Annotated in this window: 53 protein-coding genes (1 of these 53 running past the window's edge); 25 read left to right on the forward strand and 28 right to left on the reverse strand. The window is 65.6% G+C overall.

What is annotated here, in order from left to right; translation table 11 throughout:
- A partial coding sequence (locus ATE71_RS06850; RefSeq protein ID WP_160328018.1) for a ComEC/Rec2 family competence protein occupies positions 1-1080 on the forward strand: 1080 nt, incomplete at its 5' end.
- Here ATE71_RS06850 and lexA read toward each other — a convergent pair.
- The 8 genes from lexA to ATE71_RS06890 form a co-directional block, all read right to left on the reverse strand.
- Positions 1034-1717 carry a transcriptional repressor LexA gene (lexA, locus tag ATE71_RS06855; protein ID WP_058802701.1) on the reverse strand — a complete coding sequence of 228 codons (684 nt, stop codon included), beginning with the start codon at positions 1715-1717 and terminating at the stop codon, positions 1034-1036. The genes ATE71_RS06850 and lexA overlap by 47 nt on opposite strands.
- Before the next feature lie 65 nt (positions 1718-1782).
- Positions 1783-2973, reverse strand: coding sequence for a gephyrin-like molybdotransferase Glp (gene glp, locus ATE71_RS06860; protein WP_058802702.1), 1191 nt, complete (start codon positions 2971-2973; stop codon positions 1783-1785).
- Positions 2970-3443, reverse strand: coding sequence for a cyclic pyranopterin monophosphate synthase MoaC (gene moaC / locus ATE71_RS06865; protein WP_058802703.1), 474 nt, complete (start codon positions 3441-3443; stop codon positions 2970-2972). Before moaC ends, glp begins: the two co-directional genes overlap by 4 nt.
- 86 nt (positions 3444-3529) lie before the next feature.
- A complete protein-coding gene (gene trpC, locus ATE71_RS06870) occupies positions 3530-4315 on the reverse strand; it encodes an indole-3-glycerol phosphate synthase TrpC (RefSeq protein ID WP_058802704.1) in 786 nt (261 codons plus the stop codon).
- Positions 4312-5310, reverse strand: coding sequence for an anthranilate phosphoribosyltransferase (gene trpD / locus ATE71_RS06875; protein ID WP_058802705.1), 999 nt, complete (start codon positions 5308-5310; stop codon positions 4312-4314). The genes trpC and trpD overlap by 4 nt, the downstream gene beginning before the upstream one ends.
- Positions 5307-5897, reverse strand: coding sequence for an anthranilate synthase component II (locus ATE71_RS06880; RefSeq protein WP_058802706.1), 591 nt, complete (start codon positions 5895-5897; stop codon positions 5307-5309). Before ATE71_RS06880 ends, trpD begins: the two co-directional genes overlap by 4 nt.
- A gap of 69 nt (positions 5898-5966) precedes the next feature.
- Positions 5967-7484: an anthranilate synthase component I gene (gene trpE / locus ATE71_RS06885; RefSeq protein ID WP_058802707.1), complete on the reverse strand. Its 1518-nt coding sequence runs from the start codon at positions 7482-7484 to the stop codon at positions 5967-5969.
- Positions 7485-7491: 7 nt separating this feature from the next.
- Positions 7492-9438 carry a peptidylprolyl isomerase gene (locus ATE71_RS06890; RefSeq protein ID WP_058802708.1) on the reverse strand — a complete coding sequence of 649 codons (1947 nt, stop codon included), beginning with the start codon at positions 9436-9438 and terminating at the stop codon, positions 7492-7494.
- Between the two features lie 182 nt (positions 9439-9620).
- Here ATE71_RS06890 and tpiA point away from each other — a divergent pair, with 182 nt between their 5' ends.
- From tpiA to ATE71_RS06935, 9 genes are all read left to right on the forward strand, one after another.
- On the forward strand, positions 9621-10367 hold the full coding sequence (gene tpiA, locus ATE71_RS06895) for a triose-phosphate isomerase (RefSeq protein WP_058802709.1): 747 nt from the start codon (positions 9621-9623) through the stop codon (positions 10365-10367).
- 246 nt (positions 10368-10613) lie between these two features.
- Positions 10614-11054 carry a preprotein translocase subunit SecG gene (gene secG / locus ATE71_RS06900; RefSeq protein WP_058802844.1) on the forward strand — a complete coding sequence of 147 codons (441 nt, stop codon included), beginning with the start codon at positions 10614-10616 and terminating at the stop codon, positions 11052-11054.
- 107 nt (positions 11055-11161) lie between these two features.
- Positions 11162-12793, forward strand: a complete 1632-nt coding sequence (locus tag ATE71_RS06905; protein WP_058802710.1) for a CTP synthase — start codon at positions 11162-11164, stop codon at positions 12791-12793.
- A gap of 39 nt (positions 12794-12832) precedes the next feature.
- On the forward strand, positions 12833-13516 hold the full coding sequence (locus ATE71_RS06910) for a Crp/Fnr family transcriptional regulator (protein ID WP_058802711.1): 684 nt from the start codon (positions 12833-12835) through the stop codon (positions 13514-13516).
- An 884-nt stretch (positions 13517-14400) separates the two neighbouring features.
- Positions 14401-15651 carry a lipoprotein-releasing ABC transporter permease subunit gene (locus ATE71_RS06915; protein ID WP_058802712.1) on the forward strand — a complete coding sequence of 417 codons (1251 nt, stop codon included), beginning with the start codon at positions 14401-14403 and terminating at the stop codon, positions 15649-15651.
- The gene (locus tag ATE71_RS06920) at positions 15644-16321 is read left to right on the forward strand and encodes an ABC transporter ATP-binding protein (RefSeq protein ID WP_058802713.1); all 678 of its coding nucleotides are present in this window, start codon (positions 15644-15646) and stop codon (positions 16319-16321) included. Before ATE71_RS06915 ends, ATE71_RS06920 begins: the two co-directional genes overlap by 8 nt.
- A 28-nt stretch (positions 16322-16349) precedes the next feature.
- A complete protein-coding gene (locus tag ATE71_RS06925; protein WP_058802714.1) occupies positions 16350-16826 on the forward strand; it encodes a glutathione peroxidase in 477 nt (158 codons plus the stop codon).
- 39 nt (positions 16827-16865) lie between these two features.
- Positions 16866-20351 (forward strand): DNA polymerase III subunit alpha, encoded by a 3486-nt coding sequence (gene dnaE / locus ATE71_RS06930; RefSeq protein ID WP_058802715.1) that lies wholly within the window; start codon positions 16866-16868, stop codon positions 20349-20351.
- An 83-nt stretch (positions 20352-20434) separates the two neighbouring features.
- On the forward strand, positions 20435-22039 hold the full coding sequence (locus ATE71_RS06935) for a long-chain fatty acid--CoA ligase (protein WP_201022929.1): 1605 nt from the start codon (positions 20435-20437) through the stop codon (positions 22037-22039).
- A 39-nt stretch (positions 22040-22078) separates the two neighbouring features.
- Here the strand turns inward: ATE71_RS06935 and ATE71_RS06940 are convergent, their stop codons facing one another.
- The 4 genes from ATE71_RS06940 to ATE71_RS06955 form a co-directional block, all read right to left on the reverse strand.
- The gene (locus ATE71_RS06940) at positions 22079-23167 is read right to left on the reverse strand and encodes a PA0069 family radical SAM protein (protein WP_058802717.1); all 1089 of its coding nucleotides are present in this window, start codon (positions 23165-23167) and stop codon (positions 22079-22081) included.
- Between the two features lie 153 nt (positions 23168-23320).
- A complete protein-coding gene (gene moaB, locus ATE71_RS06945; protein WP_058802718.1) occupies positions 23321-23845 on the reverse strand; it encodes a molybdenum cofactor biosynthesis protein B in 525 nt (174 codons plus the stop codon).
- Positions 23835-25607, reverse strand: coding sequence for a lytic transglycosylase domain-containing protein (locus ATE71_RS06950; protein ID WP_058802719.1), 1773 nt, complete (start codon positions 25605-25607; stop codon positions 23835-23837). Before ATE71_RS06950 ends, moaB begins: the two co-directional genes overlap by 11 nt.
- A gap of 3 nt (positions 25608-25610) precedes the next feature.
- Entirely contained in the window at positions 25611-26363 is a 753-nt protein-coding gene (locus tag ATE71_RS06955; protein ID WP_235587941.1) for a uracil-DNA glycosylase family protein, read from the reverse strand.
- 139 nt (positions 26364-26502) lie between these two features.
- On the opposite strand from ATE71_RS06955, the gene ATE71_RS06960 reads away from it, so the two are divergent.
- The 8 genes from ATE71_RS06960 to ATE71_RS06995 are packed head-to-tail and all read left to right on the forward strand — an operon-like array spanning position 26503 to position 36293.
- A complete protein-coding gene (locus ATE71_RS06960) occupies positions 26503-28158 on the forward strand; it encodes an electron transfer flavoprotein-ubiquinone oxidoreductase (RefSeq protein ID WP_058802721.1) in 1656 nt (551 codons plus the stop codon).
- A gap of 13 nt (positions 28159-28171) precedes the next feature.
- On the forward strand, positions 28172-29830 hold the full coding sequence (locus tag ATE71_RS06965) for a tetratricopeptide repeat protein (RefSeq protein WP_201022928.1): 1659 nt from the start codon (positions 28172-28174) through the stop codon (positions 29828-29830).
- Entirely contained in the window at positions 29827-30675 is an 849-nt protein-coding gene (locus tag ATE71_RS06970; RefSeq protein ID WP_058802846.1) for a 4-(cytidine 5'-diphospho)-2-C-methyl-D-erythritol kinase, read from the forward strand. The genes ATE71_RS06965 and ATE71_RS06970 overlap by 4 nt, the downstream gene beginning before the upstream one ends.
- Positions 30672-31403, forward strand: coding sequence for an N-formylglutamate amidohydrolase (locus ATE71_RS06975; RefSeq protein ID WP_058802722.1), 732 nt, complete (start codon positions 30672-30674; stop codon positions 31401-31403). The genes ATE71_RS06970 and ATE71_RS06975 overlap by 4 nt, the downstream gene beginning before the upstream one ends.
- Before the next feature lie 59 nt (positions 31404-31462).
- On the forward strand, positions 31463-33322 hold the full coding sequence (ilvD, locus tag ATE71_RS06980; protein ID WP_058802723.1) for a dihydroxy-acid dehydratase: 1860 nt from the start codon (positions 31463-31465) through the stop codon (positions 33320-33322).
- Positions 33319-33708 carry a hypothetical protein gene (locus ATE71_RS06985; RefSeq protein ID WP_058802724.1) on the forward strand — a complete coding sequence of 130 codons (390 nt, stop codon included), beginning with the start codon at positions 33319-33321 and terminating at the stop codon, positions 33706-33708. Before ilvD ends, ATE71_RS06985 begins: the two co-directional genes overlap by 4 nt.
- A gap of 31 nt (positions 33709-33739) precedes the next feature.
- On the forward strand, positions 33740-35092 hold the full coding sequence (locus ATE71_RS06990) for a bifunctional ADP-dependent NAD(P)H-hydrate dehydratase/NAD(P)H-hydrate epimerase (protein ID WP_058802725.1): 1353 nt from the start codon (positions 33740-33742) through the stop codon (positions 35090-35092).
- A gap of 1 nt (position 35093) precedes the next feature.
- Positions 35094-36293, forward strand: coding sequence for a class I SAM-dependent RNA methyltransferase (locus ATE71_RS06995; RefSeq protein WP_058802726.1), 1200 nt, complete (start codon positions 35094-35096; stop codon positions 36291-36293).
- A gap of 34 nt (positions 36294-36327) precedes the next feature.
- Here ATE71_RS06995 and ATE71_RS07000 read toward each other — a convergent pair whose 3' ends face one another.
- The 7 genes from ATE71_RS07000 to ATE71_RS07025 all read right to left on the reverse strand — a co-directional run bounded on the left by ATE71_RS07000 (position 36328) and on the right by ATE71_RS07025 (position 42564).
- Entirely contained in the window at positions 36328-36762 is a 435-nt protein-coding gene (locus tag ATE71_RS07000; protein ID WP_058802727.1) for an MAPEG family protein, read from the reverse strand.
- Positions 36763-36771: 9 nt separating this feature from the next.
- Entirely contained in the window at positions 36772-37203 is a 432-nt protein-coding gene (locus ATE71_RS07005; RefSeq protein ID WP_058802728.1) for an MAPEG family protein, read from the reverse strand.
- 65 nt (positions 37204-37268) lie between these two features.
- On the reverse strand, positions 37269-38414 hold the full coding sequence (locus ATE71_RS07010; RefSeq protein WP_058802729.1) for a CaiB/BaiF CoA transferase family protein: 1146 nt from the start codon (positions 38412-38414) through the stop codon (positions 37269-37271).
- A 74-nt stretch (positions 38415-38488) separates the two neighbouring features.
- A complete protein-coding gene (locus ATE71_RS07015; protein WP_058802730.1) occupies positions 38489-39823 on the reverse strand; it encodes an MFS transporter in 1335 nt (444 codons plus the stop codon).
- A gap of 102 nt (positions 39824-39925) precedes the next feature.
- Complete coding sequence (locus ATE71_RS07020) at positions 39926-41086, reverse strand: helix-turn-helix transcriptional regulator (RefSeq protein ID WP_152998667.1); 1161 nt, start codon at positions 41084-41086, stop codon at positions 39926-39928.
- Positions 41076-41216, reverse strand: a complete 141-nt coding sequence (locus ATE71_RS22460; protein WP_160328019.1) for a hypothetical protein — start codon at positions 41214-41216, stop codon at positions 41076-41078. The genes ATE71_RS07020 and ATE71_RS22460 overlap by 11 nt, the downstream gene beginning before the upstream one ends.
- A 154-nt stretch (positions 41217-41370) precedes the next feature.
- The gene (locus tag ATE71_RS07025; RefSeq protein WP_058802732.1) at positions 41371-42564 is read right to left on the reverse strand and encodes a type III PLP-dependent enzyme; all 1194 of its coding nucleotides are present in this window, start codon (positions 42562-42564) and stop codon (positions 41371-41373) included.
- A 243-nt stretch (positions 42565-42807) separates the two neighbouring features.
- Here ATE71_RS07025 and ATE71_RS07030 point away from each other — a divergent pair, with 243 nt between their 5' ends.
- Both ATE71_RS07030 and ATE71_RS07035 read left to right on the forward strand, forming a co-directional pair.
- Positions 42808-44466, forward strand: a complete 1659-nt coding sequence (locus ATE71_RS07030) for an FAD-dependent oxidoreductase (RefSeq protein WP_058802733.1) — start codon at positions 42808-42810, stop codon at positions 44464-44466.
- Positions 44467-44522: 56 nt separating this feature from the next.
- Positions 44523-45263 (forward strand): hypothetical protein, encoded by a 741-nt coding sequence (locus ATE71_RS07035; RefSeq protein WP_058802734.1) that lies wholly within the window; start codon positions 44523-44525, stop codon positions 45261-45263.
- Between the two features lie 7 nt (positions 45264-45270).
- Here ATE71_RS07035 and ATE71_RS07040 read toward each other — a convergent pair whose 3' ends face one another.
- The 5 genes from ATE71_RS07040 to ATE71_RS07060 form a co-directional block, all read right to left on the reverse strand.
- Positions 45271-45684 carry a hypothetical protein gene (locus tag ATE71_RS07040; protein WP_058802735.1) on the reverse strand — a complete coding sequence of 138 codons (414 nt, stop codon included), beginning with the start codon at positions 45682-45684 and terminating at the stop codon, positions 45271-45273.
- Between the two features lie 8 nt (positions 45685-45692).
- The gene (locus tag ATE71_RS07045) at positions 45693-46880 is read right to left on the reverse strand and encodes a carboxynorspermidine decarboxylase (RefSeq protein WP_058802736.1); all 1188 of its coding nucleotides are present in this window, start codon (positions 46878-46880) and stop codon (positions 45693-45695) included.
- Between the two features lie 24 nt (positions 46881-46904).
- Positions 46905-47255 (reverse strand): DMT family protein, encoded by a 351-nt coding sequence (locus ATE71_RS07050; RefSeq protein WP_058802737.1) that lies wholly within the window; start codon positions 47253-47255, stop codon positions 46905-46907.
- Complete coding sequence (locus ATE71_RS07055) at positions 47252-48340, reverse strand: alpha/beta fold hydrolase (RefSeq protein ID WP_058802738.1); 1089 nt, start codon at positions 48338-48340, stop codon at positions 47252-47254. The genes ATE71_RS07050 and ATE71_RS07055 overlap by 4 nt, the downstream gene beginning before the upstream one ends.
- 129 nt (positions 48341-48469) lie before the next feature.
- A complete protein-coding gene (locus ATE71_RS07060; protein ID WP_058802739.1) occupies positions 48470-49678 on the reverse strand; it encodes a saccharopine dehydrogenase family protein in 1209 nt (402 codons plus the stop codon).
- Positions 49679-49742: 64 nt separating this feature from the next.
- On the opposite strand from ATE71_RS07060, the gene ATE71_RS07065 reads away from it, so the two are divergent.
- The 5 genes from ATE71_RS07065 (at position 49743) to ATE71_RS07085 (ending at position 53899) form a co-directional block, all read left to right on the forward strand.
- Positions 49743-50732: a threonine/serine dehydratase gene (locus tag ATE71_RS07065; protein WP_058802740.1), complete on the forward strand. Its 990-nt coding sequence runs from the start codon at positions 49743-49745 to the stop codon at positions 50730-50732.
- A gap of 46 nt (positions 50733-50778) precedes the next feature.
- Positions 50779-51228: a hypothetical protein gene (locus tag ATE71_RS07070; RefSeq protein WP_058802741.1), complete on the forward strand. Its 450-nt coding sequence runs from the start codon at positions 50779-50781 to the stop codon at positions 51226-51228.
- A 149-nt stretch (positions 51229-51377) separates the two neighbouring features.
- Positions 51378-52595, forward strand: a complete 1218-nt coding sequence (locus tag ATE71_RS07075; RefSeq protein ID WP_058802742.1) for a DUF3419 family protein — start codon at positions 51378-51380, stop codon at positions 52593-52595.
- Positions 52596-52597: 2 nt separating this feature from the next.
- Positions 52598-53257, forward strand: a complete 660-nt coding sequence (locus ATE71_RS07080) for a class I SAM-dependent methyltransferase (RefSeq protein WP_058802743.1) — start codon at positions 52598-52600, stop codon at positions 53255-53257.
- 48 nt (positions 53258-53305) lie between these two features.
- Positions 53306-53899: a GNAT family N-acetyltransferase gene (locus ATE71_RS07085; protein WP_058802744.1), complete on the forward strand. Its 594-nt coding sequence runs from the start codon at positions 53306-53308 to the stop codon at positions 53897-53899.
- A gap of 5 nt (positions 53900-53904) precedes the next feature.
- Here ATE71_RS07085 and ATE71_RS07090 read toward each other — a convergent pair whose 3' ends face one another.
- From ATE71_RS07090 to hemA, 4 genes are all read right to left on the reverse strand, one after another.
- The gene (locus ATE71_RS07090) at positions 53905-55155 is read right to left on the reverse strand and encodes a YceI family protein (RefSeq protein WP_058802745.1); all 1251 of its coding nucleotides are present in this window, start codon (positions 55153-55155) and stop codon (positions 53905-53907) included.
- A 71-nt stretch (positions 55156-55226) separates the two neighbouring features.
- Complete coding sequence (locus ATE71_RS07095) at positions 55227-55916, reverse strand: nitroreductase family protein (RefSeq protein ID WP_414892598.1); 690 nt, start codon at positions 55914-55916, stop codon at positions 55227-55229.
- On the reverse strand, positions 55913-56383 hold the full coding sequence (locus tag ATE71_RS07100) for a hypothetical protein (protein ID WP_082665122.1): 471 nt from the start codon (positions 56381-56383) through the stop codon (positions 55913-55915). Before ATE71_RS07100 ends, ATE71_RS07095 begins: the two co-directional genes overlap by 4 nt.
- A gap of 1 nt (position 56384) precedes the next feature.
- On the reverse strand, positions 56385-57047 hold the 3' portion of the coding sequence (gene hemA, locus ATE71_RS07105) for a 5-aminolevulinate synthase (RefSeq protein WP_058802747.1). It continues 558 nt past the right edge of the window; only the last 663 of its 1221 coding nucleotides appear in the window; its start codon lies off the right edge, out of view; its stop codon occupies positions 56385-56387.

Raw genomic sequence — 57047 nt, forward strand, 5'->3', positions numbered from 1 at the left:
CTGATCGTCCTCATTTGGCGTCCCGAATCGCTGGCGGGCCCGAGCTTCCAGTTGAGCTTCGCCGCCGTCACCGCGATCATCGCGCTGCACGAAAGCCGCCCGATGCGCGCCTTTATGGCGCGCCGCGAGGAACCGTGGCTTTTTCGGCTGGGCCGGGGCGTCGCCGGGCTGTTGATCACCGGGCTGGTCGTCGAGGTCGCGCTGGCGCCGATCGCGCTGTTCCATTTCCACAAGGCGGGGCTTTACGGCGCGCTCGCCAATGTCGTTGCGATCCCGCTGACGACCTTTGTCATCATGCCCGCCGAGGCATTGGCGCTGGCGTTCGACAGCGTCGGGCTCGGTGCGCCCTTCTGGTGGGTGGCCGAGCAGGCGCTGCGCGCGCTGATCGTGCTGGCGCACGGTGTCGCCAACGCCCCGGGCGCGGTCGCGATGATGCCGAGCTTTCCACGGTGGGGCTTTGCCCTCGCGATATTCGGCGGATTGTGGATATTATTGTGGCGGACGCGCTGGCGGATCGCCGGGGCGGCGCCGCTGGCGATCGGCATCGCGGCGCTGCTGTCCACGCCGCGTCCCGACTTGCTCGTCACCGGCGACGGGCGCCATATCGCCGCCGCGCTTCCCGATGGCGGCTATGCGCTGCTGCGCGGCCGCGCGGGCGATTATGTTCGCGACATGGTCGCCGAAGCCGCCGGCGTCGACGCGCCGCTCCTCGCGCTCGCCGAACTCGACCACGTCGAATGCAACCGCGATTTCTGCCGCTGGACGCAGGGCGAGGGCGGGACGCGGCGCGTCATCCTGGCATCGCACGGACGCGACCGGATCGAGGGGGCCGATATGGCCGCCGCCTGCGCCGCGGCCGATGTCGTGATCAGCGACCGCTGGTTACCGCGCGAATGCGTCGGCCGCTGGCTGACGATCGACCGCGACAGCCTGGCCGAAACGGGCGGGCTGGCGCTGTATCTGGGCACGGCGCCCGAAGCCGTCGCCGCGAAGCGCGCGGGCGACGAGCATCCGTGGCGGTTGCCGCAGCAGCTTAGTGGTAACGACGAAGCAGTCCCGACAGCCGACCTTGCACGATGACGCGATCGGCGGGGTAGCGCTGCGGCTCATAGGCGCTGTTCGCGGGGTCGAGCCGGATCAGCGGGCCTTCGCGGCGGAAATATTTGAGCGTTGCATCCTGCCCGTCGACGAGCGCAACGACGATATCGCCCTCGCGTGCGGTGCTCGCCTTCTGGATCAGCGCATAATCGCCGTCGAAAATGCCCGCTTCGACCATCGAGTCGCCCGAGACTTCGAGCGCATAATGTTCGCCCGAGCCGAGCAAGGCGGCGGGGACGGCGAGATTGTTATGGTCCTCGAACGCCTCGATCGGAACGCCGGCCGCGATCTTGCCGTGCAGCGGGATTTCGATGACGTCGTTCGCCGCGATCGGTTTCAGCGCGGGGGCGGGCTTGCGGAGCGGAACGACATTGTCGCTACGCTCACGCGCCGCGGGTTTCGCGGCGTCGGGCAGCTTCAACACTTCCAAAGCGCGGGCGCGATTGGGCAAGCGGCGGAGAAAACCTCTTTCTTCCAAGGCGCTTATCAGGCGATGTATGCCCGATTTCGACTTGAGTCCCAGCGCCTCCTTCATCTCCTCGAACGAGGGCGAAATGCCGCTGGCGTCGAGTTTTTGCTGGATGAAGTGGAGCAGCTCATGCTGCTTTGCGGTCAACATCGATCATTCTCCATGATGCCATTACCGGACATAGGGGGAACGATAGTGGAACAAAGCGGAACTTGTCAAGCGATGACGATATATTCCGCCATTTCGCCGCGATCGCGCGCGGGCGCCCCGATATCGCGGATCAAGAGGGCGTTGGCCGAGGCTAGCGGGAGGGTGCGTCCGCTCTCTTGCCCAATCATCGGCATCAGCCTGCCATTTTCCAGCCGCGCACGGAGATAGTCGCGGCGCGTCCCGCCTTCGCCGAGCGGTGCGGCAAGGGGTGCTCGATGGACCGGCGGCAAGGGAGTGCTTGCCCCCGCAAGATGGCGGACGAGCGGCAGCAGGAACAGGGTCGCGGTGACAAACGCTGACGAGGGGTTGCCGGGCAGGCCGAGTAGCACTGCATCGCCGAGCGTGCCGGCGATCAGCGGCTTGCCGGGGCGCATTGCGATCTTCCAGAAATCGAGCCGACCGCCGGCATCTTCGAGCGCGCCGCGGACATGGTCATGATCGCCGACCGAGGCGCCGCCGACGGTGACGATGACGTCGTGACGTCGTGCCAACTCCTTGAGCGCGCTCGTAAGTTTTGCGCGATCGTCGGGAAGATGGTGCGCGAGGACCGGCCCCTCGGCCTCGCCCGCGAGCATCGCGGCGAGCATGGCGCCGTTGCTGTCGGGGATCTGGCCGGGCGCGAGCGGACGTCCGGGTGGTACGAGTTCGTCGCCGGTGGTGACGATCGCGACGCGCGGGCGGCGCCCGACGGCCAGCTCGCCCGCACCGCTCATCGCCGCGGCGGCGATGGCTCCGGGCGTCAGGCGCGCGCCCGCGGGCAGCAGGCAGTCGCCGGCGGCGAAATCGGCCGCGCGGGCCCGGACGTGGCCGCCGCGCGCCCCGGGGCCGTCGCGCGTCAGCGTTACCCTGTCGCCCGCGCGCGCGACATCTTCCTGAACGACGACCGTGTCGGCGCCGGCGGGAAGCATCGCGCCGGTGAAGATGCGCATGGCCTCGCCGGGACCCACGCTGCCATCGGGCGCGGCGCCGGCGGCGCTTTCGCCCGTGACCGTCCACGGGCCGGGCAGGTCGTCGAAGCGGATCGCATAGCCGTCCATGGCGGAGAGCGGCGCGGCAGGCTGGTCGCGCCGCGCGATGACGTCGCGTGAAAGGTGGCGGCCAAGTGATTCGGAAAAGGCGACATTTTCGCTACCGAGCGGTGAGCGAAGCGCGAGCAGCCGCGCCTGTGCGTCCTCGACCGGCAGCAGGCCGCTCATTGGGCGCGCCAGTCGCCCGAGCGTCCGCCGCTCTTTTCGAGGAGACGGATGTCGCCGAGGATCATCGCGCGGTCGAGCGCCTTCGCCATGTCATAGAGGGTCAGGAGCGCGACCGAGGCGGCGGTCAGCGCCTCCATCTCGACCCCCGTCTGCCCCGTCGTCTGGGCGACAGCGACGACCGATATGCCATTGTCTTCCCATGTAAAGTCGACGCTCACCTTGGTCAGTGCGAGCGGATGGCAAAGCGGGATGAGGTCCGCAGTGCGCTTGGCGCCCATGATGCCGGCGATGCGCGCGGTCGAAAGGACGTCGCCCTTGGGCGCGTTACCGCTGCGGATCGCGGCGAGCGCTTCCGCCGACATCGTAATGCGCCCGCCGGCGACCGCGCGGCGCTGCGTCGCGGGCTTGGCGCCGACGTCGACCATATGCGCGGCGCCGGTTTCGTCGAGGTGAGTCGGTTTGAATGTCATGCGCAGGCAGGGAAGCAATGCGAGGCGGGAAAGGCAAGGGCGATGGTTAAAGGATGGCAACGACCGGTTTCAACCGAAAGTCGTCGTCAGCCCTCGACCAGCGCTTTCGTTGCCGCCGTGACGTCATCCTGGCGCATCAGGCTTTCGCCGACAAGGAAGGTTTTGACCCCGCTTTCGGCGAGGCGCAGGCAGTCGGCGTGGGTGGCGATGCCGCTTTCGCCGACGAGCAATGTGCCCGGCGGGACGAGCTTTGCGAGGCGTTCGGTCACCGCGAGGTCGGTTTCGAAGGTGCGAAGGTCGCGGTTGTTGACGCCGATCAGGCGCGATTCGAGCTTGGTCAGCGCGCGGTCGAGTTCGGCTTCGTCGTGGACCTCGACGAGCACATCCATGCCGCGTTCGATCGCTGCGGCCTCGATCTCGCGCATCGCGCCGTCTTCGAGCGCGGCGACGATGATCAGGATCGCGTCGGCGCCGATCGCGCGCGCCTCGGCGACCTGCCAGGGGTCGACCATGAAATCCTTGCGAAGCGCGGGCAGGATGCAGGCCGCGCGCGCCGCGACGAGATAATCCTCATGCCCCTGAAAATAGGGCGCGTCGGTCAAGACCGACAGGCAGGCGGCGCCGCCGGCTTCATAAGCGCGGGCATGGTCGGCGGGATTAAAATCTCCGCGAATCAGCCCCTTGGACGGCGATGCTTTCTTGATCTCGGCGATCAGCGCGATTTTGCCGGAGTCGACCTTGGCCCGTAGCGCCTTGTGGAAACCGCGCACCGGACCGGCGTCGATCGCGTCGAGATCGGACAGCGAGCGGACCGCGCGCCGCGCGGCGACCTCTTCGGCCTTGGTGGCAAGGATTTGCGTGAGCTTGTTCATTTATAGGCGATCCAGCAATTGAGCAGCGCGTTGGCAAGGCCCTTGTCGATCGCCTCGGCGGCTTCCTCGACGCCTTGGAGCAGCGTGTCGGCGGCGCCGGCGACGACAAGCGCCTCGCCGGCGTTGTAGAGCACGGCGTCGCGATAGGCGCCGGGTTCACCTTGCAGCAGTGCGCGCAGCGCCTTGGCGTTATAGGCGGCGTCGCCGCCGCGGATTTCTTCGAGCGGCCGCGTCGGCAGGCCGGCATCGGCGGCCTCGCTGCGCTGCATACGGACGCCTTCGGGCGTGACGATCGCGACCTCGTTACCACCCGCGAGCGACAGTTCGTCGAGCCCCTCGTCGCCCGAGATGACACGCGAATGGTCGGTACCGAGCCGGTGCAACGCCTCGGCATAGACGGGGACATAGGCGGGGCGCGCGATGCCGATCAGCTGGCGCGTGACGCGCGCGGGATTGGCGAGCGGACCCATCAGGTTGAAGATCGTGCGGCGGCCGAGCGCCTTGCGGATCGGCATGATGCGTTTCATCGCGGGATGATGATGCGCGGCGAAGAGGAAGCAGATGCCGAGGTCGGCGAGCTGCGCTTCGGCCATGTGCGACGCGCGGTCGAGGTCGAGCCCGAGGACTTCGAGCGTGTCGGCGGCGCCCGATTTCGACGAAGCGGCCCGGTTTCCGTGTTTTGCGACCGGAACCTCGCACGCCGCGACGACGATCGAGACGGCGGTCGAGACGTTGAGCGTGTGGTGGCCGTCGCCGCCGGTGCCGCAAACGTCGATCGCGCCCGCGGGGGCCGCAATGGGGATCAGCCGGTCGCGCATCGCCTGCGCCGCGGCGGCGATTTCGACCATCGTCTCGCCGCGATCGGACAGCGCCGCCAGGAAGGCCGCAATCTGTTCGTCGTTGGCACGACCGTCGAGCATCGTCGCGAAGGCGTCGGCTGCCTCGTCATCGGCGAGCAGTTCGGACGGGTCGGGAAACGGGCCGAAGCGGCTCATGCCGCCTTCCGCTCGCCGACCGGCAACCCCGCGATTTCCAGGAAATTGGCGAGCATCGCGTGGCCATGCTCGGTCGCGATGCTTTCGGGATGGAATTGCACGCCGTGGATCGGGAGGTCGGCGTGGCGGAAACCCATCACCGCACCGTCGTCGCTCGTCGCGTTGATGACGAGGTTTTCGGGGATGTCGACAACCTCGAGGCTGTGGTAGCGCGTCGCCTGGAACGGCGAGGGCAGGCCGGCGTAGAGCCCGCTGTTGTCGTGGCACACGGGCGAGGTCTTGCCGTGCATCAGGTGCCCGCGCTGGACGGTGCCGCCGAAATGCTGGCCGATGGCCTGATGGCCGAGGCACACGCCGAGCAGCGGGCGGCGCGCGTCGGCGCAGGCGGCGACGAGGTCGAGGCTGATGCCCGCTTCATTGGGAGTGCAGGGACCCGGCGAGATGAGGATCGCATCGGCGCCGGTCGCGAGGGCTTCGGCGGCGGTAAGCGTGTCGTTGCGTTCGACGCGCACGTTGGCGCCCAGCTCGATCAGATAATGAACGAGGTTGAAGGTGAAGCTGTCATAATTGTCGATGACGAGGATCATGGTGGGGCCGTAACGATTTTGATGCGGTGGGGGAAGGGATAGAAGCTTCTCGCCCGCCAAGCGCAGCTGTTACTGCCCATATCCCGGCGTGCCCGCGAGCCGGACGGCTTCGCGCGCGGCGGCGAAGAGGGCGCCGGCCTTGGCTTCGCATTCGCGCTGTTCATAGGCGGGGTCGCTGTCGGCGACGATTCCCGCACCGGCCTGGACGTGCATTTCGCCGTCCTTGACGATCGCGGTGCGCAGCACGATGCAGCTGTCCATATTGCCGTCGGGAGCAAAATAGCCGACGCCGCCCGCATAAGGTCCGCGCGCATCGGCTTCGAGCTCGGCGATGATCTGGCACGCGCGCACTTTCGGGGCGCCGCTGACCGTCCCCGCCGGGAAACCCGCGAACAGCGCGTCGATCGCGTCCTTGCCCGGCGCAATGCGGCCGATGACGTTCGAGACGATGTGCATGACGTGGCTGTAATATTCGACCGTGTAGCTGTCGGTGACCGTGACGCTGCCGCCGACCGCCGCGCGGCCGACGTCATTGCGGCCGAGGTCGAGCAGCATCAGATGTTCGGCGCGCTCCTTCGGATCGGCGAGCAGGCTGTCGCGATTTTCGACATCCTCGGCGCTGGTGCGGCCGCGCGGGCGAGTGCCAGCAATGGGGCGGATCGTGATCTCGCCATCGCGCACCCGAACGAGGATTTCGGGCGACGAGCCGATCAGCGCAAAGCCCGGAAGGTCGAGGAAATAGAGGAAGGGCGAGGGGTTCACGCGCCGCAGCGCGCGATAGAGATCGAAGGGCGGCAGGTCGAATGGCGTCGAAAAGCGCTGCGAGAGCACGACCTGGAAGATGTCGCCCGCGGTGATATAGTCCTTTGCCGTCGCCACCATTTGCGCGAAGTGCGCGGGCGTCGTCGCGGCGTTCGCTGTGATGTCGGCCGGGAGCACTTCGGTCGTCGCGCGGTCGTTGTGCGCGCTGAGGCTCGACAGGCGTGCCGCGACGGTATCGAGGCGTTCCTGCGCCGCCTCGATCATCCGGTCGATCGCGCCGTCGGGATCGGGCCAGATCGGCGCGATCAGGAACAATTCGTCGGCCAGCCGGTCGAAGACGAGAATCGTCGTCGGACGCACGAAAATCATATCGGGCAGGCCGAGCCCGGCGCCCGGCGCGCGCGGGATGCGTTCGACGAGGCCGATCGTTTCATAAGCGAAGAAGCCGACGAGCGTCGCAAGCGCCTTCGGCAAGCCTTCGGGCACGTCGAAGCGGCATTCGGCGACAAGGTTGCGCAGCGCCTGAAGCGCGCCGGTTTCGAGCGGCTGGAACGCGGTGCGGTCGCGGCGCCAGTCGCGGTTGATGCGCGCGGCGTCGCCGGTGACTTCGAAGAGCAAATCGGGGTCGAGCCCGATCAAGCTGTAGCGTCCGCGTGTCTCCCCGCTTTCGACCGATTCGAGCACCCAGTCGCCCCGTCCGGGCTCGATCAGCTTGAGCGCCGCCGAGACGGGGGTTTCGACATCGGCGATCAGGCGTTGCCAGACGACCGCGCCGCGGCCCCCGGCCAGCGCTTCGAGCGCGGCGGCCTTGCCCTCAAGCGTCACGGGAGGGCTATTCGGCGACCGGCGCGTTGCCGGTGAGTTCGGCGCGGAGCTGGTCGACGAGCTTTTTGTTGATCTTCACCCCGACGCGGCGCTTTGCCTCGGCAGCGAGCTGTCCGACGAGTTCGTTGCCAAAGGCGGGGGCGAGCGGCTGGGCGATCGCGGCGACGCGGGCGGGGTCGATCGATTTCGGATCGGGACGCTGCACCTCGCCCAGCGAGATGACCATCCAGCCGCGGTTGCCCGGGATTTCGAGCGTTTTCACGCTGCCCTCTGCCATCGAGAATAGGAGGGCGAGTTCGGGCGGGACCGGCTGGCCGTTGGCGCCGAGTTCGGCGCGGCGCCCGCCGATCGACTGGACGTTGCCGATATTCGGGCCGGCGGCGGCGACCGCCGCGGCAAGGCTCTTGCCGCCCTCGACCGCTTTGGTGATCGCGCGCGCCTTGTCGCGGGCAACCTTCTGCCCCTCGGCAAAGCGCCATTCGGAGAGCAAGTCGCCGCGGATCTGAGCGAAGGGCGGCGGCGCGGCTTCGGCGATCGATTTCACCGCGTAGACGGCGAATTTTTCATTCTCGACGAGCGTCGCGATATGGCTTTCGCCTTCGCCCGCCGCCTGGAAGGCCTGCGCGACGAGCGGCGCAAGTTCGGGCGCCATCGTATAGCCGGGCTGTCCGGGCGCGCGGCCGCTCGGCAGGATCGCCGGCGTTTCGACGATCTGCAGCTTGCGGTCGGCGGCGACTTCCTCGATCGACGCGCCGCCATTCACCGCGTCCTGCAGGTCGTTGTAATAATCGACGATCGCCTCGTTCGCCTTGTTCTTGGCGAGTTCGGCGCGGATTTCGGGGGTCGCCGCAGCGAGGTCGCGCGCGGGCTTTGCGGTCACGTCCTCGACGCGCGCAACGATCCAGCCGAGCCCGGTCTGCAAGGGCCCGACGACGTCGCCGCGCTTCGCTGCGAAGGCCGCCTTGGCCGCGGCGGCGCTGCTGGTCGCGGCATAGGCCGACTGGGTGAGGTCGCCGGTAGTCGAGGCCGAGAGCCCCGCAGCCTGCGCGGCGGTGGCGAGCGAAGTCCCGCCGCGAACCTTGGCGGCGAGGGCGTTGGCGGCCGCCTGATCGGGGACGATCACCTGCGCAAAGCGGCGCGTCTCGCTGGCGGCGAACTGCGCGGCATTGTCCTTGTAGACCTTGGCGATTTCGGCCTCGGTGACGGCGGGAACGGGAACCGCGTCGCGATCGAACTGCGCATATTGAATCACCCTGCGCTCGGGCACGGTGAACCTGGCCTTGTTCTGCGACAGATATGTCTGGAGCGCGGCGTCGCCGGGATCGGCAGTCGGCGCAAAGGGGCTGGACGGTATGAATGCGGCCTGTCCGCGGCGCTGTTCGAGCAGCAGCGCGGCATAAGGCCGCGCCATGCCCGGCGCGATCCGCGGCATCGATGCGATCGGCGCGGCGAGTTGTTCGAGCAGCAGCTGTTGGCGCAGGTCGCGGCGGAACTGGGCTTCGTTGATGCCGTTCTGGCGCAGGAAATTCTCGAACACCTTTTGGTCGAACGACCCTGCCACGCCCGCGAAAGCAGGCACGTCGGCGATGCGGCCATCGACGAGGCGCTTGCTGACGCCGAAGCCCATTTCGCGGGCGAATTGTTCAAAGGCGAGCCCCTCGACGAGCTGATCGAGCACCTGATCGAGGCCGCCCGATTCGACGAATGCCGCCATCGTCAGCCCCGGCTGCTGCTGCCGCGCCTGGTCGTAGGTGAGGCGCGCGCGGTCGCGCAGTTCGCCGACCCCGATGGCCTCGCTGCCCACTTCGGCGACGTTGGCGCCGCCGATCCCGCCAAAGGTGGAATTGCCGGTCACATCGCTGAGCGCAAAGGCAAGCCCGACAAGGACGACGAAGGCGAGGGCAAGGAATTTGCCGATCGTCGAGGAAAACATGGCGCGGATGGCGGTAATCATGAAACGGGCGTTCTTTCGGCAAGGCGCCTGTTCAGGCGCGTTCGGGCGTTGCTTTAGGCGGGAGGCGGGGCCGCATCAAGGCTGGAAAGGGGCTTTTCGTGCCGACCGACGCCGCTTGCCTATCGCCCCCGCGGGCCGCTAGGGCACGAGGCATCGGTTCAGAAAGCGGGAGAGACGAGGCAATGGCACGGCGCAAATATGTGGTCGGCAATTGGAAGATGAACGGCCTGTCGGCGTCGATCGCCGACGCGCGGGCGATTTTCGCAGGCGTTGCCGGGCATCCTGCGGTCGATGTCGCGCTTTGCCCGCCGTTCACGCTGTTGGGCGCGATGGCCGCGGTGCCGGGGGCGGTGGTCGGCGGGCAGGATTGCCACCGCGCCGCATTGGGGGCCTTCACCGGATCGATCGCCGCGCCGATGCTCGCCGATGCGGGTGCCAGCCTCGTTATCGTCGGACACAGCGAACGGCGCGAGGGCTTCGGCGAGAGCGACGGCGATGTGCGGGCAAAGGCCGAGGCGGGCCTGACCGCGGGATTGTCGGTCATCCTTTGCGTCGGCGAGCCCCGCGACGTACGCGAATCAGGCAGCGCGATCGATTATGTGCTGGCGCAGATCGCGGGATCGGTGCCGGATAATTTCGATCCGCAGCGGCTTGCCATCGCCTATGAACCGATCTGGGCGATCGGCACCGGGCTGGTGCCGACTGTAGACGACGTCGCCGCGATGCACGGCGCGATTCGCGGCGCGCTGGCCGGTCGCTTCGGTGCGGCGGCGGACGCAATGCGCATCCTTTATGGCGGTTCGGTCAATGGCGACAATGCCGCCGAATTGCTGGGCGCGGCCGATGTCGATGGTGCGCTGGTCGGGGGCGCCAGCCTGACGTCGGCAAAGTTCCTGCCGATCGTCGAAGCGGCGGCGGTGCTCGGCTGACCTAGCCCGATCCTCCCTGTGGCGAAGCCATGGGGCGGGGGAGTGCAGGGCTTTGTGGAAGGGGCCGCGAGGTGGGCGCCATTGCCCCCCGTCAGCGCTTCGCGCTGCCACCTCCCCATCGCTGCGCGACAGGGAGGACCATCGCGCAGCGACGTATGGGTTGAAGCGAGGCCGCTTCGTCTCTATGTGCGCCGCGGGCGCGGCCCGTGTGATGTCGCGCAAGTTCGGGAAAATCCAATGTCGAATCTGTTCACCTTCCTGCTTGTCGTTCAGGCGCTCGTTGCCGCGACGATGATCGGCGTCATCCTGATGCAGAAGTCGGAAGGTGGCGGTCTGGGCGTCGGCGGCAGCCCCGCAGGCCTGCTTTCGGCGCGCGGCGCGGCGGATTTCATGACCCGTGCGACGACGGTCCTCGCGACGGCCTTCGTCGCGCTGTCGATCCTGCTCGCGGCGATGGCTTCGGTCGGCCGCGGCGGTTCGACGATCGACACGTCGCTGTCGAAGGCGGCGCAGACCAGCGGCGCGGCACCGGCGTCGTCGCTGACCGGTCCGGCGCAGCCCGACGCGCCCGCCGACGCGGCGCCCGCCATCCCGGCGAACGATGATCCGCTGGCGGCTGCCGCCGCGGCGGCGGCAAGCAAGGAAGCTGCCCCAGCTCCCGCGCAGGCGCCCCCCGCCAAGAAATAACCGGCGGCTTCGGCCCCGACCCAGCCCGGCGCGCACGGAAATAATTTCCGTGCGCGCGATTCGACGGCTTGCGCCGTCCCCCTCCCGTTGAGTAAGTCTTTCCTCCCATGGCGCGGTTCATTTTTATCACCGGCGGCGTGGTCTCCTCGCTTGGCAAAGGTTTGATGGCGGCTAGCCTCGCGGCCTTGTTGCAGGCGCGTGGCTATCGTGTCCGTATTCGCAAGTTCGATCCTTACCTCAACGTCGATCCGGGGACGATGTCGCCCTATCAGCACGGCGAGGTCTATGTGACCGACGACGGGGCCGAGACCGACCTCGACCTCGGCCATTATGAGCGCTTTACGGGGGTTGCGGCGCGGCAGAGCGACAATGTCACCTCGGGCCGCATCTATCAGGGCATCATCGCGAAGGAGCGCCGCGGCGACTATCTGGGCGCGACGGTGCAGGTCGTCCCGCACGTCACTGACGCGATCAAGGAATTTGCGCGCGCCGAAACCGACGACCTCGATTTCGTGCTGTGCGAAATCGGCGGCACCGTGGGCGACATCGAATCGCTCCCCTTCATCGAGGCGATCCGCCAGCTCAAGAACGAAGAGGGACGCGAAAACGCCATCTCGGTCCATGTCACGCTGGTGCCCTATATCGCCGCCGCGGGCGAGCTGAAGACCAAGCCGACGCAGCACAGCGTGCGCGAACTCGCATCGCTCGGCGTCCAGCCCGACATCCTGCTCTGCCGCTGCGAAAAGCCGTTGCCAGAGAGCGAGCGCGCGAAGATCGCGCTCTTCTGCAACGTTCGCAAGGAAGCGGTGATCCCCGCGCTCGACGCCGACAGCATCTATTCGGTCCCGGTCCAATATCATGGCGAAGGGCTGGACAGCGAAGTCCTGCGCGCGTTCGGCATCCACGATGCGCCCGCGCCCGACCTGTCGCGCTGGTACGACATCATGGACCGCAAGCAGCATCCCGAGGGCGAGGTCACGATCGGCGTTGTCGGCAAATATGTGTCGCTGCCCGACGCCTATAAATCGCTGAACGAGGCGCTGGTCCACGGCGGCATGGCGCACCGGGTCAAGGTCAATATTCGCTGGCTCGACGCCGAAATGTTCGAGCGCGACGAGGATCTGGCCGCCAATCTGGAGCCGATGCACGGCATCCTCGTCCCCGGCGGCTTTGGCGAACGCGGGTCCGAAGGCAAGATTTCGAGCGTGCGCTTTGCGCGCGAACGCGGCGTGCCTTTCTTCGGCATCTGCCTTGGCATGCAGATGGCGTGCATCGAGGCGGCGCGGAACACGAGCGGTATCGCGGAGGCGTCGAGCACCGAATTCGGCCCGACCGACGAGCCCGTTGTCGGCATGATCACCGAATGGATGAGCGCCGAAGGCTTGCAGAAGCGCGGCGCCGATACCGACCTCGGCGGCACGATGCGGCTTGGCGCCTATGAAGCGAAGCTGTCGCCGAACAGCCATGTCGCGAGCGTCTACGGCGCAAACGATATCAGCGAGCGGCACCGCCACCGTTACGAAGTCAACGGCGCCTATCGCGATCGGCTGGAGAAAGGCGGTCTCGTCTTTTCGGGCATGTCGCCCGACGGCATGTTGCCGGAAATCGTTGAGCGCCCGGACCATCCGTGGTTTATCGGGGTGCAGTTCCACCCGGAACTCAAATCGAAGCCGTTCGACCCGCATCCCTTGTTCGCGGGCTTCATCGAAGCGGCGGTGAAACAGAGCCGGCTGGTCTGACCGACGCGCCAGCAGGGAAAAAAAAAGGGGTTTAGGGGCATGGATCACGCGAAACTCGCCGAGTTGCAGGGCCCCGACAGTATCTTTTCCGGCCTTTCGATCGACGATTGGGCCGAGATCGTGAGCCGCGCGGTGCAGGTCAATTTCACCAAAGGCAAGGAATTGCTTGTCCAGGGCGATCCGGGCGACATGATGCTGATCCTGACTGAAGGCACGGCGCGCGTGTCGATGCTGACCGCCGGCGGGCGCGAGATCGTGCTCGCCTATGCCGAACCCGGCGCGGTGCTGGGCGAGATCGCGTTGCTCGATGGCGGCGAGCGCACCGCATCGGTCACCGCGACTAGCGCCGGCAGCGCGCTCCAGCTCGGCCGCAATGCGCTCAAGGATTTCGCTGCGAGCCATCCCGAATTCGCCTGGTCGCTGATGCAGCAGCTCGCGCGGCGGCTGCGCACCGCCGACCAGACGATCGAAAGCGACCGCGCCTATGCGTCGGGCCCGCGTCTCGCGCGCTATCTCAAACGGTTGATCCACAAGGACGTCGAGACGTCGCAGCGCGTCGAGCTCAGCCAGACCGAACTCGGCAATTTCGCGGGCATGAGCCGCGAACATATCAATCGCCAGCTGAAAAGCTGGGAGGAGTCGGGCGTAATTTCGCTCGAACAGGGCCGCGTGCGTGTGCTCGATGCCGAAATGCTCGAGGATATCAGCGAGAGCGAAGGGTAAGGGCGGCTGCTAACGACCGATTGCGGACCTTAATCCTCCCTGTGCCGCAGGCATGGGGAGGTGGCAGCGCGAAGCGCTGACGGAGGGGCAAATGGCACGACGCCGCGGCCCCTCCACCACGCCCTCCGGGCGCGGTCCCCCTCCCCATCGCTATGCGACAGGGAGGATATTTTCACTTCGTCATCCCGGACTTGATCCGGGATCCATCGCGGCGTCGAAGTCGTGGACCCCGGATCAAGTCCGGGGTGACGAGGCGGCGGAACCGACGGCCCCTTACCACCCCCAATCCGACGCCTGCAAAAAGGTCTTTCCTACAATATCGGGCTATGCCAGCCTTCATCCCGGCTCTTTCATCCGGTAGATAAAAGCGGTTTTGGCCGGTTTGCGCACGCGATCGCGGTTGGGTGCGTCCCGCACCCCTGCGGCGTCAAATCGGGCAGCGCACAAGGCTGACCTTTACTGAACTTTGGACAGGTCACAGGGGGTGGCAGCGAACCACCCCAAAACGGACATCGAATTTTCGAAAGGCCGGAATCACAACGCCCGGGCCTCGTTTCCAAGACCCGGGCGCCTGTGACGAACACTCGCCATCCCCCTTGTTGCAGGCCTGGCGAAAGGCCTGCACTCCCTGGAGCCGGGCCTTTGGGCCGCGTTGAACCAGAAGCCACGGGGGTAGGTCGATGGGGGGGCTTTGTCACCCTCTGACGGGCAAGCCAGCCTGCTTTTGCCGGGCGCTGTGACCAAAGAGCAACATATTTTGCGAATCGTTCGCAGTTTGACGTCATGCCATCGCGCGGTTTTGAGTCCATTGCCAGCGCTGCCGGGGCTGCGTAAAGCGGCGCAATGCGTGACATTCCTCATGCGCCGCAAAGGCCGACCGCCCCATGATCCTGCGTCCTTACGAGCGCACCATCTTCAAACGCTATATGCTTCCGCAGCGCGGCGAGGGCTTCATCTTTGTCGCGGCGGCGTTCAGCTTTGTCGCTGTGACGCTGGGCGTCGCGGCGCTGGTGATCGTGATGAGCGTGATGAACGGGGTGCGCAGCGACCTGTTCGACAAGATCGTCGGACTCAACGGCCATGCGGTGGTGCAGGGCTTTGGCGGGCGGCTCGACGACTGGCAGGACGTGCTGAAACAGGCGAAGGCCACGCCGGGGGTCGTTTCGGCGACGCCGCTGATCGAGCAGCCTTTGCTCGGCACCTATTCGGGCCGGGTCGAGGGCATTTTGGTGCGCGGCATGCTGGTGTCCGACATCCGCAAGAACGAGACGCTCAATGGCAAGGTACTGCAGGGCAGCCTCGCCAGCCTGACGCCGGGATCGGGCAATGTCGCGATCGGCAGCGAACTGGCGCGTAACCTGGGCGCGACGGTCGGATCGAACCTGACGATCATCAACCCCGCGGGCCGTTCGACGCCGTTCGGCACGGTTCCGCGCGAGATCAGCTATCGCATTTCGGCGATTTTCGAGATCGGCGTCTATGATTTCGACAAGGCCTATGTCGTGATGCCGATGGAGGATGCGCAATTGCTGCTGCTCACCGGCGACCAGGTCGGGATGATCGAGATCAAGACGACCGACCCCGACAAGGTCGGCGAGATCCTGCGGCCGCTCGCCGAAAAGGTCGCGGCGCAGGCGGTGATATCCGACTGGCGGTCGATGAATGCCAGCCTGTTCGAGGCGCTGTCGATCGAGCGCGTCGCGATGTTCGTGATCCTGTCGCTGATCGTGCTGGTCGCGGCGTTCAACATCGTCTCGTCGCTGATCATGCTGGTGCGGGCGAAGACCCGCGACATGGCGATCCTGCGCACGATGGGCGCGCCGCGCGACGCGGTGCTGCGCATCTTCATGGCGATCGGCCTGTCGATCGGCATCGCGGGAACGATCATGGGCATGATCTTCGGTTTCGGCCTGCTCTATTTCCGCGCCGGCGTGCTGCGCGGAGTCGAATGGCTGACCGGGCAACCCTTATGGGACCCGTCGATCCGTTTCCTTACCGAATTGCCGTCGAAACCCGATCCGTTCGAGATCACCGGGATCGCGGTGATGGCGATCGTTTTCAGCTTCCTCGCGACGCTCTACCCCGCGTTCAAGGCCGCGAATACCGACCCCGTGCAGGTGCTGCGTTATGAGTGACATCGTGCTCGAACTGAAGTCGCTCAAGCGCAGTTTCACGCAAGGCGACGTCACGATCGATGTGCTGCGCGGCGTCGACGCGCATCTGAAGCGCGGCGAGATCGTCGCGCTGCTCGGCCCGTCGGGATCGGGCAAGTCGACGATGCTGCAGGCGGTCGGCTTGCTCGAAGGCGGCTTCGACGGCACGATCCGGATCGATGGCGAGGATGTCACGCGGTTCGCCCAGGGCGAGCGGACGAAGACGCGGCGCGAGAAGATCGGCTTCGTCTATCAATTCCACCACTTGCTGCCCGATTTCAACGCGATCGAGAATGTCGTGCTGCCGCAGCTGATCCGCGGCGCGGGACAGGCGGAGGCAGAAGAGCGCGCGACCGACCTGCTCGCGCGGTTAGGGCTCGGCGAGCGGTTGCATCACAAGCCGAGCAAGCTGTCGGGCGGCGAGCAGCAGCGCGTCGCGGTGGCGCGCGCGCTGGCGAACCGGCCGCTGCTGGTGCTCGCCGACGAGCCCACGGGCAACCTCGATGAGGCGACTGCGGACCGCGTGTTCGACCAGTTCGTGGGGCTGGTGCGCGACCATGGATCGGCGGCGCTGGTGGCGACGCATAACGAAAGGCTCGCGGCAAAGATGGACCGCGTGCTGCGCTTGCACGAAGGGCATATCGCGGCCTAGGCTGCGCGCTTGCGGAAGGGGACGGACAATGGGGCTTTACGATCTTTCGGCGAAACTGCCCGGGGGCGGATCGCAGTCGCTCGCCGACTATCGCGGCAAGGTGCTGCTGATCGTCAACACGGCTTCGAAATGCGGTTTCACGCCGCAATATGAGGGGCTGGAGGAGTTGTACCGCGATTACAAGGATCGCGGGTTCGAAATCCTGGCCTTTCCGTGCAACCAGTTCGGCGCGCAGGAACCGGGCGACGCCGAGGAAATCAAGAATTTCTGTTCGCTGACCTATGACGTGTCTTTTCCGCTGATGGCGAAGATCGACGTCAACGGCGACGATGCCGATCCGATCTTCAAGCATCTGAAGAAGGAAAAGACCGGCCTGCTCGGCAGCGGGATCAAATGGAATTTTACGAAGTTCCTCGTCGACCGGAACGGCAAGACGGTGTCGCGGCACGCGCCGACGACGAAGCCCGAGCAATTGCGCAAAGAGATTGAAGAACTGCTGGGTTAAGCCTTGGCAGAATCACCGCTGTCACTGTAGCGTCATCCGATGGCCTACAGCCCATTTGTTCCCCTGCGCGTCTTTTCCAGTTTCACGATGCTGGAGGGAGCGATCGAGCCCAAGGCGATTGCGAAAGCGGCGCGCGAGCGCGGGTTTCCGGCGATTGCGGTCGCCGACCGTAACGGGCTTTATGGCGTCATGGCCTTTGGCGACGCGTGCAAGGCGGCGGGGGTGCAGCCGATCGTCGGCGCGCTGCTGAGCGTCGCGCGGCCGGGGCAGAGGCTCGCGAACGGCGCGCCACAGATCGACTGGCTCGCGCTCTATGCGCAGGACGATACGGGGTATGACAATCTGTGCGCGCTCGTTTCGGCGGCGCACCTCGGCCGTCCGGTCGAGCAGGACCCGCATGTCACGCTGTCCGATATCGCCGGCAAGACCGACGGGCTGATTTGCCTGACGGGCGGCGGCGAGGGAGCGCTGGCACGGCTTCTCGCGGGCGAGCAGAAGGCCGCCGCCGGAGATTATGTCGAGCAACTGGAGGCGCTGTTCGGAGGGCGGCTCTATATCGAATTGTCGCGGCGCGGCGATGAGGTCGAGAAGGCGGCCGAAGCGGCGCTGATCGATCTCGCTTATGCGCGCGCGCTGCCGATCGTCGCGACGAACCCCGCGAATTTCGTCGAGCCGCAATTCCACCCCGCGCACGACGCGATGCTGTGCATTGCGCAGTCGGCCTACGTCGAGAGCGAGGACCGGCGCGTGTCGAGCCCCGAGGCCTGGCTGAAGCCGGCCGAGGCGATGGAGGATGCATTTTCGGACTTGCCCGAGGCAATCCGCAACACGCTGGTGATCGCACAGCGCTGCGCCTTCATGGCGCCGAAGCGCAAACCGATCCTGCCGAGCCTTGCCGGCGACCGCGAAGGCGAAGCGGCGCAGCTTGCCGCCGACGCGCGCGCGGGGCTGGAGGCGCGGCTGGCGCTCTATCCCGAGCTGTCCGAGGAGGAGCGCAATGCCTACGTCGCGCGGCTCGACTTCGAGGTCGGGGTCATCGTCCAGATGGGCTTTCCGGGCTACTTCCTGATCGTTGCCGACTTCATCAAATGGGCGAAGGCGCACGATATTCCGGTAGGACCGGGGCGCGGGTCGGGCGCGGGCAGCGTCGTCGCCTGGGCGCTCACGATCACCGATCTCGATCCGCTCAAATTGGGGTTGCTCTTCGAACGCTTCCTCAACCCCGAACGCGTGTCGATGCCCGACTTCGATATCGACTTCTGCGAAACGCGGCGCGGCGAGGTGATCCGCTATGTGCAGGAGAAATATGGCCGCGATACCGTCGCGCAGATCATCACCTTCGGTAAGCTGAAGGCGCGCGCGGTGCTGAAGGACACCGGGCGCGTACTCCAGATGAGCTATGGGCAGGTCGATCGGCTGGCGAAGCTGGTGCCGAACCATCCGACCGACCCCTGGACGCTCGAACGCGCACTGAACGGCGTTGCCGAGCTGATGACCGAATATAAGCAGGACGACGGGGTACGGCGCCTGTTCGACATGGCGCGCCAGCTCGAAGGCCTGCCGCGGCACAGTTCGACCCATGCCGCCGGCGTCGTGATCGGCGACCGGCCGCTCGACCAGCTCGTCCCGCTCTATCGCGACCCGCGTTCGGACATGCCGGTGACGCAGTTCGACATGAAATATGTCGAGACCGCGGGGCTGGTGAAGTTCGACTTCCTCGGTTTGAAGACGCTGTCGGTGTTGAAGGAAGCGAAGCGCTTGCTGGCGCTGCGCGGTGTCGACGTCGATCTCGACACGCTCGCTTGGGACGACGAGGAAGTTTATGCGCTGCTCCAGCGCGGCGAGACCGTCGGTGTGTTTCAGCTGGAATCCGAGGGCATGCGCCGCACGCTGTCAGCGGTGAAACCGACCAATTTCGGCGACATCATCGCACTCGTCGCGCTCTATCGCCCCGGTCCGATGGACAATATTCCGCTGTTCGGCGCGCGCAAGAACGGGCGCGAGCCGATCGCCTATCCGCATCCGCTGCTCGAAGGCATCCTCGCCGAAACCTATGGCATCTTCGTCTATCAGGAACAGGTAATGCAGGCGGCGCAGATCCTCGCCGGCTACAGCCTTGGCGGCGCCGACCTTTTGCGCCGAGCGATGGGCAAGAAGGTGCAGGCGGAGATGGACGCGCAGCGCGAGACGTTCGTGAAGGGCTGCGGCGAGCATAACCAGATCGCACCGAAGGCGGCGAACGAACTGTTCGACTTGATCGACAAATTCGCGGGCTATGGTTTCAACAAGAGCCACGCCGCGGCCTATGCGCTGCTGTCGTACCAGACGGCGTGGCTGAAGGCGCATTATCCGCACGAATTTTTCGCGGCATCGATGTCGTTCGACAGCCACCAGACCGATAAATTGTCGATCTTCATCGACGATATGCGCCGGCTCGGCGTCGGCATCGCACCACCGTCGGTCAACGACAGCGAGGCCGATTTTTCGGTCGGGCGCAGCGATGAGGGGCTGACCGTCCGCTATGCGCTCGGCGCGCTGAAAGGGGTCGGCGAAAAGGCGATGGAGGCGCTCGTCGCCGAGCGCGCGAAGGGCGATTTCGTCAGCCTTGACGATTTTGCGAGCCGCATCGACCCCAAGCTGCTCAACCGTCGCCAGATCGAGGCGCTGGCCGCCGCGGGCGCGTTCGATTGCATCGAGCCCGATCGTCCGCGCGCCTTTGCCGGCGCCGAAAGCCTGCTCGCCTGCGCGAACAGTTCGGCGCACGAACGATCGACGGGGCAGGGCGGGCTGTTCGGCGGTGACATTGCGATCGCCCCCGCGCTCCAGCTGCCCGCCGCCGAGCCGTGGACGCTGGCCGAGCGGATGACGCGCGAGAAGGATGCGTTCGGTTTCTATTTCTCGTCGCATCCGGTCGAGCAATATGAGGCGATCGTGTCGGCGCGCGGCGCGCGCTCCTATGGCGATATCTGCGACAATGTCGAAATGACGCCGGGCACGCGCATCCCGATGGTGATGGCGGCGATGGTCGAAAGCGCACGCCCGCGCGTGTCACAGCGCGGCAACCGCTTTTTGAACCTGACGCTGTCGGACCGCAGCGGCCAGTTCCAGTCGAGCTGTTTCGACGAGATGGCGGGCAAGACGCTGGAGGAACTGGCGGCGGTCGGCGGCTGTGCGATGCTGTCGGTAGAGCTCGACCTGCTCGAAGGCGAGGAAACGCCGCGCGTGACGGTGCGCGGCGCGCAATCGCTGGCCGATATTGCCGCGACCGCGGCGCTGCAGTTGACGTGCCGGGTCGATTTGCCCGAGGCGATTCCGGAGATTGCCAAATGGCTGGAACGGCGCAGTGACGCGCGCGGCAAGGTCGTGATTGCCACGCGCGATCCGCTGACCGACGAGGATGTCCGCATCGAGCTGGGGCGCAGCTTTGCATTGGGGCCCGACACGGTTTCGCGCCTCGAGATGGTTGCTGGGGTCGCCGAAGCCGCGCTGTCGCTGGTCGCGCCGCGCGAATTCAGGGTGCGGTAGCGTCCTTCCCCCTTGCGTATCGGCGGTTCTCGACCCTATCCCTAAGGGGCAACGATAGAATATAGAATAGAGGATGCCTCATGATGGGAATGCAGGGCCAGCCGTTGCTGGTAACCAGCCTGATCGACCATGCCGCGCGCGAGCATGCGGGGCGCGAAATCGTTTCGCGCTGGGCCGACGGCAGCATGACGCGATCGACCTGGGGCGAGGTGGGCACGGATGCGCGCCGCTTCGCCGCGGCGATGACGAAATTGGGCATAAGGAAGGGCGACCGCATCGCGACGCTGGCGATGAACCACGGCCATCACCTGGTCAGCTGGTACGGCAGCGCGGGCATGGGAGGGGTGCTACACACGGTCAATCCGCGGCTGTTCGACGAGCAGCTCGTCTATATTATCAACCATGCCGAGGACCGCGTGCTGTTCTTCGACGCGATGTTCCTGCCAATCGTCGAGCGGCTGCGCGATCAGTTGCCGACGGTCGAGCATTTCATCCTGTTCGACGCGCCGGCGCACGAGGGCTATCTGTCGTACCGCGACCTGATCGACACCGAAGACGGAAGCTTCGAATGGGTGGAGCTCGACGAACGCGATCCGGTCGGACTTTGCTATACCAGCGGAACGACGGGCAATCCCAAGGGCGTGCTTTATGAGCATCGGTCGAACGTCATCCACGCGATAACCGAAATCCAGCCCGACGTGTTCGACATGTCGAACCGCAGCGTCGTCCTGCCGATCGTGCCGATGTTCCATGCCAACAGCTGGGGCATTCCCTTTGCCGCCGCGACGGTCGGCGCGAAGCTGGTCTTTTCGGCGACCAACGATGCGCAGGTGCTTTGCGACCTGATGCACGCGGAAGGCGTGACGCACAGCGCCGGCGTGCCGACGGTGTGGCTGGCGATGTTCGGCCATATGGATGCGACGGGCATCGATTATGGCAAGTTGCAGCGCGTCATCATCGGCGGATCGGCGGCGCCCCGCGCGATGATCGAACGATTCATGAAGGCGGGCGTCGAGGTCGCGCACGCATGGGGGATGACCGAAACCTCGCCGATCGGCACCATGGGCAAGCGGCCGTGGAACTGGGACGAGATGAGCTTTGACGAACGCGTGGATGTCGTGTGCCGCCAGGGCTGCCCGCCGTTCGGGGTCGAATTGCGTATCGTTGACGACGAGGATCGCGAATTGCCGCGCGACGGGGTGACGAGCGGGCGGCTCCAGATCCGTGGACCCTGGATCATCCGGCGCTATTTCAAGGCCGACCGGGACGCGACCGATGCTGACGACTGGTTCGATACCGGCGACGTGTCGGTGATCCACCCCGACGGCGTGATGCAGATTACCGATCGCGCCAAGGACGTCATCAAGTCGGGGGGCGAGTGGATCAGCTCGATCGAGCTGGAAAATGCCGCGGTCGGCGCGCCGGGCGTGCAGGAGGCCGCGGCGGTTGGCGTCTATCACCCCAAATGGGACGAACGGCCGATCCTGCTGATCGTGAAGAAGCCGGGGGCCGAGGTGAGCGAGGCGGCGATCGTCGAATATCTGAAGGACAAGGTCGCCAAATGGTGGCTGCCCGACGAAGTCGTGTTCGTCGACGAATTGCCGCACACGGCGACGGGCAAGATACTGAAGCGCCAGATTCGCGACGATTATAAGGATTACAAGCTGCGGTCGTTGACCGCCGCATAAACATCACGTCGCCCCCGCGCCGGCGGGGGCGACGGTTGTTCAGAACAGCTCCATCTGCCCATTCCTCTCAGGCGGACGGAACAGGTCACTGCGGAGCGGCGGGAAGCTCTTGTCCATGCCATGTTCGCGCGCGGCGCGTTTGACGCGGGTGCGGATCAGCTGCGCCCAGACACCGTGCCCCTTCATGCGCGTAAAGAAATCGGGGTCGTTGTCGCGGCCGCCGCGGATATCCTGCACCATATGCATCACCTTGTCGGCGCGGTCGGGATAATGCGCGGCGAGCCAGGCGCGGAAGAGCGGGGCGACCTCGTAGGGCAGGCGCATCAATATATAGGAAGCGCGGATCGCGCCGGCTTCGGCCGCGGCGGCCATGATCGCCTCGATCTCGTGATCGGTGATCGCGGGAATGATCGGCGAGATATTGACCTGTGTCGGCACGCCCGCGTCGATCAGCCGGCGGATCGCGGCGAGGCGGCGGCGCGGGTGCGGCGCGCGCGGTTCGAGCGTGCGCGCGATATGGGGATCGAGAGTCGTCACCGATACCGCGACCCCGACGAGATTGTCGCGCGCCATGTCGGCGAGCAGATCGATATCGCGCAGCAGCCGGTCCGACTTGGTGGTGACGATCAGCGGGTGACGCGTTTCGGCGAGCACCTCCACGATCGAGCGCGTGATGCCCCATGCGCGCTCGATCGGCTGATAGCCGTCGGTGTTGGTCCCGATCGCGAGCGGTGCCGCCACATAACCGCGTTTGGCGAGTTCGGTCCGCAAGAGCTTCGCCGCATCGGGCTTGGCAAAGAGCCTGCTTTCGAAATCGAGGCCGGGCGACAGGTCGTGGAAGGCGTGCGTCGGACGCGCGAAGCAATAGATGCAGCCGTGCTCGCAGCCGCGATACGGGTTGATCGAACGATCGAAGCTGATGTCGGGCGACTTGTTGCGCGCGATGATCGTCTTGGGATGCTCGACGGTTACGGTCGTGCGCAGCTTTGGCGTCTCGCCGTCGATATCTTCCACCGCGTCGAGCCAGTCGCCATCGGCGATGCGTTCGGCCGATCCGGTGCGGGTGGGGCGCAAGTTGGTGGGCGCGCCGCGACCGGCGACAGGGGGGAGGGGTTTGGACGATTCCACCGGCGTAGAATATGCGTTCAGTGTGAACAAATAAAGAACAAATGACCCAATGGAGTAGATCATCGTCATGCCCGACTCGATCCGGTATCGATCCGCCGGTGGCGCTATGAACCCCGGATCAGCTCCGGGGTGAAGCCCTTTCCAAGATGGGTTCTACTCCATCAACCGCGGCATCAGCTCGACGAAATTGCAGGGCTTGTGCCGACTGTCGAGCTGCGTCGATAAAATGCCTTCCCACGCGTCGGTGACGGCGCCGGTCGAACCGGGGAGCGCGAAGATATAGGTTCCGCGCGCGACGACGGCGCAGGCGCGCGACTGGATCGTCGAGGTGCCGATCGTCTGATAGCTGAGCCAGCGGAACAGCTCGCCGAAGCCGGGGATGTCCTTGCCGTCGAGCCGGTGGAGGGCCTCGGGCGTGACATCGCGGCCGGTGAGGCCGGTGCCGCCGGTGGTGATGACCACATCGACGTCCGGATCGTCGATCCAGTTGTGGAGGCGCGAGACGATCAGGTCGGTCTCGTCCCTGATAATCGCGCGCGCGGCAAGGATATGACCCGCGCCGGTCAGCAATTCCTCGAGCTTGTCGCCCGAACGGTCCTCGGCCGCGCTGCGGCTGTCCGAAATCGTCAACAGCGCGATACGAACCGGTTTGAAGGTCAGGCTTTCGTCAATCGGCATTGGCGAGGCTGCTCGCATAGGTCAGGCGCGTGCGATCCTTGCTGTCGGGGAAGCGCGGCCATTTGCCCTGCGCGAGCGCGGCGCGGCTGACCGAGGGTTTGCCCTGCTGCGCTTCGTACATCCAGTAGTTGCGCAGGACGATGCCGACATAGCCGCGTGTTTCCCAATAGGGGATCGATTCCATGTAGAGCAGGGGATCGCCTTGATCGCGTATCTCCGTCTGCCAGCGCGCGATCGGGGCGGGGCCGGCGTTGTAGGCGGCGATCACCTTGGGCAGCAGACCGCCGGTCGAGGGGTCCTTGCTCAGATATTGCAGATAGCTTTGGCCCATATCCATGTTCACCGCAGGGATACGCAGGTCGCCGGTGCCGCTGTCGCCGCGCCAGCGCGCGATATCGCGCGCCGTGCCGGGACGCACCTGCATCAGCCCGAAGGCGCCCGCAGGGCTGACCACGGTCCGCTGGAAGCGCGATTCCTGAAGCGTGTGGGCAAAGACGAGCGCGGGATCGACCTTCCACCCGCCATTGGGTTCCCATTTGGGCTGCGGGTACCGAGTCTGCGCTGCGGGCCTGCGGCCGTGCGGCGTGTTGTGGGCGAGATAGAGCTGCGTTTCGGGCAGGCTGAGCGCGCCCGCCATCGCAATCAGCTGGGCATGCTGGTCTGGGTTGCCGATCTGCGCCTGATGGCGCAGCGCCTGACCCGCGTAGATATCCTCGCCGATTTCGGACAGGGCCATTGCAAGGCGGACGTTCGGCAAGTCTTCCAGCGCGCGCCAAGCGCTGCGGTCGGCGCGGACATTCTCGCGCTGGGCGTTGGTTTCGACGCCGAGCGTTTCGGCGGCGAGGAGGCCGTAGAAAGTTTCCTCGTTCGCGGCGGCGGCGCGCAGGCGCGACTGCACCGACGCCGGCTCGCCGGCCGCGATCGCGGCGCGGGCGGCCCAGTAATAGGCAGCGGCGCGCTGTTCGCTGTCGGGCGCTTCCTTTGCGACGCGGTCGAAGGCAACGAGCGCGGTGCGATAGTCGCGCAGACGCCACGAGGCGAGCCCCTGCACCCAAGCGCCCTGCGTCGCCCAGGCGCCGCCGCCGGCGGTACAGGCGAGCGAGAGGCGCAGCGCATTCTGGTCGTCATTCTCGATATAATAGGACCAGGCGACCTTTTGCATCCATTCGGCGCGCGCCTCGGGGCTGAGCTGGTCGAGGACGGCGTTGAGCAGCATTTCGGCGCCCGATGGGTCGTCATTCTTGATCCGGTCGGGAATCGTCGCGGCGAGGCGGGCGGCTGCGGGGTCGCTTACGCTATCGGCGCCGAGACGGCGCGGCGCGCTGCCCGCCCAGGCAAGACGCGCCTGAAAGGGAAGCGCGGGCAGTTCGGTTGCACCGCGTTTCGTCGCCAGCCGGCCGAGCTGTTCGGCCTGCGGCAGGAAAGGCGAGCGCGCAAGGATCGGCATGATGTCGGCGACCTCGGCGCGCGGGCTGTTCGCGGCGGTCAGCAGTTCGGCGCGGAGGAAGTCGGTGAGCGGCCCCGCCTTGGGATCCTGATCGGCGCTGTCGAGCAAGGATTTGGCGTCGGCCCAGCGTTCGCCGCGGATCGCGGCGACGATCTGCGTATAGAGCTGTTTCTGCTTCGACGAGAGAATGTCGGGCACGGTTTGCGCCGCCGGTATCAGCCCGTGATCGCCCGCATCGGCCGCCAGAAGCGGTGACGCCGGTACGGCAAGCGCGAGAAAAGCACAGGAAAGGAAAGTCTTCGTCATCTTTTGCATCTGTCAACGTCCCCGGTTGAACAGTTTCAGGCTATCCCAGGCCGCCGCTTTCTGCGCGGGCCGGGCCAGCAGCATCGCGGGATGCGCCACAGCCACTGCGTCCACCTTGCCGCCATCTTGGTTAATTTCGAGTAACTTTCCGCGCGCATCGACAAGCGAGGTCGCCGCCGCCATGCGGACGATGTCGCCGCCGATCAGCAACAGCCGCCCGGGGCGCGCCAACCGCAGGTGATGCCAGAGCAGCCGGTCGAGTCCGGCAGCCTCTTCACCGTCGCAGCGCCCGCCCGCCGGGCGCGTCACCGCAAGGCTGGCGACATAGCAATCGGCGCGCGACATGCCGATCGCGCGCAGCATCGCATCGAGCAGCTGGCCGGCCGCGCCGGAAAACAGCGCGCCCTCCTGCTGGTCGTCGATTTCGGGCCAGGCGGTGAGGAGCATCAGCGGGGCGCCGGCCTCGCCAGCGGGGACGATGCGGCGCGCATCCCACTGGCTGCCCGGAACGTCGCCGCCGTTCGCCAGCCAGTCCTGAAATTCCGTCCAGTCGTCCGGAAAGGCGACGGGACCAGCGGGTTCCACCGGCACGGGCGTTTCCTGGCGCTGAAGCGCGGGAGGGTCGGCTTCGACGGGGGCGAGGCGCTTCGGCCTTGCCGCAGCGTCATTCGCTGGCGGCGCGACAAGCCAGCCCGCCGGATGCTCGCCGACAAGCGAATCGACGCCCGCCAGCAACCACCAGTCGCAAATGCTTTCCGCCAGCAACGCTGAATTTCGCCCACCCATGATTTTGTTTCAAACAGGCAGTTGACGGACGCGTCAATTGGCGGGCATCGCAATTCGTGACAGAATGAGCGCAGGGCACGATGAATGTCCATGCAGGGACGGCAGAAAGGTATTTGCGGTGAGCGAACGGGAATCGATGCCCTATGACGTGGTCATCGTCGGCGCGGGTCCGGCGGGGCTTTCGGCGGCGATCCGCCTCAAACAAATGGCAAATGAGGCGGGCAGCGAATTGTCGGTGTGCATCCTCGAAAAAGGATCCGAAGTCGGCGCGCATATCCTGTCGGGCGCGGTGATCGACCCCAAGGCGCTCGACGAACTTCTCCCCGAATGGCGCGAGATGGGATGTCCTCTCGCCGAGGTGCCGGTGAACGACAACCAGCATTGGGTGCTGACCAAGACCAAGAAGATCGGGGTGCCGCACATCATCACGCCGCCCTTCATGCATAACAAGGGCACCTATACCGGCAGTCTCGGAAATCTTTGCCGCTGGCTCGCCGAGCAGGCCGAGGGGCTGGGCGTCGAAATCTTCCCGGGCTTTCCGGCGGCCGAAATCCTCTACAATGAAGATGGCTCGGTCAAAGGCGTTGCCACGGGCGATATGGGCGTCGCGCGCGACGGCAGCCACAAGGCGGACTACGCGCCCGGGCTCGAACTCCACGCGAAATATACCTTCTTTGCCGAAGGCGTGCGCGGTCACCTGACCAAGATGCTCAAGCCGCAGTTTGCGCTCGATGCCGATTGCGAGCCGCAGGTTTATGGATTGGGCGTCAAGGAATTGTGGGATATCGACCCGGCCAACCATGCGCCGGGCCGCGTGATCCACACGCAGGGCTGGCCGCTCGACGAAAATGCTAACGGCGGCGGCTTCCTCTATCATCAGGCGAACGGGCAGGTGGCGCTGGGCTTCGTGACCTGGCTCAATTACCGCAACCCGCACATCTCCCCCTTCCAGGAGATGCAGAAGTGGAAAACGCACCCTGAAATCGCGAAGATTCTGAAGGGCGGCAAGCGCGTCTCCTATGGCGCGCGCGCGATCAGCGACGGCGGGCTGCAATCGGTGCCAAAGCTTGCTTTTCCGGGCGGTGCGCTGATCGGCGACAGCGCCGGTTTCCTGAACGTGCCGCGCATCAAGGGCACGCACACCTCGATGAAGTCGGGGATGATGGCGGCCGAGGCGGCGTTTGCGGCGGTGGCCGCGGGACGGGGGAGCGACACGCTGACCGCCTATCAGGACGCCTATGACGACAGTTGGGTGAAGAAGGAACTCAGCGTCGTGCGCAACGTGCTGCCGCTCGTCGAAAAATATGGCGATCTGGCTGGCACGATCCTGTCGGGCATGACGATGTGGCTCGAAACGCTGAAGATCAAAGTCCCGTTCACGATGAAGCATCATCCGGACAATGAGAGCCTCTATCGCGCCGACATCATGCCGAAGCCGGACTATCCGAAGCCCGATGGCGTGTTGACCTTCGATCGACTCTCGTCGGTGTTCATTTCGAACACCAATCATGAGGAAGACCAGCCCGTCCACCTCCAGTTGAAAGACCCGTCGATCCCGGTCGAATATAATCTGCCGATGTTCGACGAGCCGGCGCAGCGTTACTGCCCGGCCGGCGTCTACGAAATCGTCGGCGAGGCCGAGGGCGATCCCAAATTTGTGATCAATGCGCAGAATTGCGTCCATTGCAAGACGTGCGACATCAAGGACCCGACCCAGAATATCAACTGGGTCACCCCCGAAGGCGGCGGAGGCCCCAATTACCCGAATATGTAAGATCGCGCATTTCATGCTGGCCGCCGCCGCATTGGCGGTCGCGGCCCCGGCGCACGCTGTCGACGACACCGGCGCGGCGCTCAACGCGCTGGTCCGCGCGCGGCTTGCAGAGGAAAGCGGCCGGCCGACCGTAGCGCTGTCGGCGCTGACGACTGCGTCGAGCCTCGCGCCCGACTTGCCGGGTCTGCGCGGACGGATCCTCGAACAGGCGATCCAGGCCGGTGACCTCGACGCGGCGCGCGCCGCCGCGCTGCGGCTGTGGACGGCCGGTGAGCACCGGTTCGATGCCCAATTGGTGCTGATGGTCGACGCGATGCGGCGGTCGGACTGGAAAGCGGCGCGGGACCTGATGTCGGGGCGCGACGACAAGACCGGCGCCGACATGATTGCCCGGTTGATCCAGCCGACGGTCAACGCGTGGATCGACGTCGGCGCGCGCGAGAAGCTGCCCGAACGCCATTTGCTTGCGACGTCGACGCGGACGCGGCCGGACCCGTCACTCCGCCTCCAGGCGGCGCTGGTCCAGATCGCGGCGCGGCGCGCCGACGAAGCGGCGGCGCTGGCCGACACGATCACGCTTACCGACCGGACGAGCCAGTTGATAGCGGTGCGGCTGGCGGCGACGCTTGACGCGGTCGGCGACCGGGACGGTGCCAAGGCCGAAGCGCGCGGCGCCGCCAAAAGGCTGCGCGAACGGATCGCGCTCGCGGCGGGGCAACGCGAGGACCCGATGCTGCTGCTTCCCGACCAGCCGGTATCGACGCCGCGCGCGGGCACCGCGTTGTGGCTGGGGCTGCTCGCCGACGGGCTGGCGCGGACGCCCGGGGGGAGCCCGCGGGTCCCCTTGCTGTTCGCGCGCGCCGCGCATTGGCTGAACGAGGACGATTGGGCAGTTCGCGCGACGCTGATCGAGGCGCTCGAGGGTAACGGACAGCGTGACGAGGCAATGACCTTGCTCAAAGGCGCTGCGCTGCCGCCGGTGCTCGCGATGCGGCGCGCCGAATTGACCGCGGAGGCGGGCGACGTGGCCGAAGCGGCAAGGCTGGCCGAAGCCGCCGCCGCCGGCACCGACGCGCGTAGCCTGCTGGTGCGGCTGGCCGACGTGGCGCGGCGATCCGACGACACCGCGGCGGCCGCGCGGGCCTATGAGCGGCTCGAGGACACGCTGGGGGATAGCGACGAGGATCGGTCGCTGCGCGGTACGCTGTTGATCGCGCGCGCCGAATTGCTGTTGCAGGCTGGCGATTGGGACGCCGCGGAACCGTTGATGGAAAAGGCGGTCAAGCTGCGCCCCGACGATGCGAATATCCTGAACTTCGCCGGCTATTCGGCGCTCGAACGGCGCAAGGACGTGCAGCAATCGCTCGCGCGGATCGAGGCGGCATGGGCGCGCGAACCCCAGAATGCGAGCATCACGGATTCGCTTGGCTGGGCCTATTTTCTGACCGGCCGCACCGAGGACGCGGTCGACCTGCTCGAAAAGGCGCAGCGCGGCGCGCCCGACAATGCGGTGATCGTCGAGCATCTGGGCGACGCCTATTGGCAGGCGGGGCGCAAATTCCAGGCGCGCTACAGTTGGCGCGCGGCGGCGCTGCTCGCCGAAGCCGATATGGCGACGCGGCTGGCGGCGAAGCTGCGCGATGGGCTGACCCCCGCGAACACCGCGCCGTGACCGCATTCCGCGAGACCGGCTGGGCCAAGATCAACCTGGCTCTGCACGTGCGAGGCCGGCGGGCCGACGGCTATCACGAGATCGAAACGCTGTTTGCCTTCGTCAATGGCGGCGATACGATTGCGGTCGAATTTGCCGATACCGACAGCCTGACGATCGATGGCGAATTTGCCGAAGGGCTGGGCGCGGGCAGCGACAATCTGGTGATGCAGGCGCTGGTCCTGCTGCGCACACGCTATGGTGCCGAGCGGGTGCCGCCGCTGGCGGTGACGCTGACCAAGGCGCTGCCGGTCGCGGCGGGGATCGGCGGCGGGTCGGCCGACGCCGCGGCGATGGCGCGGCTGGTACGGACGCAATTCCTGCCCGAACTGGGCAATGCGACGCTCGCGCGGGTCGTGAGCCCGCTCGGCGCCGATATCGCCGCCTGCGTCGCCAGCGAAACCTGCCTTGGCGTGGGCGTCGGCGAAGAATTGAGCGCGGTGCCCGAATTGCGGCTCGGCGGAACGCCGGTGTTGCTCGTCAATCCGCGGCTGCCGGTCGCGACGGGGCCGGTGTTCGCGGCGTGGGACGGAATCGATCGCGGGCCGCTATTCAGTGATCCAGCCGGCCGGGCGCAATTGTTCGGCGCGCGCAACGATCTGCAGCGGCCAGCCATCGCGCAGTGCCCGGCGATCGCCGATATCCTGCTCGAACTCGGCGCGCTCAGGCCCTGGCTGGCGCGCATGTCGGGGTCGGGCGCGACCTGTTTCGCGCTGTTCGACGCGGCCGCCGAGCGCGACGCGGCGGCGGCGGCGCTGGCCGCGCGGCATCCGGGCTGGTGGACGATGGCGGGAGCGTTAAGGTGAGCGAAGCCTGGCGGCAGATCGGTTTGGCGCGGGCGGGCGGCATCCTGCTGATCGCCGACCATGCGTCGGCTTTGGTGCCGGAGGATGTCGATCTGGGCATCGATCCGGCGTTGCTAGCGAACCATATCGCGGTCGACATCGGCGTTGCCGAAGTGGCCGTGCTGCTCGTCGAGAGCGGCGCGGTCGATGCGGCGATTCTTGGCGGCGTCTCGCGCCTTGTCGTCGACTGCAACCGCGACGAGGATGCGCCGGGGGTGCTGCCGATCGCGAGCGACGGTCATGCGGTACCGGGCAATGCGCTGGATGATGCGGGGCGCGAGGCGCGGCTGGCGCGCTTTTTCCGGCCTTATCACGATCATATCTCGGCGACGATCGCGGCGGCGCGGCCCGCGATGATCCTGTCGCTCCACAGCTTCACGCCGTCGCTCGCGGCGCATCCCGATCAGGCGCGGCCGTGGCATGTCGGGGTGCTGTATAACGAGGACGACCGGCTGGCGGGCGTGGCGATCGCGGCGCTGGAGGCCGAAGGGCTGATCGTCGGCGACCAGCAGCCCTATTCGGGCAAGCTGCTCAACGCGACGATGAACCGCCATGCCGAAGCCAATGGTATTCCCTATGTGGGGATCGAGATGCGACAGGATTTCGTCGTTGACGCGGTGGGGCAGGAACGGTTCGCCATGCGGCTTTCTCGCATGTGCAGCAAAGTTGCATTGAATCTGCCCGAATAGGCGTGTAGAGGCGCGTCCTATCGCATATTTTTGAAATAATATTATCAGGATTGCTGAAAATGCCTTCATATCGTTCGCGCACCACGACCCACGGCCGCAACATGGCGGGCGCGCGCGGCCTCTGGCGCGCGACGGGGATGAAGGACAGCGATTTCGGCAAGCCAATCATTGCGGTGGTCAACAGCTTCACCCAGTTCGTGCCGGGGCATGTCCACCTGAAGGACCTGGGCCAGATGGTGGCGCGCGAGATCGAGGCGTCGGGCGGGGTCGCCAAGGAATTCAACACGATCGCCGTCGATGACGGCATCGCGATGGGGCATGACGGCATGCTCTATTCGCTGCCGAGCCGTGACCTGATCGCCGACAGCGTCGAATATATGGTCAACGCGCATTGCGCCGACGCGATGGTGTGCATTTCGAACTGCGACAAGATCACGCCGGGAATGCTCATGGCGGCGCTGCGCATCAACATTCCCGTGGTGTTCGTGTCGGGCGGGCCGATGGAAGCGGGCAAGGTCGTGCTCAAGGGCAAGGAAGTCGCGCTCGATCTGGTCGACGCGATGGTTGCCGCGGCCGACGAGAAATATAGCGACGAGGAAGTCTCCGAGATCGAGCGCGCCGCGTGTCCGACGTGCGGCAGTTGTTCGGGCATGTTCACCGCCAATTCGATGAACTGCCTGACCGAGGCTCTGGGGCTGTCGCTGCCGGGCAACGGATCGACGCTCGCGACGCACGCCGACCGCAAGGCGCTGTTCCTGACTGCGGGGCGGCTGGTCGTCGACATGTGTCGCCGCCATTATGAAGAGGATGACGACAGCGTTCTCCCGCGTAATATCGCGACATTCGAGGCGTTCGAAAATGCGATGAGCCTCGACATCGCGATGGGCGGATCGACGAACACGGTGCTGCACTTGCTCGCGGCGGCGTTCGAGGCGGGGGTCGATTTCACGATGGAGGATATCGATCGGCTGTCGCGGCGCGTTCCGTGCCTGTCGAAGGTCGCGCCGGCCAAGAGCGACGTGCATATGGAGGATGTCCACCGCGCCGGCGGGATCATGGCGATCCTCGGCCAGCTCGAGCGCGCGGGGCTGATCCACGCACATTTGCCGACGGTGCACAGTGCGACACTGGGCGACGCGCTGAACAAGTGGGACATTTCGCGGACCAACGATCCCGAGGTGCAGAAGTTCTTCATGGCGGCGCCCGGCGGCGTGCCGACACAGACCGCGTTCAGCCAGGACCGGCGCTGGGAAGACCTCGACCTCGACCGCGAACATGGCGTGATACGGTCGGCCGACCATGCGTTCAGCACTGATGGCGGACTTGCGGTGCTGTCGGGCAATATCGCGCTTGACGGCTGCATCGTGAAGACCGCGGGCGTCGACGAAAACATCCTGAAATTTTCGGGACCTGCCAAAGTTTATGAAAGCCAGGACGCGGCGGTCGCGGGTATATTGACCGGCGGGGTCGAGGCCGGCGACGTCGTCGTCATCCGCTACGAGGGGCCGAGGGGCGGGCCGGGAATGCAGGAAATGCTCTATCCGACGAGCTATCTCAAGTCGAAGGGGCTGGGCGCCGCCTGCGCGCTCGTCACCGACGGCCGCTTTTCGGGGGGCACGTCGGGGCTGTCGATCGGTCACGCCTCGCCCGAGGCGGCCGAAGGCGGCGCGATCGGGCTGGTCGAGAATGGCGACATGATCGAAATCGATATCCCGCAGCGGACGATCAACCTGCTGGTCGCCGATGATGTGCTTGACACGCGCCGTGCCGCGATGGAAGCGAAGGGCGCGGATGCCTGGCAACCCGCCAAGCCGCGTCCGCGCAAGGTTTCGGTAGCACTTCAGGCCTATGCTGCGATGACGACGAGTGCCGCGCGCGGCGCGGTGCGCGACCTTTCGCAGCTGAAGGGCAAGGGATGAAGAAACTCGGGGGGCCATTGCTGGCGCTGCTCGCGCTTGCGGGTTGCGACCGCACGCCCGACAATGGCGACCTCGCCGAAGCCGAAGCGCGCGGATCGCGCGAGGCGGCCGAAAGCGGTCGTATCGATTGCGCGCTGGAGGGGGCGAAGCTGTTCGATCGCACCTGCACGATCGAGGAAATGAGCGGCGAGGGCGGGGCGATCCTTGTCGTCGGACGCAGCAACGTCGGCTATCGCCGGCTCCAGATCACGACCGACGGGCGCGGGGTGGTGTCGGCGGACGGCGCCGAGCCCGCGAAGGTCAGCATCGTCGGCGACAATATGATCGAAGTGGCGATCGGCAACGACCGATACCGTCTGCCCGCCAATACGGGCGGCGCGAAGTAGGCGCATCGGCGCGATCGTGATAGGGCGGGGCATGTCCGTTCCGGCCGACGCCCCGATTTTGACCGTGAAGGCGATGCGCGAAGCCGAAGCCGCGTGCGCGGTGCAGGGCACGTCGCTGTCGGAACTGATGGACGCCGCCGGGGCGGCGGTCGCCGACCTGGCGTGGCGGATGGCGGCGGGCGCGCCCATCCTCATCCTTTGCGGTCCCGGTAACAACGGCGGCGACGGTTATGTCGCGGCGCGGCTGCTCGCGGCGCGTGGCGCGCAGGTCCGCGTGGCGGCGCTCGCAGACCCTGCGACCGGGCTGGCGAAGGCGGCCCGCGCGCTATGGGACGGGCCGGTCGAGCCGCTCGATGGCCGGACGCACCCGGCACCCTTGATCGTCGATGCGCTGTTCGGTGTCGGCCTGTCGCGGCCGCTGGCCGACGAGCTCGAAACCGTCCTCGCGCATTTTTCCGACCGGCGTATCCTGGCGGTCGACGTCCCAAGCGGCGTCGATGCCGACGGCGCGGCGGATTGGATACCGCCGCTTCGCGCCGATGTGACACTCGCGCTGGGGGCGCTGAAGCCCGCGCATGTCCTGCTGCCCTCGGCGCAGGCGTGCGGGCGCGTGCTGCTCGCGCCGATCGGGATCGAGGCGGGCCGCAAGATGCGGACCATGCCAAGGACCCAAACGCAGCCGCCCGACGCCAGCGCGCATAAATTCACGCGCGGCATGGTGCTGGTCTTTGCCGGACCGATGCGCGGCGCCGCCCGGTTGACCGCGGCAGCGGCGCTGCGCGCGGGCGCGGGCTATGTCGTGCTCGACGGCAGTGACCAGGCGCCCTTGTCGGCGATCATTGCCGAGAGCGACGAGAAGTTTGGCGAACGGTTGAACGATCCGCGCGTCGGTGCTGTCGTGATCGGGCCGGGATTTCCCGCAAGTGACGAGCTGATTTTCGATGTCGAGGCCGCGCTCGATTCCGGCAAGTCGCTGGTGCTCGATGCGGCGGCGATCGACGCGGCGCTGCCGCGCCTGTCGGAAACGCCGCGCAAGGCGATCCTGACTCCGCATGAGGGCGAGTTCGCGCGTGCCTTCCCGCAAGCCTATGGCAGCAAGATCGACCGGGCAAAGGCTGCGGCGGTGCGGACGCAGGCGGTCGTGATCTACAAGGGCGCCGATACGATTATCGCGGCGCCCGATGGCCGGGTCGCCGCGGCCTGGCCGGGAAGCCCCTGGCTGGCAACGGCCGGAACAGGCGACGTGCTGGCGGGGGCCTGCGGGGCGATGCTTGCGCGCGGCGGCGATGCCTTTGACGCGGCGGTTGCCGCTGTGGGCTGGCATATCGCGCGGGCCGCGCGTATAGGCCCCGGCCTTGTAGCCGACGATATAATCAGGGACTGAAATGAGCGAAGCCGCATTGATCGAGCGCATCGCCGCGCGCGGCGACGGCGTGACGGGCGACGGCCGCCATGTGGCGGGCGCCGTGCCGGGCGACCGCGTGCGCGACGACGGCATCCTCATTCCCGGCCCCAACCGCGCCGATCCGCCGTGCCGGCACTTCGGCAAATGCGGCGGCTGCCAGTTGCAGCATGTCGCTGAACCGGCGCTCGCCGAGTTCGTGCGCGACCGCGTCGTCGGCGGGCTGGAAGGGCAGGGCGTTGCTTTTGGCGACGTGCGTCCGGCGCGGCTTTCGCCGCCGCAAAGCCGCCGCCGCGCCGCGCTGACCGCGCTGCGCACGGGAAAACAGGTCGCGATCGGTTTTAACGCGGCGCAGAGCAACCAGATCGTAGACATGCGGATGTGCCCGCTGCTGGTGCCCGAACTGTTCGCGCTGATCGAGCCCGTGCGCGAATTGCTTGTGATGATTGCGCAGCCACGGCGCCCCGTAAAGATCAAGTTGCAGATGCTCGACCAGGGCGTCGAACTGATCCTCGAAGGCGTGAAGGCCGAAGGGCTCGATGCGGCAATGGCGCTTCAGGATTTTGCCGGCGTAAACAAGCTTGCGCGCTTTGCTATCGATCAGGGCGATGGCCTTGAAATCCTGTGGCAGCCGGAACCGCCGACGATGCGGTTTGGCGATATCCTTGTCGAAGTCCCGCCCTTCGCCTTTTTGCAGCCGACGGAGGCGGGGCAGGCGGGGCTGGTCGATGCGGTGCGCGAAGCCATCGGCGACGCCGGCGCAGTGGCCGACCTCTTTGCCGGCGTTGGCACCTTTGCGCTGTCGGTGCAGGCGGGACGCAGAGTCTATGCGGCCGAGGGCGCGCGCGATGCGATCGCCGCGTTGACTGCGGCGGCGAACCGCCAGCGCGCGCTTGTCGCTGGCGAACATCGCGACCTGTTCCGCCGACCGCTGGTGCCCGCTGAGCTCGATCGCTTCGGCGCCGTTATCCTCGACCCGCCGCGTGCGGGCGCCGAGGAACAGGTGAAGCAGCTTACGGCGTCAAAGACGCCCGTGATCGCTTATGTCAGCTGCAACCCGGCGAGCTTTGCCCGCGATGCCAAACTGTTGGTCGAAGGCGGGTATCGCCTCGACTGGGTGCAGCCCGTCGGCCAGTTCCGCTGGTCGACCCATGTGGAGCTGGCAGGCCGTTTTTCGCGATAGACCGTCACCACCGCCTTCGCGGCGGCGACGCGTCTCAGTGCAGCACGAAACCCATGAAGGCATGCAGGCAGAGCGCGAACAAGGCGAGGCTGGCGAGTGCGAACACGGCGAAGCGCCACATGACGCGGTTCACCGTTACCTGGATCAGGCTGTGAACAATGCGGAGAACCACATAGGCCCACGCGATTTGCGCGTTGAGCCCGCCGCCCATCCCGCCGACCGCCAGCGCGATCGCGACGGCATAGAAAACCGTCGGCTGTTCCATCAGATGGTTGTAGTTATGCGCTTTCCACTGCACTTCGGGAGGAAGCACCTCGTCGAGCCCCTTGCCGGTCCCGCCGACCATCTTGGCCGCGTCGATCTTGGCGCGCTGCATCGCGGGAATGCGCGTCGCATACATCCACACCCACATGATCATCGACCAGAGCGCGAGCGTCGCGACCGGCCCCAGAATGGCGTTCGTGTCCATGATATTCCCCTATCCCAAGGTGGCGATGACGGCGAGAATCGACAAGGCGAAGAGGCAGAATGTCGCCAGCGAAAAAATCAGGAAGCGCACCGGCACCCGGTTGACCGTCGATTGCCACAGGCTGTGGACGATGCGCAGCACGACGTAGGCCCAGGCCAGCCCGCGCGTCAGGTCGGTGTTGCCGCCCGACAGATGCAGGAACAGGATCACCGCATAGAAGATCGTCGGCTGTTCGCACAAATGCGTATAATTGTGCGATTTCCAGTTGGTAGGGGGCGGTAGGACGCTTTCCAGGTCGGCGCCGCGACCGCCCGGCGGTGCGACCTTGATATCGATTCCCGCTTTCGACATTGCCGAAAAGCGCGTGATGGCCAACCATCCGAGCATGAGGATGGTCCAGAGCGCGAGGACCGCGCCCGGTGCAAGCAGACTTTCCGACATATTGGCTCCCCCTTATCCGTTGCCCGCAATGCTAGGCCGCTTCGCGGGCTTTGCAATCGATGAGTTCAGCCCCCGAACTCGGCGCGGATCGCCGCGCCGTCGCCATCGACGCGCGGCGCGAAGCCGAGGTCGCGGGGCGGCATCGCGCCATATTTCACCGGCGGCTGCATTTCGTGGAAATCGCCGACATCGGGATGGGTGCGATGGCGGAAAAAGCCGGTCGCGACGAAATGCGGGTCGTCCTTGATATCCTGAAGGTCGCGCGCGGCCATCGCCGGGATATCGTTGGCAGCGAAGAGCTCGAGCCATTCGGCGCTGGTCCTTGCCGGCGTCTTGCGCGCGATCTCGGAATAGATGATCGGCATGTGCTGACCCTTGGCTTTCGCCGATTCATATTCCGCCGTTTCGAGCAGGTCGGCGCTGCCGAGCAAGCCCATCAGTCGAGCGGTCGATTCGGGGGTGTAGGGGACGATCGCGAGATAGCCGTCGCTGGTCGGGAAGGGCTGGCGCGTCGGGTCGAGCTGGCGCGGATAGCCCGCGGGGCCGATCGGCGGATCGAGCGCCGCGTCGCGCAGATGCTCGGTCAGCATGAAGGCAGCGAAGCATTCGAACATCGGCACCTCGACCTCCTGCCCCTCGCCGGTGCGCAATTTGTGGACGAGCGCCGCGAGGATCGCCTGCGCGCCGAACTGGCCCGCGATCTTGTCGGCGATCAGCGACGGGAAATAGCGTGGGCGCGGGTCGCCATCGACGCGGGGAAGCAGGCTGGTGGTGCCCGTGGCGGCCTGGATGACGTCGTCATAGGCCTGCAAGTCGGCATAGGGGCCGTCCTGCCCGAAGCCGGTGCCATGGACATAGATGATGTCGGGTTTGAGCGCCTTGCAGCTTTCGTAATCGAAGCCGAGGCGGGCGATCGCCCGGCCGCGGACATTGTGGAAAAACACGTCGGCGGTGGCGATGAGGCCGCGCAGCGTCGCCGCATCCTCCGGATTTTTGAGGTCGAGCGCGATCGAACGTTTGCCGCGATTGACGGTCAGATGGATCGATCCCATCGTCGGGTCGGGAACGCCCGTTCCAAGGTAGCGCGAAATATCGCCCGTTCCCGGCGTTTCGACCTTGATGACTTCGGCGCCGAGGTCGGCGAGCATCTGCGTCGCATAGGGACCGAAAATGACGGTGGTGAGGTCGACGATCCGGATCCCTGACAGCATATACGCGCATCCTCTTACTGCTTTTGCGGGGCAGGATAGAATGATTGCAAAGTAAAACGGAAGGGACTTCGTCGTCAGGCCGGCTGTTTGGCGGGCGCGTCGAGGCCGCCGGTCGCGCCGGCGAAATATGCGTCCGATATCCGGCCATAGGATTTCGACCGGAATGCGGCGATCGTCGCGAGCATGCCGAGCACGCCGGCGATCGAAAAGACGATGGCAATGCCGCGTTCCGGGCCGCGGCCATACCAGTCGCCGATCGCATCGGCGCCGATGCCTTCGGTCATCATCGGCACGAAAAAGAACTGCGTGATCGGCGCGATGAGGAAGGCGGTGAGCGGCGATGCCGCCTGTTCGATCGACTGGGCAAAACCGAAAACGCGGCCCTGGCGCTCGAACGGCACGACCTTTTGCAACGCCGTCTGTTCGGCCGCCTCGGCATAGGGGCCGAGAAACATCCAGACGAAGCAGCCGATGGCGAGGAGCGGGATCGAAGACTGGATCGTGAATATGGCGGCAACCGCCCATTCGATCAGGCACACGAAGAGCAGTGTACGGATCGGGTTCGCGCCGAGGCCGGTTCGCGAGATCAGCGCGCCGCTGAGAATGAAGGCGCAGGAAAGGACCGCCCATAGCAGCCCCCATTGTTCGACCTTCATCAGCGACAGGCCATAGGCGTCCATAAGCGCCATATAGACGCCGCCGAGAAAATTGTTGAACGTCGCAAACAGGATCAGCGCGAGCAGTCCCGGGATGCCGAGTATGACGCGGAACGTCCCGGCAAGATCGACGCGCCGGGCGGCTTCGTGATCGCCCGCGGCGCTGCGGGGTTCGTCGATCCGCACGAACAGGAGGTGCACCGCCGCCGCGAGCGTGAAGGCGATCGCGAAGACAAGCGTCGCGATCATGCCGCCCCATGCGACCAGAAAGCCGCTGATTGCCGAAGTGACGAGAAAGCCCACCCCGCCGACCATGCCGACAAGGCCGTTCGCCTTGTCGCGCCGGTCTTCGGCGATCAACAGCGTCACCAGCGTCGGGAGCGCGATCATGCGGATATTCCCGCAGATCACGGCGAGCATCGACAGCAGGATGAAAAGCCAAAAGGTCGCGCTGGACACGCTCGCGGTGCGGATGTCGGGGAGCAGGACATAGGCCGTGAGGACAAGGGCATAGAGGAAAAGCGAGGCGAGGCTGGACGCCAGCATCATGTTCCGCTTGCCGCGATGATCGACGAGGCTGCCGAACCAGACCCCCAGCAGCGCGGTCAGGCCGAGATAGATGCCGGCGATCATCCCGGTCGCGAAGACCGAGCCGGTTTCGAGAAAGGTCCAGAAGGTCAGCGCGAACCAGACCGTGAAATTGGTGAGATTGGCGACGAAATTATTGGCGAGAAGATGATGGAAGGACTGCATGGATCCGGCATTCCGTGAGGCGCGCGGGGCCGCGCATTTCAATGCCGCCCGCCAGCGCGTTACCATGGCGGGGGCGTGCCGAAAAGATGCGGCGAGCTGTCGCTAATCCGCCCCGGGCGAGGGCAGGCGCGCGAGCATCGCCACCAACTGGGCCTGGCTGGTCGCCCCCGTCTTGCGGAAGATGCCTTTGAGGAGGAAGCGCACGGCGTTGAGGCTGACGGCGCGAAGCGCGGCATAATCCTGCAGCGTCTGACCGCCCGCGAGCGCGACGGCAAGCCGCGCCTCGGCAGGGGTGAGGTCGAACCACTGGGCGACGCGGTCGATCTGGACCACCGGGGTCTCGCCCGGCGCGCTTCCCAGTGTGACGATCAGCGACGCGCCGACGCTGAACCCGCCGATCTGCGGCGCCGTTTGCGGCGACACACGCGCGGCGAGCACCGGGCATTCGCTTCCCGACGGGCCGACCGCCTGGAACGCCAGTCCTGTGGGATTCGGGGTCCGGGCCAGATCGAGCAGCTTTTTCTGGGCCGCAGGATGGGTGAAGGCGAAGCGGTCCTGCACGAGGCTGACGATGCCCGCCCTTTCATATCTTGCGGCGCGGCTGTTTGCCGCGAGGATCCGCAACTGGTCGTCGAGGCTGAAGATCGCAAAAGGCGCGAGGTCGGCGGCCGCGCGCGCCGCGCCGGCGGCGAGTTCCAGGCTGGCGACGCGGTCGCTGATCCGCATGGCGCGCTGGATGTGCGGGGCGAGAATGCGCAGCCCGCGCTTGAGCCGTTCGACATCGCGATCGCCGGGGCCGGGCAGCAGCAGTCCCAGCCGCTCGCCGCCGCGCCGGTCGAGCAGGACACCGACAAGGCGGTCGATCCCCCATGGCGCGAGAAAATTCTGGAAGAAGGCGGATTCGGCAAATTCCTCGCGCGTGATGATGTCGAAGCTGTCGACGACGCTGCCATTGCCGTAGCGCATCAGCTTGCGCGACCAGGGATGGTTGCCGGCGTAGACGGCGGTGTAGATTTCCTGCACCCCGGCGGCGAGGCCCGTGGCCGCGACGAAACGGGCGCGCGGCGGGCTGCTGCCCTCCCACAACAGGAAAGCGGCTTCCCAACTGAGCGGACACAGGGCGCCGGTGATCCGGGCCAGCGTATCGTTCCAGCGTTCGGGCTCGAGGACCGAATCATAGATGTGCCCGATCAGCGCGTTGAGCGTCTCCCATTCGGCGGGGGCATTGTGGCCCGGACCATGGATCGAAACTTCAATCGACACGCGCATCCCCGGCAAGCGGCACATTCTGAGCGTCTGCGATCCGCGATACACCAATATCGGACAGGAAAAAGCGCAAAAAATCCGCGTCGCTACCCGGATGGGTAGCGAAACCGCGTTCGGAATCGGCCATTCATTGGCTGCGACCCAAGGGCGGGATGGTTTGCAAAAACCATCCTGTTCTTTTCAGGCCCGCCGGTTTTGCCGGCGGGCTTCTTTTTCGATCGACGAAAAAAGGGCTGGCGACATCGCTGCGCCAGCCCCCTTTGTTTCGCCATCCGATGCGGTCAGAACAGCTTGGTCACCGTCGCGCTGCGGCGTTCCTGTTCGATTTCGCCGGTATAGAGGCTCGCCATCGGCTCATCGCTGACGACATGGGTCTCGTCGGCGCCGAAGCCGTTGAACTTGGTCCGCATTGCGCAGCCATAGGCGCCGAGCATGCCGATCTCGATGAAGTCGCCGGCCTTGATGTCGGCGGGCAGGAAGAAGGGGCCTGCCATATGGTCGAGATCGTCGCACGTCGGACCGTAGAAGCTGAACGGCACCATCTCGGCGTCGCTTTCTACGTCCCGCTGCAGCGTCACCGGGAAGCGCCAGCCGACATGCGCGGCATCGAACAGCGCGCCGTAGGCGCCGTCGTTGATGTACAGTTCCTCGCCGCGGCGCTTTTCGACGCGCACGATGAGCGAGCTATATTCGGCCGACAGCGCGCGGCCCGGCTCGCACCAAAGCTCGGCCGAATAGCTGATCGGCAGGCTTTCGAAGTTGCGGTGGATCGTCTCGAAATAGGCGTCGAGCGGCGGGGGTTCCATGCCCGGATAGGTCGAGGGAAAGCCGCCACCGACATCGATGATGTCGACGGTGACCGACGCCGCGACGATCGCCGAGCGGACGCGCTCCATCGCCTGTGCATAGGCGTGCGGCGTCATCGCCTGGCTGCCGACGTGGAAGCAGATACCGAGTGCATCGGCCGCCTGGCGGGTTGCCATCAGCAGTTCGACGACCTCGTCGGTTTCGGCACCGAATTTGGCGGCGAGGCTGAGCTTCGAATGATCCGACGAGACGCGCAGGCGCACGAGCAGGTTCAGATCCTGCGCGCCTTCGGTCGCGCGGACGATCTTTTCGAGTTCGTCCATCGTGTCGAGCGAGAAAGTGCGCACGCCATGCTTCCAATAGGCTTCGGAAATCGCTTCCTCGGCCTTTACCGGATGCATGAAGCAGAGGGTCGCCGCGGGAAGCGTGCGCGCGACGAGGCGCACCTCGGCGATCGAGGCGACGTCATAATGGGTGACACCCGAATCCCACAGCACGCGCAAGAGGTCGGGCGACGGATTCGCCTTGACCGCGTACATGGTCGTGCCGGGAAATCGCTCGATGAAGAAACGCGCTGCGCGCCGCGCCGCATGCGGGCGGACAAGCGTAACAGGTTCGACCGGCGAAAGTGCCTGAATCAGCCCGTGGGCGCTATGATGCTGGTGCAACTCAAGGGACCCCCAAAAATAACGTTAAACATCCAAGGCTGCCTTGCGGTTATTGGAAGTCCCCCTGGGGCAGCGGGGGTGCGATATATGCAGGGGGGTCCCCCCTGTAAAGACCCTTTCGCGCAATTTTGTAACGCAGCGGTAACACTCGCGCCGAAGCGGGGCTCACGCGCGGTAACCGGGGACAGGGGAGCGGTTTCGGGCTAATGTCGGTAACCTCTCCCATCGAAAGGACTGCGCTGTATGACCCCGCCCGCTGACGTGAATCATACGTTTACCGATGCCGAGCTGGAAGAATTGATGGCGTTCGGCACCGTCGAATCACACCGCGCAGGCGACCTGATCCTCGCCGAGGGGACGATGGCGCCCGACTGCATCATCACCCTGTCGGGGCACACCGACATCTTCGTCCAGACCGACGAGGGAAGTCGCCGCGTCGGGTGGATGGAGCGCGGGCAGTTCGCGGGCGACCTGTCGATTCTGACCGGCCAGCGGCACCTGTCGCGCGTCGAGATGGGTGCAGACGGAGATATATTGCGCATCCCGCACGAAAATTTCCAGCGGTTGATCGCGGGCAACAGCCATTTCTCCGACATCTTTGTGCGGGTGTTCGCGGCGCGACGCGAGTTTGGCAATATCCGGGGCTTCTCTGCAATCATCATCCTCGGCGCGGGGCTCGACCGGAGCGTGTATGCGCTTCGCGACTTGCTGATGAAGCATGGTGTCGGGCACCGCTGGTTCGATCCCGCCGACGGCCCGGTGGCGGGGCATCTGATGGCCGAGCGCGGGCTGACCGAAGACCAATTGCCTGTGGTAATCCTGGGCGCGACCGAAATTTTGGTTCAGCCGACCCCCGAAGAGCTTGCGCAGGCGATGGGGCTCGACCTGCTCCCCGACGGAGCGACCGCCGATGTGCTGGTGGTCGGCAGCGGCCCTGGCGGCCTCGCGGCTGCGGTGTATGCGGCGTCGGAGGGGCTGACGGTGATCGCGCTCGATTCGCTGGCCCCCGGCGGACAGGCGGGGACGTCGTCCAAGATCGAAAATTATCTCGGGTTTCCGACCGGGATTTCGGGAAACGAGCTGGCACGCCGCGCGACCGTGCAAGCGCAGAAATTTGGCGCGCGGATTGTCGCGCCGGTCCGCGCGGCATCGATCGCCCGCGACGAGGACGCCTATTGCCTCCACCTCGCCGACGGCCGAAAACTGCGCAGTCGCGCCGTTGTGGTCGCCAGCGGCGCCCAATATCAGCGCCTCCCGATCGAGGGGATCGAGGCCTATGAAGGCCGCGGCATTTATTATGGCGCGACGCCGATGGAGGCGCAGCTGTGCGGCAACGCCGAGGTCACGATCGTCGGGGCCGGTAATTCGGCGGGGCAGGGGGCGATCTATCTCGCCGGGGTTGCGAAGAAGGTCTATGTTATTTTCCGTCGGTCGAGCCTGCGCGAAACGATGTCGGAATATCTGGTCAAGCGGCTGGAGGAGCATCCGAATATCGAGATCATTCCGTCGACCGACGTCGTCGCCTTGCACGGCGAGGAGCATCTGGCGGGTCTGACCTATCGTTGCCGCGATACCGGCGACGAGGGGCATTGCGATTGCGGCTTCCTGTTCCTTTTCCTCGGCGCGAACCCGAACACGACGTGGCTACCCAAGGAAATGGTGTGCGACGAGCGCGGTTTCGTGAAAACGGGCACCGACATCGCCCCGCTCGAGCTGGTCAAGGCGGGGTGGTCGCTCGACCGCATGCCGACGCGTTACGAAACGAGCTGGCCGCGCATCTATGCCGTGGGCGACGTGCGCAAGGGATCGGTGAAGCGTGTGGCATCGTCGGTAGGGGAAGGGTCGGTGGTCGTCAGCGATATCCATCAGGCGCTGGCGGAGATGGTGCCGCCTGCCGGTTGACCTTGCGCCACCAGGGGCGATAAGTTCCTGTCGCTGAAACGAAAAAAGGAAAATGGATGGTGCTCACAGCCTTTGCGATCATGTTGGCAGCACAGGGGGTGAGCGAGCCGCTGCCCGCGAAAACCGATATCCCGAACGATTTCTCGACCGTCATCTGCCCCAGCGAGGCCGCCGCGCGCGAGATGCTGGGCAGCTATTATGGCGTTCAGCCCGCGCCGCGGAACCATACGATCGATACGGCCCTGTTCTTCAAGGGGCTTGCCGCGACGGGCTGTTCGCAGAACAGTGCCGAGGCCAAATCGACCATCGCGATCCAGCAGGTTATCGCGCGGCGGACCTTGCCGCTCGCGGGAGGCAGCGAGACGCACCTGGTCTATCGCGGCACCAATGCGAGCGGCTCGCGCGTTATCGGGATCGTCGACGAAACCGGCAACGACAAGCATCCGCGAACCGATTATGAGCGCTGGTTGTCTGAGTTCATTCCCGGCGGGGTGCTCGATCATGACCCGGCCGGAAATCGGACGGTCTATCTTTGCCCGACGATCGACGGCGCGCGTTCAGCGGTAAAGGCGATTCCCGGCAAGGGCAATGATACCGTCCGCAATGCCGCCTTTGCCAAGGCACGGACCGCCAACGCTTGTCGTCAGGCGGCCGCCGGACGCTACAAGATCACGGCGCGCCATGAAGAGCGCGCAATACCGTGCGGATTCGAGTGCGAAGATGTCTGGAACGCGCTGGCCGCGACCGACACACGCGGCCGTACCGTCGCGCTGATTTTCAACGGGTCGCATTTCTGACCCGGCGTCAGCCTGGCGATGCCGAGACCGTTACGCCGACCTCTGCGGATTCTTCGAGTTGTTCATTCTCGAATGACGCCAAGTTGCGGTACATGATGAAGGTGCCCGAATAGTCGTCGATTGCCCAGCGGCCGTCGACTTGCTGCCCGTCGCTGCTCAGCACGCCATCGTAGGTCACCGAGTGGCCATAGGCCCCGTCGCCGTCATAATATTTGTGAAAGCGTACCGCAGAGCCGTTTCGCGTGCCGCGAATGTCGGCGCGTTCGTCACCCTCGATCAATTCGGACGCTTCGGTCGTCGTGCCCGACAACGAACCTGCGTTGTCATTGATCGTCGCGACAAATCCCGTCGGAGAAACCCAGGGTTCGGGATAGCGATATTGTCCCGTCCAAAGCCCCGTCATGTCCAGCGGATCCGGCATAGCCTGTATCACCCCAGCCGCGTCTTGAAATCCTCGTAACCGAATTCGCGGATCAGGCTGAGTTCGTCGGTCTCGCTGTCCCACAGCCAGATCGACGGCAGCGGCACCCCGTTGAAGGTGTTGGTCTTGACCATCGAATAATGCGCCTGGTCGAGGAAGGCAAAGCGCTGGCCGATGCGCGCGCCGCCGGGCAAGCGATAGTCGCCGATGACGTCGCCGGCGAGGCACGACGGGCCGCCGAGGCGCGTCGGCATACCCTCGCTGCCTTCGTCCAGCATCGCAGGGCGATAGGGCGCCTCGATCACGTCGGGCATGTGGCAGGTCGCCGAAATATCGGTGATGCCGATCGCCATGCCGTTGTCGAACAGGTCGAGAATTTCGCCGACGAGGATGCCGGCGTCGAGCGCGATCGCCTCGCCGGGTTCGATCATCACTTCGCAGTCGGTCGCTGCGCGCACCTGCTTCAGGAAGGCGATCAGGTCGTCCGTCTGGTAATCGGAGCGGGTCACATGATGGCCGCCGCCGAAATTGAGCCATTTGAGTTGACCGAAGAAGGGACGCAGCATCGGTTGCACGGCAGTCCAGGTGCGCTCGAGCGGCGGGAAATCCTGTTCGCAAAGGCTATGCATATGGATGCCGTCGACGCCCTCCATATGCTCGGGTAGCAGTTGGCTGACCGGGAAGCCGAGGCGGCTGCACGGCGCGGCGGGATCGTACTTCGCGACCTCGCCCTCGCTGTGCATCGGGTTGATCCGCAGGCCGATGTCGAAGATTTCGCCCTTTGTGCGAAGCTCGGCCAGCAGCGGGCGAAAGCGCGCGATCTGACCGGGCGAGTTGAAGATCAGATGGTCGGAAAGCGCCGCGATTTCGGGCAGGTCGGCTTCCTTGTAACCGGCGCAATAGGTCGCGACCTCCTTGTTGCCGTTCGGGCCGCCATATTCGCTGCGTCCGAGCTTGGCTTCGTAGAGGCCCGATGCGCACACGCCGTCGAGATAATCCGCAACCGTCGAGCCGAGCGACCACATCGAAAAGGCCTTGAGCGCGGCGAGAACGCGCGCGCCCGAGGCGTCGCCGATATGACGGAGTAGCGCGAGGTTGGCGCGCACCTTCGCGGCGTCAACAACGAAGGCGGGAGAGGGGACGCGGGTCAGGTCGAAGCGGGCAAAGGCTCCGGGGTCGCCGGCACGGGTTTCCATGTCGCTTGGGATTCCTGAATAAAGTCAGACCGCAATCGGTCCCTTAAAGATGAAGAACGCCCCCGCCGCGATGAAGGCAAAGCCGACGAGGTGGTTCACTGTCAGCTTCTCACCGAGCCAGAAGACCGCGAACCCCGCGAATATGATCAGGGTTATGACTTCTTGCAAGGTCTTGAGTTCGGCGGCGCTGTAAACGCCATAGCCGATGCGGTTCGCGGGGATGACAAGGCAATATTCGAAAAAGGCGATGCCCCACGCGATCAGCACGGCGAGCCACACGGGCCGCGACACCGCGCCAAGCTGTCCATACCAGGCGAAGGTCATGAAAATGTTCGAGACGAACAGGAGGCCGATCGGCGCGAGATAGGCGGTCATTCGGGGTCTTTCGTCAGCGGCAGAACGTCGCGGAGCAGTGCGGCAAAGAAATGACCCGGCTCCTCGACCATTGGCATATGCGCCGAATGTTCGAGCCAGATAAGTTTCTTCGAAGGGGCCTGGACCTGTGCGAACCAGTTAGCCGCCACCGGCGAAGGCACAGTATAATCGTGCCGCCCTAGCAGGAAAATGATCGGCACGTCCATCTTGCGCACGGGCTTGAAACTGACATCGGCGAGACGCGGCCAGAGCGTGGTGACCGAAAACTCGCTGCCCTTGCCCCACGCCTGCACATCAGCGGGTCCATATTCGGGCGACAGCCGTGGCGTCTGGAAATAATATTTGAGGTCGGGCTTGTTGTAGATGAGCGAGCCGTAAGGGATCGCATATTTGCGCCAGCCGTCGGCCTTTGCGATCGTGAACTCGCCCTCTGGATAGGGCGCGAGCGCGTCGATCGCGGCGACGGCGTCCGCGTCGCCCGCCGCCACCGCTTTCGCCCGCGTCCACGCCATGCCGGCCCGTTCTCCCTCGCGGAAATCGATCCCCTGGCCGACGCCGACATAGGCGTAGAGAAGGTCGGGTCGCTTGACCGCGACCGACAGGCCAACGATCGAACCCCAGCTGTGCCCCATCAGCACGACCTTGCGCTTGGCGTAGCGCTTCTTGAGCAATTCGATGAGTTCGATCGCATCGTCGCGGTAGCGTTCGGGCGTCATCGTTGGGGCGAGCGCCGCGGGATCGTTGAGCGGATAGGAGCGGCCTGCGCCGCGCTGGTCGTATTGGACGACGGTGAAGACATCCTCCCACGGGCGTTGGAATGCCCAGGCGAAGGGCATCTCGACCGCTCCGGGTCCGCCGTGGACGAAGATAAGGATCGGATTATCCCGGTCGGAGCCGCGGACATTGACGACCTGCCGCGCGCCGCCGAGCGTGACCTCGAACGTTTCCTGCACGCCGTTGGGCGTGACGATCTTGCCGATGTCGGCGACAATCGCGCGGGCAGGGGCGTAGGGGGCGTCGGTTTGAGCGGTGGCGGGGGTGGCGAGGGCCGTGAGTAGCGCGGCGGTCAGGAGGACGATTCTCATGCCCGATCCTTAACGCGCCCACCCTGCGTTGTCGTCATCTCGGCGAAGGCCGGGATCTCATCCTATCGTATTGACGCATCGGCGAGATCCCGGCCTTCGCCGGGATGACGGATTTGGAATAGCAGGCCTTCAGAAGTCCAGCGGGCCGTCGAGTTCCTTTACCTGCCAGGGCAGGCCGTGCTTGTTCAACATGTCCATGAAGGGATCGGGGTCCATCTGCTCCATGTTGAACACACCTTCGCCGCTCCACGTGCCGGTGACCATCATCGCGGTGCCGATCATCGCGGGGACGCCGGTGGTGTAGCTCACCGCCTGGTTGCCCGTTTCGGCGAACGCGTCCTCATGGTCGCAGATGTTATAGAGATAGAGTGTCTTTTCCGTCCCGTCCTTGGCCAGACCGGTCGCGATGACGCCGATGTTGGTCTTGCCCTTGGTCGTCTCGCCAAGGCTCGAAGGTTCGGGGAGAACGGCCTTCAGGAACTGGAGCGGGATAATCTCGCGCCCCTCGTAGATCACCGGATCGATGCGCGTCATGCCGACATTCTGGAGCACGGTCAGGTGCTGGATATAGGCATCGCCGAAGGTCATCCAAAAACGGATGCGCTTGATCTCGGGCAGGTGCGTTTTGAGGCTTTCGATTTCCTCATGATACATGAGGTACATATTCTTGGGGCCCACCGCCTCGAAGTCGAATTGCTGCTTCACCGACATCGGTGGGGTTTCGACCCAGTCGCCATTTTCCCAGTGCCGCGCGACCGCCGTCACTTCGCGGATATTGATCTCCGGATTGAAGTTGGTTGCGAAATGCTGGCCGTGATCGCCGCCGTTGCAGTCGAGGATGTCGAGCGTGTCGATCCGGTCGAAATGATGCTTCTTGAGCCATGTGGTGAAGACGCTGGTCACGCCGGGGTCGAAGCCCGAGCCGAGGAGCGCCATCAGCCCGGCTTCCTTGAAGCGGTCCTGATAGGCCCATTGCCAGTGATATTCGAACTTCGCCTCGTCGCGCGGTTCGTAGTTCGCTGTGTCGAGGTAATGCGCGCCGGTCGAGAGGCACGCTTCCATGATCGTGAGATCCTGGTACGGGAGTGCGAGATTGACGACATGCGTAGCGCCGACCTGGCGGATCAGCGCCGCGGTCGCATCGATATGATCGGCGTCGACCTCTGCGGTCTGGATCGTGACGCCGGTGCGTTCCTTCACCGATTCGGCGATCGCGTCGCATTTGAACTTGCGGCGGCTCGCGAGGGTGATGTCGGGAAAGATGTCGGGGTTCATCGCCATCTTGTGCACCGCGACCGAACCGACGCCGCCTGCGCCGATCACTAGAACCTTGCTCATGAAAAATCTCCTGTTGCGGCCTGTGCCGCCTTGTCTTGTATGCCCGGCCCTATAGGACGAAGCCATGACACAGCAAAGCCCCGAAGCCCTGATCGACCCGAACCGCGCGCCAACTCTTGCGGGGGTCGAACGCGCTGCGACGAAAGTCGCTGCATTGCTGCCGCAAACGCCGTTGCTACCGCTCGAGATCGACGGACGGGTGATCTGGTGCAAGGCCGAGTGCCTGCAACCCGTCGGCGCTTTCAAGATTCGCGGCGCGTGGCATCGGCTGACCGACTTGACCCCCGAACAAGCGAACGAGGGTGTCGTCGGCGTATCGAGCGGCAATCATGCGCAGGGCGTCGCGTGGGCGGCGAAGCGGCTCGGGATCAAGGCAACGATCGTAATGCCCGGCAACGCGCCGGCGATGAAGCTTGCGGCGACGCGCAGGTTGGGCGCCGAAGTCGTCCTGTACGATCGCGTCACCGAATCGCGCGATGCCGTCGCGGCGAAGCTGCTCGCCGAGCGCGGCGGGACGCTCGTCCATGCCTATGGCGACCCTTGGATCATCGAGGGGCAGGGAAGCGCGGGCATCGAGGCAGCGGCGCAGATGAAGGCGCGCGGGATCGGCGGCCCCGACAAGGTGATCGCCTGCTGCGGCGGCGGCGGGCTATCGGCGGGGCTCGCGCTCGCCTGTCCCGAGGCCGAGATTGTTGCGGTCGAGCCCGAGGGGTGGGACGATGTGACGCGCAGCTTGACCGCGGGCAAGATCCTGTCGGTCGAGGATATGGCATATCCGACCGAATGCGACGCGCTCCAGACGCCCGAAACATGGCCGATCAACTTCGCGGTGCTTCAGGCGCGCGGCGTAAAAGGCGTCGCGGTTACGCGGCGCGAGGTGCGCGATGCGATGCGACTGGTGTTCGAGAAACTGCACCTCGTCGTCGAGCCCGGCGGCGCGGCGGCGCTCGCGGCGGTGCTCGCCGGGAAAGTATCGGTGACCGATGTGACGCTCGTCACCCTGTCGGGCGGCAATGTCGACCCGCTGAAATTCGCCGAGATCATCACCGAATAGGAAACTTATCGGAGCCGAAGCGTTTGGCAGTCGAAGGAGAAGCGTGATGCGGAAAAGCATGATTCTGGCGAGCGCCGCGGCACTTGTGCTGTTGGCAGGGTGCGAAAAGGCCGAAGCGCCGGCACCGGCGCCGACGGACACGACGACGACCGAGGTCCCGGTCGAAACGGTTCCCACCGAGACCGGGGACGCGACTGACCCCGCCACCGCGCCGCACCGGTTCGCAAGCTGGGCGGGCAAATGGACCGGCGTCGAGGGCATGTATGTGACCATCACCACCGGCGAACCCGGCGAATATAGGCTGGAGATGCAGTCGGATCTCGACACGAAGGGCACCTATGATGGCGAGGACAGCGAGCATGGCATCAAGTTCACGCGCGGCACCGAGGAGCTGAGCCTGCGCCGCGGGAGCGGCGACGAGACCGGCCTCAAATATCTGGCCGGCAAGAAGGAATGCCTGATCGTCAAGGATGGCGAGGGCTATTGCCGCGACTGACATGACCCGTTCGTCGTCCCCGCGAAGGCGAGAAGGACGAACGGTTTTTTCTTCGCTGTCTTCATTTCGTAAACGAACTGACGCGAGAACGGCATCAATTTCTGTCATGCGCGGCCCCGGATCCACCTTGTTCCGGGAGACCCGATTTCATGGCCAGCCAGCCCAATCGCAAGATCGCCGCCGCCGTCGTGCGCGAAGATGCCGAGCAGACACAGCGCCTGCTCGACCGCGCCTTCGCGCTGGCCTTCCGCGGCCTCGTTTATGCGCAGATATGGGAAGATCCGGTCGTGGATATGGAGGCGCTGGACATCCAGCCCGGCAATCGCATCGCGACGATCGCCAGCGGCGGTTGCAACGTCTTCTCCTACCTCACCGCCGATCCGGCCGAGATCGTCGCCGTCGACCTCAACACCGCGCATGTCGCGCTCAATAATTTGAAACGCGCCGCAGCGGTGCGGCTTCCCGACTATGCGAGCTTTCGCCGCTTCTTCGCCGACGCCGATAGCCGCGACAATGTCGCAGCCTATCGGAGCCATATCCGCCCGCACCTCGACGAGGTGAGTCGCCGCTATTGGGAAGGGCGCGACCTGATCGGACGCCGCCGTATCAACGGCTTTGCGACGGGGCTCTACAAGCGCGGGCTGCTCGGCCATTTCATCGGGGCCGCGCATCTGCTCGCTCGCATGATGAAGGTCGATCCGCGCCTGCTGCTCGACGCGCGCGACATCGACGAGCAGCGGCGCATTTTCGAAACGAAGTTCGCGCCCTTCTTCGACAGGAAGTTCGTCCGCTGGGTCACCGACCAGCGCTCGTCGCTCTTCGGGCTGGGCATCCCGCCTGCGCAGTATGACGCGCTCGCGGGCGGCAAGCCGATGGCTGACGTGCTACGCGCGCGGCTTCAGAAACTGAGCTGCGATTTCGACCTCAAGGATAATTATTTCGCTTGGCAGGCCTTCGGACGCGGATATGGGCGGGGCGCCGAAGCCCCTCTGCCACCCTATCTGCAGGCCGCGAATTACCAGGCGGTCAAGGCCCGCGCCGAGCGGGTGACGATGCTCCATGCCAATATGACCGACATGCTCGCCGCTTCCGGCGATGCGAGCTTCGATCGCTATATCTTCCTCGACGCGCAGGACTGGATGAGCGACGCACAATTGATCGCATTGTGGACAGAGGTCACGCGCACGGCGCGGACCGGGGCCCGCGTCCTGTTCCGTACCGCCGCCGAGCCGAGCTTGTTGCCCGGACGGCTCCCCGAGACCTTGTTGGAGCGGTGGGATTATCGCGCCGATGATTCGCGCGACTATACACGGCGCGATCGGTCAGCGATTTATGGCGGGGTCCACCTCTATATCCTGAAAGGCTGAACATGATGGCGGGGGAGGGGCATGCCGCGCTCATGGATGGCGTTTATCGCGGTCAGCGTCACATCTATGACCTGACGCGCAAATATTACCTGCTGGGGCGCGACCGGTTGATCGACGAATTGATGCCGCCGGCGGGCGGACATGTGCTCGAAGTCGGTTGCGGCACGGGGCGCAACCTGATTGCCGCCGCGCGCTGCTGGCCGGGTGCGCATTTCCACGGCATCGACATTTCCGAAGAGATGCTGAAAACCGCGCGCGCGGCGATCGCGCGCGCCGGGCTGGGGCGGCGCGTGAGCGTGGCGCAAGCCGACGCGACCTGTTTCGACCCGCACGGCCTGTTTCGGATCGACCGGTTCGATCGCATCTTTCAGAGCTACACGCTGTCGATGATTCCCGAATGGCAGGATGCGATCCGCGAGGCCGTGCGCCACCTGTCGGCCTATGGTTCGCTGCATATTGTCGATTTCGGACAGCAGGAAGAGATGCCCGGCTGGTTCCGCGCCGCCCTGTTCGGCTGGTTGGCGCGCTTTCATGTGGCCCCGCGCGCCCTGCTGGTCGAGGCGGCACGCGAGGCGGCGAATGATATCGGCGGGCGGCTATCGGTGACCCGGCTTCATCGTGGCTATGCCTGGTCGCTCCGGATCGACAGGCATCCGCGCTGAGCCTTGCCAAGCGGCAGGGCGCCTGCTCTGTTCCGGTACGGAGGCGCGATGACCGAAACGATCCTGCCTGCGAGGGGCGACGAACTGCCGGCGGTCGCCGAAACGCTGGCACAGGCATTTCAGACCGATCCGGCGCTGTCGTGGATCCTGCCCGATGCGAGTCATCGCGCGCGCGCCCTGCGCAGCCTGTTCCGGACGCTTGTCCCCGCCGACGCGCGCGCGGGCTTGGTGCTGCGTGCGGCGGGCGACGAAGCGGCGGCGCTGTGGCGCGCGCCGGGGAAAGCGCATAGCGGCGGCCTGGAGTTCCTGCGTACGGTCGTTCCGCTAGTCGCAACCTTCGGCTTGGCGCTGCGGCGCGGGCTGTCCGTGCAGGGCAGCATCGACGCACACCGGCCGAAAGGGCGTTTCTGGTATCTCCATTATGTGGGCGTGCGTCCCGCGCATCAGGGCAGGGGCCACGGCGGACGGATCATCCGGGCACAGACGGCGGCTGCCGACGCGGAAGCGATGCCATGTTGGCTCGAAACGGCGACGCCCGAAAATGTGCCGCTTTACGAGCGGCTGGGCTTCGTCACCCAGGCTGAATGGGGCATCGCCGGCGGCGGGCCGCATTTCTGGGGGATGATGCGGCCGCCGGGCTGAGGAGTTCAGGACGCCGGGCGCGTCGCGCTGAACGAAAAATCGATATCGACGCTGGCGGCAATGGCATCGGTTGCCGCCCATTCGCCCTGACCGACGCCGAACGCCGTGCGGTCGATCCGGGCGGTCCCGGCCACCCGCGCGCGGTCACCGTCGATGCGGAGAGTGAAGCGTAGCGTTGCCGGTTTTTTCACCCCGCGCAGGTCGAGCGTGCCACGCGCCTCGTAGCGCTCGTCCCCCAGATGGCGGATATCGCGCGAAGCGAAAACAGCATTGGGGTGCGCGCCGGTATCGAAGAAATCGCTGCCTTTCAGCGAATCGTCGCGCTGCCCGTCGCCGGTGTCGGCCGAGGCCAGGTCGACGGTTACGCGGATAGCCGATTGGGGCAGGTCGTCGGGGCTGAACCGGATCGCCGCGCGCCAGCGACCGAAGCGGCCGTCGACCGCCTCGCCATTCCAGCGCGCGGTGAAGCCAAGTCGGCCGCCCGAGGCGACCGTCCAGTCGGCGAGCGGCTGCATGGTTTCTTCGGGCTCAGGCTCGGGCTTGGCTTCCGCTTCGTCGCTTCCCTTGTCGGCGGCGATTGGCGCCGCGGGCACGACCGGCGCGGCCGCTTGCGCCGCAGCGGTTTTTGCGGAAGGCTGGCTCTTGTCGGGATAGATGATGGTGCCGGCGACAAAGGCTGCGGTGACGAGCGCCAGCGCGCCGATCGCGGCGCCTTCCGCTTTCCCGCTTGCAAACGGGATCATCCGCTGGAGTTCGGGCTTGCCGAGCAACCACTGGTGACGAAGCGCGCCCGCGATATGGAGCAGGAACAGCCCGATTGCGAGCCACGCCATTGCGCCGTGGATACTTTCGGCGGGTTCATGCCAGGCGCGCCCGACGGGCAGGTGCGGCCAGGGAACGATCCCGTATAGCAACGTCGGGACCTGCACTCGCGCGGTCGAGACGAGCAGCCAGCCCGTGAGCGGACCGAGGATCATCACAACGTAGAAGAGCCAATGAACGGTGTTCGCAAGCATGCGCGTCCACACGGGACCATCTGACGCGGGCGGGCGCGGCCTGAACAGGCGGGCCGCCAGCCGCGCGAGGCTGAGCAGCAGGATGGTGATGCCAACCGATTTGTGGAGCTGATAGCGCGCGAAGAGTTCGGGGCCATTATCCCCTTCAAGCGCCCAGCCGAGCGCGATCTGGAAAGCGAGGAGCAGCGCTATGAGCCAATGGAGTGCGATGGCGGTATAGCTGTAACGCATTGCAGGCATGGCGACCCTTCATCGACGGCGTCGGATTCGCGTCCTACCTATCGCTTCGCGGAGGGGCTGTCGCTTGCGAATCAGTCGTCGAACCCGACGAACCGGACTGCTTCGTCGACGCTTTTGCGGTTCGACACCACGGCGTTCGCCGGGAAATCGGCATCGGGCCAGCCCATCGCGACGCAGATCATGATCACCTGATCCTCGGGGATTCGGGCATGTTCGCGCACGACCGGCGACTGCATGATCCCCTGGCTGTTGATCACGCAACCAAGCCCGCGCGACCAGGCAGCGTTGACCAGCGCATTGGTCACCGCGCCGCAGTCGAAGGGCGCGATGTCGCTGCCGAGCAGCACACGGTCGTAGGTCACGACGACACTGACCGGCGCGTCGAACTGGCGAAAACCGCGCAGCACCCAATCCTGTCGCGCATCCTTGTCGTCGCGTGCGATGCCCATCGCGCCGAACAATTGCTTGGCGATCTCGATCTGGCGCGCGCGGTGGTCGTCGGCGATGCCGTCGAAGCGGCGGAATTCGCGGCTGTCGGGCTTTCCGGCAAGAATGCCTTCGGTATTGCCCTTTCGGATTGCGGCGAGCGGCTCGCCGGTGACGACCGAAAAGTTCCAGCACTGGTTGTTGAACGACGAAGGCGCGCGCATCGCGACCTCGAGAATCTCGGCAATCAACTCGCGCGGGACAGGCTTGTCGAGAAAGCCGCGGATCGAGCGCCGCCCGACGACGACATCGTCATAGGTCAACCTAGCGATCACGCAGCGTTGCGCCGTTCGATCCCGAGGATGGTTCGACGCAGTTCCAGAATATGGGCGGGCAGTCGGTGCAGCAGCGATGCGTCCAGTTGTACAAGGCGTCGCTTGCCGATGCGGCTGTCGGCCACGGCGAGTGATTGGATCAATGGATCGTCGTCGTTTAATGCCTGCTCAATCGACAGGTCGTGGACGAACGCCCAGCAGGCTTGATAGGCATCTTGTCGGCTCAGTTCCCCAAAATCGGTATACTGGTTCCGGTACATCGGGTTTTCTCTGGTCGAGGCTGGTTCCCAGCCGTTTGCGATAGAGTGAGCACGGGTGCAGAAGTTTGCGATAATATTGCCGTCGAAAGTCAGCCATGCGTGGCCGCAGGTGCAAGCGCCATAAGCGGCGCTGTGAATATCGAGCCGTTTCTGAAATTCCGGCGCAAAGCGTTCGACTACCGCTGCACGCAGGCCGCTCCAGCGCAATCTACGCGGCCTTCTGGAGCTGCAGTTCGAGGCGGTCCCAGATTTCGACCAGCGCGCTCGTCAGCTCGCGCATCATCGCTTCGTCATGCGCCGGCCCGGGCGTGAAGCGCAGGCGTTCGGTGCCGCGCGGCACGGTCGGGAAATTGATCGGCTGCACATAGACGCCATATTCGGCGAGCAGGATGTCGCTGATCTTCTTCGCCCGCACCGGGTCGCCGACCATCAGCGGGACGATGTGCGTCGTCGAATCCATCACCGGCAGGCCCGCGTCGCGGAAGCTCTGCTTCAGATAAGCGGCGGCGGCCTGCTGCGCGTCGCGTTCGATGCTCGACGATTTCAGGTGGCGCACGCTTGCAAGCACGCCCGCGACGAGCACGGGTGACAGGCTGGTCGTGAAGATGAAGCCCGGCGCGTAGGATCGGATCACATCGACGATATTCTTGTCGGCGGCGATATAGCCGCCCATCACGCCGAATGCCTTGCCGAGCGTGCCTTCGATGATCGTGACACGGCTCGCGGCCTCGTCGCGGTCGGTGATGCCGCCGCCGCGCGGGCCGTACATGCCGACGGCATGAACTTCGTCGCAATAGGTGAGCGCGTTATATTTTTCGGCGAGGTCGCAGATCGCGTGAATCGGGGCGACGTCGCCGTCCATCGAATAGAC

Source organism: Sphingopyxis sp. H115 (assembly GCF_001468465.1).
Classification (GTDB): Bacteria; Pseudomonadota; Alphaproteobacteria; order Sphingomonadales; family Sphingomonadaceae; genus Sphingopyxis.

Excerpts from the sequence above, each read along its gene's own strand:
- ilvD (WP_058802723.1), top strand. The coding sequence starts at position 31,463 with ATGCCTTCATATCGTTCGCGCACCACGACCCACGGCCGCAACATGGCG.
- ATE71_RS07005 (WP_058802728.1), bottom strand. The coding sequence starts at position 37,203 with ATGTCGGAAAGTCTGCTTGCACCGGGCGCGGTCCTCGCGCTCTGGACC.
- ATE71_RS06935 (WP_201022929.1), top strand. The coding sequence starts at position 20,435 with ATGGGAATGCAGGGCCAGCCGTTGCTGGTAACCAGCCTGATCGACCAT.
- ATE71_RS06905 (WP_058802710.1), top strand. The coding sequence starts at position 11,162 with ATGGCGCGGTTCATTTTTATCACCGGCGGCGTGGTCTCCTCGCTTGGC.
- lexA (WP_058802701.1), bottom strand. The coding sequence starts at position 1,717 with ATGTTGACCGCAAAGCAGCATGAGCTGCTCCACTTCATCCAGCAAAAA.
- ATE71_RS07000 (WP_058802727.1), bottom strand. The coding sequence starts at position 36,762 with ATGGACACGAACGCCATTCTGGGGCCGGTCGCGACGCTCGCGCTCTGG.
- ATE71_RS06965 (WP_201022928.1), top strand. The coding sequence starts at position 28,172 with ATGCTGGCCGCCGCCGCATTGGCGGTCGCGGCCCCGGCGCACGCTGTC.
- dnaE (WP_058802715.1), top strand. The coding sequence starts at position 16,866 with ATGGCCTACAGCCCATTTGTTCCCCTGCGCGTCTTTTCCAGTTTCACG.
- ATE71_RS07075 (WP_058802742.1), top strand. The coding sequence starts at position 51,378 with ATGGCCAGCCAGCCCAATCGCAAGATCGCCGCCGCCGTCGTGCGCGAA.
- ATE71_RS07055 (WP_058802738.1), bottom strand. The coding sequence starts at position 48,340 with ATGAGAATCGTCCTCCTGACCGCCGCGCTACTCACGGCCCTCGCCACC.
- ATE71_RS07085 (WP_058802744.1), top strand. The coding sequence starts at position 53,306 with ATGACCGAAACGATCCTGCCTGCGAGGGGCGACGAACTGCCGGCGGTC.
- ATE71_RS06995 (WP_058802726.1), top strand. The coding sequence starts at position 35,094 with ATGAGCGAAGCCGCATTGATCGAGCGCATCGCCGCGCGCGGCGACGGC.
- trpD (WP_058802705.1), bottom strand. The coding sequence starts at position 5,310 with ATGAGCCGCTTCGGCCCGTTTCCCGACCCGTCCGAACTGCTCGCCGAT.
- ATE71_RS06915 (WP_058802712.1), top strand. The coding sequence starts at position 14,401 with ATGATCCTGCGTCCTTACGAGCGCACCATCTTCAAACGCTATATGCTT.
- ATE71_RS06925 (WP_058802714.1), top strand. The coding sequence starts at position 16,350 with ATGGGGCTTTACGATCTTTCGGCGAAACTGCCCGGGGGCGGATCGCAG.
- moaC (WP_058802703.1), bottom strand. The coding sequence starts at position 3,443 with ATGACATTCAAACCGACTCACCTCGACGAAACCGGCGCCGCGCATATG.
- ATE71_RS07080 (WP_058802743.1), top strand. The coding sequence starts at position 52,598 with ATGATGGCGGGGGAGGGGCATGCCGCGCTCATGGATGGCGTTTATCGC.
- ATE71_RS06910 (WP_058802711.1), top strand. The coding sequence starts at position 12,833 with ATGGATCACGCGAAACTCGCCGAGTTGCAGGGCCCCGACAGTATCTTT.
- ATE71_RS06950 (WP_058802719.1), bottom strand. The coding sequence starts at position 25,607 with ATGCAAAAGATGACGAAGACTTTCCTTTCCTGTGCTTTTCTCGCGCTT.
- ATE71_RS07035 (WP_058802734.1), top strand. The coding sequence starts at position 44,523 with ATGGTGCTCACAGCCTTTGCGATCATGTTGGCAGCACAGGGGGTGAGC.
- ATE71_RS22460 (WP_160328019.1), bottom strand. The coding sequence starts at position 41,216 with ATGGCCGATTCCGAACGCGGTTTCGCTACCCATCCGGGTAGCGACGCG.
- ATE71_RS07050 (WP_058802737.1), bottom strand. The coding sequence starts at position 47,255 with ATGACCGCCTATCTCGCGCCGATCGGCCTCCTGTTCGTCTCGAACATT.
- ATE71_RS06880 (WP_058802706.1), bottom strand. The coding sequence starts at position 5,897 with ATGATCCTCGTCATCGACAATTATGACAGCTTCACCTTCAACCTCGTT.
- tpiA (WP_058802709.1), top strand. The coding sequence starts at position 9,621 with ATGGCACGGCGCAAATATGTGGTCGGCAATTGGAAGATGAACGGCCTG.
- ATE71_RS06985 (WP_058802724.1), top strand. The coding sequence starts at position 33,319 with ATGAAGAAACTCGGGGGGCCATTGCTGGCGCTGCTCGCGCTTGCGGGT.
- ATE71_RS06890 (WP_058802708.1), bottom strand. The coding sequence starts at position 9,438 with ATGATTACCGCCATCCGCGCCATGTTTTCCTCGACGATCGGCAAATTC.
- moaB (WP_058802718.1), bottom strand. The coding sequence starts at position 23,845 with ATGCCGATTGACGAAAGCCTGACCTTCAAACCGGTTCGTATCGCGCTG.
- ATE71_RS07010 (WP_058802729.1), bottom strand. The coding sequence starts at position 38,414 with ATGCTGTCAGGGATCCGGATCGTCGACCTCACCACCGTCATTTTCGGT.
- glp (WP_058802702.1), bottom strand. The coding sequence starts at position 2,973 with ATGAGCGGCCTGCTGCCGGTCGAGGACGCACAGGCGCGGCTGCTCGCG.
- ATE71_RS07030 (WP_058802733.1), top strand. The coding sequence starts at position 42,808 with ATGACCCCGCCCGCTGACGTGAATCATACGTTTACCGATGCCGAGCTG.
- ATE71_RS07065 (WP_058802740.1), top strand. The coding sequence starts at position 49,743 with ATGACACAGCAAAGCCCCGAAGCCCTGATCGACCCGAACCGCGCGCCA.
- ATE71_RS07040 (WP_058802735.1), bottom strand. The coding sequence starts at position 45,684 with ATGCCGGATCCGCTGGACATGACGGGGCTTTGGACGGGACAATATCGC.
- ATE71_RS07045 (WP_058802736.1), bottom strand. The coding sequence starts at position 46,880 with ATGGAAACCCGTGCCGGCGACCCCGGAGCCTTTGCCCGCTTCGACCTG.
- ATE71_RS07070 (WP_058802741.1), top strand. The coding sequence starts at position 50,779 with ATGCGGAAAAGCATGATTCTGGCGAGCGCCGCGGCACTTGTGCTGTTG.
- ATE71_RS07060 (WP_058802739.1), bottom strand. The coding sequence starts at position 49,678 with ATGAGCAAGGTTCTAGTGATCGGCGCAGGCGGCGTCGGTTCGGTCGCG.
- trpC (WP_058802704.1), bottom strand. The coding sequence starts at position 4,315 with ATGAACAAGCTCACGCAAATCCTTGCCACCAAGGCCGAAGAGGTCGCC.
- ATE71_RS06990 (WP_058802725.1), top strand. The coding sequence starts at position 33,740 with ATGTCCGTTCCGGCCGACGCCCCGATTTTGACCGTGAAGGCGATGCGC.
- ATE71_RS07090 (WP_058802745.1), bottom strand. The coding sequence starts at position 55,155 with ATGCCTGCAATGCGTTACAGCTATACCGCCATCGCACTCCATTGGCTC.
- ATE71_RS06920 (WP_058802713.1), top strand. The coding sequence starts at position 15,644 with ATGAGTGACATCGTGCTCGAACTGAAGTCGCTCAAGCGCAGTTTCACG.
- ATE71_RS07015 (WP_058802730.1), bottom strand. The coding sequence starts at position 39,823 with ATGCAGTCCTTCCATCATCTTCTCGCCAATAATTTCGTCGCCAATCTC.